Below are 56073 nucleotides of genomic sequence, written 5' to 3'. Positions count from 1 at the left end.
GGATTGATCGCCGGGGTGGCGGTCGGCATGGCGACCCAGGGGCTCAAGCCGGTGGCTGAGTTCCAGTTTCAGGGTTTCATCTTCCCCGGGATGGAGCAGGTCATCTGTCAGGCGGCGCGGATGCGAAACCGCACCCGTGGCCGCCTCTCCTGTCCTCTCGTCTATCGCTCCCCCTATGGCGCTGGCATTCACTCGCCTGAACATCACAGCGAGAGCGTCGAGGCGCTGTTTGCCCATATCCCTGGGCTACGGGTAGTGATCCCCTCCAGCCCGAGACGCGCCTATGGCCTGCTGCTCTCGGCCATCCGAGATCCGGATCCCGTGATGTTTTTTGAACCGGACCGCATCTATCGCTCGATGAAATCCGAGGTGGTGGATGACGGTGTCGGCCTGCCGCTGGATGTCTGCTTCACCCTGCGCCCGGGCCGGGATATCACGGTAGTGGCCTGGGGGGCCTGCATTCAGGAGGTGATGCGGGCGGCGAACCTGCTGGCCGAGCAGGATATCCAGTGCGAGGTGCTGGATCTGGCCACCATCAAGCCGCTGGATATGGAGACCATCCTCACTTCGGTGCGCAAGACCGGCCGCTTGCTGGTGGTGCATGAAGCGTGTGGCAGCTTCGGAGTCGGGGCCGAAATTGTGGCGCGGGTGACCGAGCAGGCACTCCCCAGCCTCAAGGCGCCGCCCAAACGGCTGACCGGGGTGGATGCCGCCGTTCCCTACTATCGCAACGAAGCGTATTACCTCATCACCGAGCAGGATATCGCCGATGCCGCTCACCAGCTGATGGAGAACCAGTGGCTATGAAATTTTTCAAATTACCGGATCTGGGTGAAGGGTTGGCCGAAGCCGAGATCGTCGAATGGAAGGTGAGTGCCGGTGATACCGTTGCGGTCGATCAGGTGCTCTTGTCGGTGGAAACGGCCAAGGCGCTGGTGGATGTGCCTTCTCCGGTGGCCGGGGTGATTGCCCGTCTCTGCGGCGCCGAAGGGGATATCCTCCATATCGGTGCGCCGCTGGTGGAGTTCGAGGGTGGCGAAGATGATGGCACCGTGGTGGGCAAGGTGAGCGCCCATCAGCAACATATCGAGGATCACTTCGTGGTGGGGGCCATTGCCCCGGGGGGATCGCTGGTGCAAGCGATGCCTGCCGTGCGCCTGCTGGCGCAGAAGCTGGGTTTGGAAATCGACCGGATCAAGGGAAGTGGCAGCGGCGGCATGGTGACCGAGCTGGATGTGCAGCAGGCATTCGAGGTCCAGCAAAGCAGTGGCAACGAATTCCTCAAAGGGTCACGGCGGGCCATGGCCAAGGCGATGGAGCTCTCTCATCAGACTGTGGTGCCGGTCAGCATCACCGATGAGGTGGATTTGCGTCACTGGCGCCCTGATGAGGATGTGACGGTGCGCCTTATCAAGGCCATTGGCGTGGCGTGCCGCGCCGAGCCCTCGATGAATGCCTGGTTTGATGGCGACACCCTGTCACGGCGGCTGTTCAAAGAGGTCAATGTAGCCATCGCGGTGGATTCAAAGCATGGCCTTTATGTGCCGGTGATGGAGAATGTGGCCGAGCGGGAGGGGGCGGATATCCGGCAGGGGCTGGATCGGATGATCGCTGATGTTAAGGCGCGCGCCGTGCCCCGCGAGATGTTGCATGGGGCGACCATTACGCTCACCAACTTCGGCGCCATCGCAGGCCGTTATGCCAGCCCCATCGTCACGCCGCCGCAGGTGGCCATCATAGGGGCAGGCAAATTGTTCGAAAAAGTGGTGTTCATCCATGGTGAAGCGCGTCCCGTCAGGGCATTGCCGCTGTCGATGACATTTGACCACAGAGCCTGTACTGGCGGGGAGGCGGCTCGTTTTCTCAGAGCGCTGGTGGAAGCGTTGGAAGCAGCCACCTTATAACGGTTTGTGCCCTGTCATTGGCAGGGCACAAATTTGTTTGCGTAATCTACAAAGCCACGTATAATCCAAACCAGCTTGAAAGGGCGATAGTTATGTCAATGAATACGATGTTTCACATCTTGTCCTGTTGTTCATAAGTTAATCCCGTTTTTTGAGCTTTACCCGCTGAAAAGCATAAGTAATTATTTTGAATACAGGTTTAAAAGATATGTCTAACATGATCACCGGTACCGTTAAGTTTTTCAACGAAACCAAAGGTTTTGGCTTCATCCAGCAAGAAAACGGCCCGGACGTTTTCGTTCACTTCAGCGCCATTCAAGGTAACGGTTTCCGTACCCTGGCTGAAGGTCAGCGCGTACAGTTCTCTGTGACCCAAGGTCAGAAAGGCCCGCAGGCTGAGAACGTAACCGCTCTGTAATTCTTACAGAATTTAAGAAAGCCGTGGTACCCCTGGTGCCACGGCTTTTTGTTTATCTGGCTTCTGCTACTGACTCCCATGTGCTGAATCATGCTGCTATCGCTCCTGCTTGCTGCCACCTTGACTTCGACGTCCGATGCGCCGGTACCGGTTCAATCCGCGATGGAAGCGCAGGTGATCTGCCAGCAATTTGTCCAGGTCCGGATGGGCACTGCACAGCAACCTGATGAGGTGAATGTGCGACTGGTACCTGAAAGGGAGGGGGAGTGGCTGGTGGATGGCAAAGTAAAAGGACCCGAAGGTCCTTTGCTGTTTGCCTGTCATCTTCACCAAGGGGAGCGCTGGGAGCTACTCAACTTTTCGCTCTGGGCACCACAGCCGGTCAAAGCGGTTTGAGTGCGACCAACAGATGTTGCAGGTGTTCAACCATGGTCATACCAAACGGGGTGAGATAGCCGCCATCTTCTGCGCTGATGAGCCCCTGTTGATGCAGACGGGCTGCCGCTTGGCACAACTCTTCAGACATATCGCTGCGTAATTTAATCCCCAGGCTCATGTTGGCCGGATCAAAGCATGCCAGTATTTTCAAATCGTTCACGAATTCGTTAGAAACCTGGTCGATCCCAATCATGGATTTACTCCTTACGCTAAAGATGTATGCAAACTAGCATCCCCGGATCCACTTTAGTGGGCGCTGGCTCAAATTATTGATCTTTGGCTGGATGCTGCGTTTCAAATGCTGTTTTTTTCGGCGTAATCAGATGGTTGGCTGACAGCTTCGTCAAGGGCCGAGCCGGACCAAACGTGGTAGGATAGGGCACTTCTTTATATCGGACGGTCTATTGGTGGCTGTTCGCCCTGTTCAAGGTATCGCTCATGGTCAAGATCACTCTGGTATCCCTGCTGCATTCACTTTGTACCCGCTTTCCGGTTTACCCCGCTGCTTCGTTGACGTCCCTGTTGGATGCCCATCAGGGCGAGGTGTGGTTACCTGCACGCAAGGGGGCCGACATTGCGCTGTTACGCAAGCATGCCAAGGGGGCTCATGAGCTGGCGTCACTCGATGCGGGCTGGTGTGATTTTGCCGCCAGCGACAGCGGTGATACACCCGAGCTGGATGCGCTGGCCAACTACGACAGCGAGATGATGGATAACCTGCTGATGTACTGGCACTGCGCCGCCAAGATCAACAGCCCGATCACCGATAACCTGTTCGAGTTGCGTCGCGAAGTGGTGGATGAGGCCCACGGTGCCAAACTCGCTGCCGCCTGGGAGCAGCAACAACAGCTGCGTTTTGAGCAGCTGATGGCGATGGCGGCCAATGGCCGGGATCTGCTCTGCTTTGTCGAGGTGGAGTCCGCCTACTGGCTGCGGCAAAAGCTGAGCGAGCAGCCTGATGTGGAGCTGATCATCCCTGCGCTGTAAAAGGGGCAATATGATGGCTGGCGGTCTCGCTATCGAGGAGGCTGCTCTATCCTTATTTGCGTCATTGTCCTCCCCATCCGGTGCCAAGGGGCTGCAAGCTGGACAAGCTGACGACAAGATGTGAACATGGCGCCCTTTATCGAGAGAGAGACTTGGCCAATGAGCTATGAACTGAGCGACACCGAGCGCAATGCCGCGCTGCAACTGAACGCAGATTACCGTTACGATCACTTCATCAGCAAGCTGGTCGAGCATGAAGAGCTGTTCGTCCTGACTGACGAGCATGGCGTCATGATGCTGACCACCGACGATGAAGATTGCATCCCGGTATGGCCGCACCCGGAGTACGCCAAGGCGTGGGCCGAAGGCGAGTGGGCCGATTGCAAGCCGCAGTCCATCACCCTGAAGGTATGGCTGGAGCGCTGGGTTGACGGTATGGAGCAGGACGAGCTGTGTGTTGCCGTGTTCCCGACCCCGGATCAGGAAGGCATCGTACTGGAGCCGGCTGACGTGGCTGACGCCATTGCCGAGAAGCAGGCCAAACGCGGCTGATCACCGAGCTATTCGCAACACCGGTTGCCAACAAAGACCCCGCTATCTGGCGGGGTCTTTTGTTTTAAGGACTTTTGCCGATGGGCTGATGCAATCAGGGCTGGCGATAAGTGGTGTCGATGATGGGCGCGGCCGGGAAGGTCTTGCCGCTCTTGATGGCTGCCCTGGTCTCGGATTTTAGCTCTTCATCGATCCACAGCAGACCGCCATAGCTGTAACCGCTGTTGTCGCCACCGAGGGGCCAGTAGAGCTGCTCGCTCTTGGGGGTGGCAGGTACTTTTGGCAGTTTTATCCAGCGCCAGGCTCCTTCCCGGGTGTAGGGCACCTGATAGGCGGGGACGAAGCTCGCCAGCTCATAGAGCCGCTGCTGGATCTGCCGTGACAGGGCCGCCTTTTTGGCAAAGTCGAACTCCTTGTCATACTGCTCCACCAAGGCCGTGATGGCGTCATCATCGATGTTCATGATGTTGTTGGTCTGGGGTTTGTTGGCGTTGACCTTGTGGAAGAACTCCCAATAGGCGGGATAGCGGCTACCCGCCCAGGCCATCCAGGCGCTCTGGTGCTTTTTCTCCAGCATCGATTTGAAACCGGCCGATGCATCCATCAGGTTGAGCTCCAGATTAAGCCCCGCCTTCTTGGCCTCTTCCCGCAACAGCGTGAGCCGCTGGGCGTGCTCTGCGGTGGTGTAGGTGATGGCGAGGGTCAGTGACAGCCCCTTGTCGTTTTGCAAAATTCCCTGCGGCCCCACTTTGTTGAAACCGGCTTTGGCAAAGTATTCCCGTGCCAGTTTGGGAGCGAACGGACGGGCCTTGATCTCGCTGTTGGTAAACTCACCCTGACCTGAGCCATAACTGTTGAGTCGCTGGTAATCCCCCCGCAGCAGGGTGGTGAGCATCTTGTCGAGGTTGAGGGCATGCTGAACCCCGAGCCGCACATCTAGATTATTCAGCAGCGGATCGGCGGTGTTGAGATAGAGCCCCATCGGCGATTGCGGAGTCTGATTGTAGAACCAGGTACGCCCGATATACCCCTTCTCGAACTCGGCGGTTTTGGTCTTGTCGTGCCACCAGTTGGGCATCACCAGCGGGAAGCTGTCGAGATCGCCGCGCAGGAAGTGCTGCCAGGCGATGTTCAGATCCCTGAGCACCTTGATCTCGATCTGCGCGGGATTGAAGCGATGCTGGAAGTAGCGCTCGTCATCTCCCCACCAGTTTTCAATCCGTTTGAAGGTGACCGATTTACCCTTTTTCACCTGATCGATCTGATAGGGGCCGGTGACCGGCAACACCTTCCAGTTGTACTCCTTGACCCAATTGCTAGTGAGCTTGATGGCATGGCTCGGCTCCGGGCTGATGGGCAGCGACTCGAGCAGATCCTGGCGGCTCTTTTCGGTGCCGCTGGTGATGGCCAGGGTGTGATCATCAAACTTGGTGATGTCTGCTATCTGGGTGCTGTAGTAGTTGTTGTACCAGGGGTCGTTGATCTCCTTGCTGCGCATCATCTTGAGGGTAAAGAGCCAGTCATTGGCGGTGACCGGTTGGCCGTCTGACCAGCGCGCTTTGGGATTGATGCGAAAATAAAGGGTCTTGTTGTCGGCGCCGAAGGCCCACTCGTTTGCCAGCATCGGCATGGGGTTGCCGGTGACGGGATGAGTGCTCAGCAGTGGCAGGTTGGTTTCCCGCACGTAACCGGCAAAGCCGCCGTTGGAGTCGGGGCCATATTTGCGCAAAGTCAGGGGGAAGCTGGTCATAAAGGTGCGAAAGGTGCCGCCGCGTTTGGCGGTCGGATCGGCATAGAGAGGATCCTGGTTGTTGCTCTCCCACTTCAAGTCGGCGGGCAGCGTGGCACTCCAGCCAAACGGGCTCCAGCACAGGGTCAGGGTGATGGCGGTGGCGCGAATGATAGGGGAGAGTCGGCGCTCCCCGGCGGTGATGGTCGATGGCATGTCCTTGCTCTCCTGAAGTCTGCTTCCTGCAGATCACGCACTGGTGATGTCAGTCCCGATGGGGACTGGCTCATCATGAAAATTTTATTCTGTCAGGTCAATGAAATAGCGTGAATTAGCGGGTGGCCTAGGCCGCAACGCAGTGCAGGGTGATCCCCTTGGCCGCAATGGCAGCCCGCATGGGGGCGGGCAAGGCATCGTCGGTGACCAGCACCTTGATCTGGCCCGGCGCGCCAAGCTGGCTCGGGTGGATGGCGCCAAATTTGCTGCTGTCGGTGATCACCACATTGGTCATCCCCTTGGCCAGCACGCTGTTGACCACGTCGGCCCGCATCATATCGCGGCCGGTGAAACCCATCTCGGGATGAAAACCGTCGACCCCGATAAAGGCCTTGGAGAAGTGCACCTGCTCGATACAGAGGCGCGTCAGCGGCCCCACCACGCTCTCGCTCTGATGCTGGAACAGCCCGCCAAGCAGCACCACCTGAGCCGGGGTGTCTTTGAGCAGATGGGCGATATAGCTGCTGATGGTGATGATGGTGACCTGTTTGTGCAGGGCCAGATGGCGCGCCAGCATGGCGTTGGCGCTGCCCCCCTCGATAAAGACCGTCTCGCCATCTTCCACCAGCTGGGCGGCTCGCTCGGCGAGGCGCTCCTTGAGCAGGTAATTGATGTTCATCCGGGCATCCGGGTCATCGGTCTCCAGCGCCATGGCCGAGCCGTGTACCCGTCTGAGCAGTCCCTGTTTCTCCAGCGCGGTGAGGTCGTTGCGCACCGTCACCTCAGACACGCCTGTGTGTCGGGAGAGTTCACTCACGCTCATCTTGCGAGCCTGATGGACCAGAGTGAGGATCAGTTGGTGGCGTGGATTCATGGTGCGCTCACATGCAAGGTGGTGGATAGCGGCAAGCCACCCGAGGGTGGCTTGCCAATCATATGACGTCACAGGCGCCATGGGGAGCGCCCCGTCAGAGACTGTGCTCGGTGCGGGCGATGATATCATCTTGCGCATCCGGGGATAAGGCGGTGAAGAAGGCCGAATAGCCCGCCACTCGCACCACCAGATCCCGGTATTGATCCGGATTGGCTTTGGCTGCCAGCAGGGTCTCCCGCGAGACGATGTTGTACTGCACATGCCACCCCTTGTGCACTTCGAAGAAGGTGCGCAGCAGGCTCATCAGCTTGGCCTTGTCCCTCTCGTTCTCAAGGCTCGCCGGACTCAGCTTCTGGTTGAGCAGCACCCCGCCGAGGATGGCCGCCGTGGGCAGCTTGCCGATGGAGTTGAACACCGCCGTCGGGCCGAGACGATCCGAACCCGAGGAGGGGCTGGCCCCTTCCGCCAGCGGCGTACGGGCATGGCGACCATCCGGGGTGGCCATGGTGGCAGCACCGAACGGCACGTTGGCGGAGATGGAGGAGGTGCCCGCATAGTAGGTGCCACCGATGGGGCCGCGCCCGAAGCGGGTGTTGTGCAGTCCCTTGAGCTCGTCGATGTAGCTCTGGTAAGCCTGCACCAGCAGCAGGTCTACCTCGTCCAGATCGTTGCCATATTTGGGGGCGGTATTGGTGAGGCGCTGGCGCAGCTGCTCCCCCGCCAGCCCGGCAAAGTCTTGCTCCAGTGCGGCAGCCAGCTCGTGCTGCTCCACCACGCCCTGCTCGAACACCAGTTTCTTTAGGGCAGCCAGGCTGTTACCAAGGTTGGCGATCCCCACCTGCAGACCTGAGACCCAGTCATAGACGGCGCCCCCCTCCTTGATGGTCTTGCCGCGTTCGATGCAGTCATCCACCAACGTGCTGCAGAGGATGTCATGGGCTTGAGCCTCCAGCACGCTGTCGACCACGCAGTCGATCTCGATGGATTTGCGGGTGAAGTAGCGCACCTGCTCATCCCAACGGGCCATCACCTCGTCAAAGTTGCCAAAGGTCCCTTCCCGCAGCGACTGGGATTGGGGCAGGAAGACCTTGCCGGTGGTGGCATCGCGGCCACCATCAAGGGAGGCCAGCAGGATACGGGCGAAGTTAATAAAGCTCATGCCGGTGCAGCGGTAGCCCCATTTGCCGGGCACGGCGGTCTCGATGCAGCCGATGGCGGCGTAATGGTGGGCATCCTCCACGCTTACCCCGAGCTTGATGAACTCGGGGATCACCACCTCGTCGTTGTTGAAGGCGGGCATGCCGAAGCCGCAGCGGATCACCTGAATGCAGGCGTCGAGGAAATCCTCGCTCATCCCGGCGTGGTAGCGCACCGAGAGGTTGGGTTGGGTGGATCGCAGCTGGCCGCAGGACTCCAGAATCGCGTAGGAGAGGCCGTTGACCGCATCATGGGCACTGCCATCCCTCCAGTTCTGGCCGCCGATGGTGACGTTCTGATAGAGCGGGCTGCCGGCGGAGGCCTTGGAGTGGGTGCCGGAGCGGATCTTGTTCACCTCCAGCAACTTGAGCCAGCACCCTTGCAGCAGTTCGATGGCGCGTGTCCGAGGCAGGGATTCCGACAATTCCACCTCGCGGCGATACCAGGGGTAGAGGTATTGATCCATCCGGCCAAACGACACCGAATGGCCGTTGGATTCGATCTGCAGGATGAGCTGGATAAAGTAGCAGAGCTGCAGTGCCTGCCAGAAGGTTTCGGGTGGCTGGTGGGCGATGTGGGCGCAGTTGAGCGCGATGGTCTCAAGCTCGTTTCGGCGCTCGGGGCGAGATTCTTGTGCTGCCATATCATGGGCAAGTGCGGCGTAGAGCGCGATGTGATCGCTGACTGCCTCCAGGGTGATGGCGACGGCGTGCAGGAACTGCTCGCGCTGCAGATCGGCCCAATCCGCCAAATCCAGCCGACTGCGGCGCTCGGCCACCTTGGCCTTGAAGCCATCGAGACCCAGCGTGAGCAGCTCCTCATAGTTGACCGCGAGGTGGGCATCCCCCGAGGTCATGTTGCCCTCGGCCTTGATGATGCCGCTCTCCAGCAGCGCTTTTTGCTCGTCGGTAAAGAGGCCGAAGCAGCGATCCTGCACCGTCTGGCCGCGCCAGAAGGGGGTGAGGGCGTGGATGATCTCTTTGTCGGTTTCGCTGACTGCAAAACCGGCGCCGGGTCTGTCTGCCAGCTCGTCGATCTCCTTCTCAATCCAGCTCACCGTGTATTCGGGAAACAGCGGCGCCGCCCGTACCTGACTGGCCTGATTGCCGACGATCAGCTCGTCGTGCTTGATCCAGATGGTGCGCTCCTTGAGGTGATGGGCCAACGCCAGCGCGCGGCGCACCGGCAGCGGCCGGGCGAGGTGAGCCTGATAAGCTTCGGTGTAGTGGCGGGCACGCTCGGTGCAGACCGGCGGCTGAACGATGTGGATCAGGCTCTCTTTGTGGGCGCGGATCCGCGGGCTGAGGGTATTGAGGTCGAGCTGGGTCATGATCTTATCCTCTGGTCACAGGGGTCAGCCCCTGACGTTGGGCGTATGCGTGGGCAAAGCTGAGTAAATCGGGAGCGTCGAGCGGTGTGTCCGGCGCCTGATAGGGCAGATCCAGCAGGGCATATTTGCCCATCCCCAGGGTGTGATAGGGGAGGAAGTGGATCTCCTGCACGGTGCAGAGGCTGGCGGCGGTGTCGATGATGGCGCTGATCGATGCGCGGTCGGCATTGAAGCCGGGAATGAGCGGCACCCGGATCTGCATGGGCACGCCGCGCTCGGCGAGGCGCTTGAGGTTCGCGATGGGCTGCTCAACCTTGCCGCGGGTCCAGTGGAAGAAACGTTCTTTATCCACGTGTTTGAGATCCGCCAGCACCAGATCCAGTGAGGGGAGGCTTTGCTCAATCTGGTGCCAGGGCACATGCAGGCAGCTCTCGACCGCCGTGTGCAGCCCTTCTGCCTTGCAGCGGGCGAGCAGGGACGCGGCAAAGTCGGGCTGCATGAAGGGCTCGCCGCCGGAGAGGGTGACGCCACCGCCGCTGCGCTCGAAGAAGGGGCGATCCCGCAGTATGGTGTCCATCAGGGTGTCCAGGGTGTCATCCCGACCGCACACCTGTAGCGCTTCGCTGGGGCAGAGGCCGCGCAGCCGTTCCATATCGTCGGCCTTGAGGGCAGAACGGCTGAGCTGGATGCCCTTGCTGTCACGCAAGATTGCCGGACACGCCTGGCTGCAGAGCTGGCATCCCTCGATGCATTGGCGTCGGTCGAGTAGTATGTCCGGCTTGGGAGAGCGGCTTTCCGGGTTTTGACACCACAGGCAAGCCAGCGAGCACCCCTTGAGAAACACCAGGGTGCGAATGCCGGGGCCATCGTGAGTTGAATATCGTTGCAGGTCGAAAATCATACCGCCTCCTTTTGTATTTGCATTCTATTTTCTTTCATTCGAAAGTTGATTTGATTTCGATCAAGCTGTTTGCAGATGTTTTATCGCTAGAATGGCGACATATTGAACATCCCTTTAAGGAGTTAGAGATGGAGCTGTATCTCGATACCGCTGATGTGGCGGCAGTGCGTCGCTGGTCACGGATCCTGCCGTTGGCCGGTGTCACCACCAATCCTTCCATTACCGCCGCCGGGGGATTGCCGCTCTGTGAGCTGCTGCCCGCCCTGCGCGACGTGCTGGGCCCTAAGGCGCGCCTGTTTGCCCAGGTGATGACCAAAACCGAAACCGAGATGGTGCGCGAGGCATTTGCCCTGCGTGAGCTGGACCCGGATCTGGTGATCAAAATCCCGGTATGCGCAGAGGGGCTGGCTGCTATCAAGAGCCTGACTGCCAACGGTGTGCCGACGTTGGGCACCGCTGTCTATACCCCGCTGCAGGGTTGGCTGGCTGCGGTGGCGGGTGCGGAATATGTCGCGCCCTACGTTAACCGGCTGGATGCCCAGGGCGGCGATGGCATTGCCACCGTGCAGGAGCTGCAACAGCTGCTTGCGCTGCACGCGCCGAACAGCAAGGTGCTGGCGGCATCATTCCGTACCCCGCGCCAGGCGCTCGACTGCCTGCTGGCGGGTTGCCAATCGATTACCTTGCCGCTCGATGTGGCGGAGCAGTTGCTGAATGTGCCTGCGGTGGATGCGGCATTGGCGAAGTTTGATCAGGATTGGCAGCGCGCCTTCGGTCGCTGATCCCGGTGACAAGCTGATTGCCGTGATTGAGAGGGGGAGGGTGAAGAAGCGCGGGTGATGGGGATTGACCGACTAGACTGGAAACAGGTGGCCACCTTCGCGGGCCGCCCTGCAGTCTACCGGAGGTATCCCATGAGCGACCATCTGCTGCTCCCCCATGGTGAAGATTTGCGTCGTGCGGTGCGTTGGCTCAGCGAGCATCATCAGCACGATATCGCCGCCATTGAAGAGGCCAGCCTGCGTTTTGATCTCTCGCCGCTGGATGAGGAGTTTCTGATCCGGCACTGGCTCGACAGCCAGCGCCAATCATGAAGATCCGAGGTGAGGGATTAGAAGAAGTTGGCGAGGTTGATGCCAAACTCTTTGGGGTCGACCGTGTTTTCGATGCTCTCCTGCACCCCTGACTTGGCCAGATCCAGCCACTGTACATCGAGGTAGTGACGCTGGGTGGCGTGATAGATCACCTTGACCACTGGCTTGAGCGGCTGCTGCTCGTTGCGCTGCATCACGATAGCCAGGCGCTGGTTTGAGAGCTGTACCAGAGTGCCCACCGGATAGACCCCCATGCACTTGATGAACTTGGTAACCAGTTCGGCATCAAAGTGCTGATTGATCCCCTTGAGCAGAATGCGGAAGGCCTGGGTCGGTTGCATACCTGCTTTGTAGACCCGATCCGCGGTGATGGCATCATAGACATCGACGATGCCGCTCATCCGGGTATAGAGAGAGAGCTGCTCCCCCTTGAGTCGCTGCGGGTAGCCGGAGCCATCGAGCCGCTCGTGGTGGTTGGCGGCTACCTCCAGCATGGTGGGGGTAATGCCAGGGGTATTGCTGAGGATCTCGTAACTGTGCACCACATGCTGACGCATGATGGCGAACTCCTCATCGGTCAGCTTGCCCGGTTTGTGGAGCACCTCGTCCGGGGTCATGATCTTGCCCACGTCGTGCAGCAGGCCACCCAGGGTCAGCTCCTTGAGTACGCTGCGCTCAAGCCCAAGATAGCGGCCGAAGTTGGCCAGCAGAATGGCCACGTTCATGGAGTGCTCCATCAGGTAGGCATCCTTGGCGCGAATACGGGCCAGACAGAGCATGGCATCGCCGTGGGTGAACATGGTGTCCACCATCTCTTCGGCGACTTCGGCCAGCGGAGTGATGTCGATGGGCTCACCCGCTTTGAGGTGGCGAATGAACTTGCCTTGCAGCTCGCGCGCTTCCTGATAGAGGCGGCGGATTTTAAGCTCCCGTCCTTCGCCGTTGGCACTGGCACGGCGCCCTACCTGGGCGCTGTTGGCATTGAGGTCGGGGGAGGTAACGGCGTCACTCTCGGCACTGCCCAGTTTGCTGCGGGCCAGATCGATGCGTACCGTGAGCACCCCCTGACGCACCAGATTGGCAATTTGCGCCACGCTGGTCACCAAGCCCATCTGGGCGATCTCCATCCCACCTGTCTGGCTGGCGATAGCAATGACATACATGCCGGGTTTCAGCTGGTTGACGGGAATGACGGGATAGGATGCTTGAGACTTCATGAGGGCTTCCTGACTCTTATTATTATGAGTATCGTTCGGATGGGTCACACCGGAGAAGTGTAACATCGGATGACCAGTTCGTCATAATTGGCAACCCCTTAACAGTGGCGTTGTCGCCTCCGCCCGATATAATGACGCCCCTTTACTTGTTGGACTCCGAGGTTGTGAATGCGGCTTGATAAATTTCTGTGCGATTGTTCCGATTTGACCCGCTCGCTGGCAGGCAAACTGATCCGTCAGGGTGAGGTCATGGTGGATGGCATTGTGGTCAAGCAGCCCGCCTTTCATATCAATGAGCAGAGCCAGATCGAGTTTGACGGCGTGCTGCTGACGCTGGAGCAGCGCAACCGCTATTTCATGCTGCACAAGCCGGAAGGTTACGTCTGCTCCAACGAGGATCCGGATCACCCGACCGTCTTCTTCCTGATGGATGAACCGGCGATGGGCAAGCTGCACGTAGTGGGTCGCCTCGACCTCGATACCACGGGTCTGGTGCTGGTGACCGATGACGGTCAGTGGTCCCACCGCATCACCTCGCCGCGTCACGAGTGTGCCAAGACCTATCACGTTTGGCTGGCCGATCCGGTGAGCCCGGATGCAATCGAGCTGTTCGCCGAAGGGGTCTACCTGCGTAACGAGACCGATAAAACCCGTCCTGCCCAGCTGGAAATTCTCGGTGAGTGCGAGGCCCGCCTGACCATCCACGAAGGCAAGTACCATCAGGTCAAGCGGATGTTTGCCTCCATCGGCAACAAGGTCGTTGGCTTGCATCGCGAGCGGGTGGGTGGCCTGACGCTGGATGAAGATCTGGCCCCCGGTGAATACCGCGAGCTGACCGCTGAGGAGATTGCCCTGTTCTGATCAGGGATGGTGCCGGGTGTCAGTGAGTGCTGAAACCCAGCACCAGCGCCGTGCCCAGGGTGGCAATCAGTGCACCCGCCCAGGCGGCAACGGATGGCCGCTCCCCCGAGTGCCACCACAACAGCGGCAGCAGCAGTACCGGCGTGGTGGAGGAGAGAATGGCCACCATGCCCACCTCTCCCTGCCGCAACGCCATCAGGATCAGCGTCATCCCCAGCCCCATCGCCAGAAAACCGTTGGTGGCAATCATGGCGAGGATCTGGCGATTGACCGGTTTGAGCGGCATGGCCAGCGGCAAGCGCCCCAGCCGCAGGACGCAGTGGGCCAGCAGGGCACTGCCCATCCGGATACCCGATGCACTCACCGCATCCACCTCACCACTCATCATCACCGGTTTGGCGATGATGGCTCCCACGCTTTGACACAGTGCCGCCGTCAGGCCAAGGCCAATTCCCAGCGCCAGATTGCCACGGATCTGCTCCCACTCGTTGCTGCTACTGCGTCTGCCAAACAGGATCGCCAGCATCACGCCGGCAAAGACCAGCATGGCCCCCAGCAGTCGCCAGCCTGTCAACTGTTCATTAAAGAGCCAGAGCCCAAGCAGGGCGGAAAACAGCGCATGGCAGGAGAAGAGCAGGGCACTGCGTCTTGGCCCCAACCGGTTCATGCAGGCAAACAGCGCGGTATCGCCCACGAAGATGCCGACCAGCCCCGAGATGGCGAGCAGGGGCAGGGCGCTTGCGGTGAGGGTTTGCCAGCCACCGGTGAGCAGACTCATGGTGCCGAGCATCAGGCTGACCAGAAACATGCGCCAGCGGCTGTAGGCAAATGCGCCGAGATGACGGGCCGGTTTGACCGAAATTAGCGCTGCAATTGCCCATAAACTGGCCGACGCGAGGGCCAGCCACTCATAACCCATAAAAACTCCTGAAAAAATTAACCCGAAAGACTCCATCTCCCGGGCAAGCCCGATACAATACGGGGCGTTTTCGGGGATAACAAGAGCGGCATCAGGCATTCATCAGGCGCGCCGTCGGCCTTCCCCTCCTGCAGTGGTTTTATTCGAGGTTTTGTCATGAGGTATGGTTTCTTCCCCAAGCTGGCGCAACGCTGGCTCTCCCCGCTATTGCTTGCCGTGCTGGCAGGGCCACTGGCCCATGCCACCACCGTTGAGCAGCAGCCTCTGCTTGCCGATCGGCAAACCCTGGTAAAGGGCAACGGTGCCGAGCCGGAGTCGCTGGATCCGGCGCTGGCGCGCTCCGGTTTTCCGGGGGAGGCGGTACTGGTCGATCTGTTTGAAGGGCTGGTCAGCGAAGATGGGCAGGGGAATATCGTTCCTGCTCAGGCACAGCGCTGGGAGGTGAGTGAAGATGGGCTGGAGTGGCGATTCTTCCTGCGCCCTCAACTGAAATGGTCCAATGGCGAGCCGCTGGTGGCCGCTGATTTTGTCTATGCCTGGCGCCGTCTGCTCGATCCGGCCATCAACTCCCCTTCTGCCGGATTGCTGCTGGCAACGGGGATCAACAATGCGCAATCTATCTATGCCGGTGCGCTGGAGCTCGGCAATCTTGGCATTGAAGCGCAAAGCGATCAGATTTTGAAAATCACTCTGGAGCGGCCGGCTCCCTATTTCCTGCAGCTCATCAGTCAGCGCCCCTTTGTGCCAGTCAATCAGAAGGCGATAGCCAAATTTGGCAAGCAGTGGACCGAGCCCGGCAAGCTGGTGAGCAATGGTGCTTACCGGCTGACAAGTTGGACGCCAAACGAGCGGATAGAAGCCGAGCGCAATATCCACTACTGGGATGACCTTCACACCCGTATCGGGCGTGTCACCTATCTGCCTATCACCTCGCAACATGCCGAACGGCTGCGCTATGAGGCTGGTGAAATCCAGCTCACCAACAAGGTCTCCCTCGGCTATTACCAGAAGATGAAGCGCGAGTCTCCAGAGCGGCTCTGGGGCTTGCCGCTGTTTGGCACCTATCTCTATGCGTTCAATTTGAAGCGCCCCGAACTGCAGGATGTGCGGGTGCGTCAGGCGCTCTCCATGGCGGTTGATCGACAGCAGCTCATTGGGTCGGTGAGCGGGCAGGATGAACAGGCGGCATGGTCGCTGTTGCCGGAGATGCCGGGTTACCCCCGGGTGATATTGCCTGTGGCGCTTGAAGATATGCCAACCCGCCAGGCCAAAGCGGCAGCGTTGCTGTCAGCGGCCGGGTATAACAGTGCCAATCCACTCAAGCTGAGCATTACCTACAACAGCGCAGAAACCCACAAGCAGATGGCGATGGCCATTGCCGCCATGTGGCAGAAGCTGGGGGTACAGGTCACCCTCAATAGTCTGGAGTGGGGTGCCTATCAGGTGGCCAAGGATAGCGGTGATTTCCAGGTGGCCAGAAGCTTCCTGTTTGGCGATTACGTGGAGCCGTCTGCCATGCTGGGCAGCTTCCGTTGTCAGGATCTGCGCAACGAGAGCGGCTACTGCAATCCCGACTTTGATCTGTTGCTGGAGCAGGCTGCCAATACGCTGGACAGCGCGAGCCGGGTTGAACTCTACCGGCATGCCGAACAGTTGCTGCTTGAGGAGGCGCCGATCCTCCCCGTGTATCATTACAATCAGATGAGACTGGTCGATCCCGCGCTGCGGGGACTGCCCAGCCAGAATTTGAAAGGGACGATTGCCACCAAGGATCTCTATTTCAGCCCGCAGTGAGGAGCATTTCATGAAACTTGCCATCATTTCCGACATCCACGGCAGCATCATTGCGCTGGAGCGGGTGCTGACCCAACTTGAGCCCTGGCAGCCGGATCACTATCTGCTGCTCGGCGATCTGCTCAACCATGGCCCGCGCAATCCTCTGCCGGAAGGGTATAACCCGGCCGCTGTGGCCGATCGGCTCAACGAGTTGGCTCCGCAGATCATCGCGGTGCGGGGCAATTGCGATTCCGAAGTGGATCAGATGCTGTTGCGCTTTCCCATCACCGCCCCCTACAACCAGCTGCTGGTCGATGAGCGGCGCTGGTTTGTCAGTCATGGCCATCTTTATCGCCCGGACGAGGTACAACTGCCGGAGGGCAGTCTCTTCCTGAGCGGCCACACCCATGTGCCTGTGCTGGAGTGGCAGAGGGCGCGGGTATTGATGAACCCGGGGTCGATCTGTTTCCCGCGCGGCGAGTTGCCTGCCAGTTACGGGAGCTATGAGGACGGGGTACTGCGCGTCAATGCGTGTGAGGACGGGCGAGAGTTGTTGCGACTGGTGCTTTAAAACGGAGTGCAAAAATGCAAGGCCTGATAAGAGATGTCAGGCCTTGATACCGTAGGAGCGGGTGCCAGAGCGAGTATTACCCTTGGCGTCATAGGTCAGGCTGTTGCGATCGCGCAGCTGACTCAGAAAGGTTGCCAGACGACGGTTTGAGACGATGCTCAATTCAAGCAAGCGACCGTTGATATCATTTTGTGCCTGGCAGGCATCCAGTTTTGCACGAAGCTGCGCCATCTCGTCGGGATAGGCTGCCAGCTGCAGTGCCAGTTCCGGCATCTCTGCCAGTGTCTTGTCCAGGGTTTCTATCGCAGCAAGCAACTGCTGTTTGCGCTCGGTCAGTGCGGGCAGGGCCAGTGCCTGATGCTGTTCGAGCAAACTGAACTCCTCTTCCAGAATGCCTTGCATCTGGCTGAGGTAATCATCTTGGGTGTGCAGTAACGAAGGTAAATCCATCATCCCAGAACTTTGTCCAGATTGGCCTCGAAACTGAACATCTTCTTGGCCACAGCGTCGCTGTTAACCTGATATTCACCACTCGCGACGGCTTTTTTCAGCCGTTCGACCTTGCTCTCATTGCCGGTCGAGGCGGTATTGAGGTTTTGTTGCATCTTTTGCAATTGTTGCGCCTCACTGGTCAAGGAGACGGAGTCAAGCTTGACAGTAGCCGCTTTGTTTTCGGGCGATGAGGTGACTGACTTGCTGCCTGTCCCCTGGCTATTAGCGGTATTTTGCAACCGATTATTCGCCAAGTTGTTGATATTGTTGATGGCCATTTTAGTTACCTTCGTCTGCTTTAAGGTTTGCTTACCTGTTTATCGGTGCGGCAGATCAAAACTTTAGAAAAAAGTTGTCAAGGATCCGGATTTAAAAAGTGACCGATACGGCACCTACTGCACTGACTTTACCCTCAACGGTTTTGCCGGAGCGAATATTGACGAGTTTGATGATCTCTCCGAAGCTGCCATCTTGCAAGGCTCGGGCCATGGTTTTGATCTGGAAGTTGCTATTTTCTGCCGTCAGGGTGACCTGATCCCCTTTGCACACGACACAAACCTGGCTCAAACGGATGGGTTGCCCTGGTTTTAGCTCCCGCTTGCTGCGTACTCCGACAAGAGGGGCTGTGTCAGTCAGGTAGTCGCCGCGGATAAGGGTCTGATCCTGATAGGCCAACACCAGCTGGCTTTCACTCAGCAGGTCCCCCTTGGCGATGGGGTTGGTCACAGTGACATAGGGCTTTTGAATGCTGACCCGCACCGGGAGATAGACGTCCCAGGGCCTCTCTTCCTCACATTTAAGGTAAACTGTTGTATTACGGCGAATTTCCATTTTTGCTGGTAAGCTGATAGTGAGCAGATCTTCGCAGCGGGTCAGTGGGAGCCGTTCATCCAGCGTGGCAGAGGTGACCTCGGCTCTGGCATCCAACGGAATATCCAGCTGGCTGTAAACGAACTCTTGTGCCTTTTCTTGCAGATAAGTAGTGACGTCCGAGGCGTAGCTGGAAGATATGCTGCCAAAAAAGAGGCTGATGAGTAAAAGTCGGTTAATCATTTTCGCTCGTTGGTCGATAAGTTGTTCACGCATATCACCATATTTAACTATGATTGCTTCAGAATCTGTTCGTTGTCACATCGATAGTCTGACGCAATCCATCACGCATGCATGATTAATGCCAAGCGTTTTTAGGGAGTGTTTATGGCCAGTATCCTGGACTCGGTCAACCAACGTACCCAGCTAGTGGGGCAAAACCGGCTGGAGTTGTTGTTGTTTCGTCTCAATGGACGTCAAAGATTTGGCATCAACGTATTCAAAGTGCGTGAAGTGTTGCAGTGCCCCCCCTTGACCGTGATGCCAAAATTGAACTCCTGCATTCGCGGAGTGGCTCATATTCGTGGCCAGACGATCTCGGTTATCGACCTCAGCATGGCGGTTGGCAAACGCCCGATTGATGATCTGAGCAAATGCTTCATTATCATCTCCGAGTACAACCGCTCTATTCAGGGCTTTTTGGTGCATTCGGTCGAGCGCATCATCAATATGAACTGGGAATCCATCCTGCCTCCGCCTAAAGGTGCGGGTCGCATCAACTACATGACAGCCGTGACTGAAGTCGACGGCGAGTTGGTCGAAATTCTTGATGTTGAGCGGATATTGAACGAAATTTCGCCGGTTGCAACGGATGTGAGTGAGGAGCTGGTTCAGGCCAGTGTCGACCACCCTACTCTGGGGCGTCCTGTTCTTGTTGCGGATGACTCCTCAGTGGCACGCAAACAGGTACAACGTGCGCTTGAGGCTATCGGTGTCGAGTGCGTGTTGGCAAAAGATGGCCGCGAAGCATTGAACATGCTGCTGGACATGACCAAAAATGGTCCTATCAAGGATCAGGTTGCGCTGGTTATTTCGGATATCGAAATGCCGGAAATGGATGGCTATACCTTCACTGCCGAGATCCGGAATAATCCCAATCTCAAGGATTTGCATGTTATTCTGCATACCTCGCTCAGTGGAGTATTCAACCAGGCAATGGTGCAGAAAGTTGGTGCGAACAATTTTATCGCCAAGTTCCAGCCTGATGAATTGGCCAAGGCCGTACAAAACGCACTCTAATAAAGAAGAACAGCTGCATGAAGACACTTTCGGACGACTTATACAAACAGTTCAGCAACTTTCTGGCGGTACAGAGCGGAATTGTGCTGGGGGATAACAAACAGTATCTGGTGAAGAGCCGTCTTTCACCTTTGATGGCTCAGTTTGGCATCGAGAGTCTGTCTGATCTGGTTACCCGTGCAATGAGTGTGCGAGAGCGTGACCTGAAAATGGCCGTGGTGGATGCCATGACGACCAATGAGACCCTCTGGTTTCGTGATACCTATCCGTTTCAGCTTCTTACCGACAAGATTTTCCCCGAGTTGGGGAAAAGTGGCCGCCCCATCAAGATCTGGTCGGCTGCATCCTCGTCAGGTCAGGAACCCTATTCCATTGCCATGACGGCACTGGAACAGCAGATGAAAAAGCCGGGTACCTTGCCTGGTGGCGTGCAGATTGTCGGGACGGATATTTCGACGACCATGCTAAATCAGTGTAAGGAAGGCGTTTACGATAGCCTTGCTCTGGCGCGCGGTTTGTCACCGGAGCGCAAGAAGATGTTTTTTGAGCCCTACGGTGACAACAAGATGCGGGTTGCTGAGCGAGTCAGAAAATTGACCACCTTCCGGCCACTCAACTTGTTGGAGAGCTATAGTCTGCTCGGCAAGTTTGACATTATTTTTTGCCGTAACGTGCTCATCTATTTTGCGCCGGAAGTGAAGTCGAAGATCCTCAACCAGTTTGCAGCCAGTCTCAACCCCGGTGGATATCTGATGCTGGGTGCGTCGGAGTCACTGGCCGGGTTGACTGATCGGTTTGAGATGATCCGCTGTAATCCGGGGATTGTCTACAAGGTCAAATAGGCCTGACCGCCTTGATATTCGGGGTCTGCCGAATATTGCCACCTCATGTAAAGAGGGAAGCTACGAGCTTCCCTCTTTCTTTATCTACAGCTCAGACTTTCTATTTACCTACCATATCTCGCCACTGCAAAAATGGTTGCAACCTTAAGGTGGCCAAATGATGCCGTCTGACTCAAGGCACGAGATGCTCCTGCCGTTTTCGGTCTGAACTGTGCTCATACCCAAACCATCGAACTGAGTGATTTGCTTATGGCACACCTCTTGCAAACAAAATAAACCAAGCAGGAGGTGTGCTATGGCTCTTTCATTTGACAAGGCATTCGGTGTGCATCAACACACCATAAGCGTTCGCGCCAAGCGTGCTGAGGTGCTTTCCAGCAATATTGCCAACGCAGATACCCCAGGCTTCAAAGCCAGGGATATCAATTTTGCTCAGGCATTGCAGGAGGCTCAGTCGCATCAGGGTTTTGGTTTGGCAACGACCAGCGAAAAGCACTTTGCCTTGAATATAGACGCCCCGGGTACCGTGCAATATCGCAACCCGCTGCAACCGGATACCGGTGACGGCAATACAGTCGATGTGCAGCAGGAGCGCAGCGAATTTCTGCGTAATAGCCTCGAGTATCAAACCTCCCTTGAATTTATGAATAGCAAGATCAGTGGCCTGCTAAAGGCCCTGAAAGGAGAGCAGTGATGAGTTTGTTCAAGGTCTTTGACATAGCAGGCTCGGCTATGAGCGCACAGTCAGTACGCCTCAACACGGTTGCCAGCAACATGGCCAACGCGGACAGCGTCAGCTCCAGTGTGGAAAATACTTACCACGCCAGGCGGCCAGTCTTTGCCGCCCAGCTCGATCAGGCTATGTCTGACAAGCAGGGCTCGGTCGGGGTTGAGGTGAAGGGGATTGTCGAGAGCAAGGCGCCACTACTCAAGGAGTACAACCCCAACCACCCGATGGCGGATAAAGACGGTTTTATCTTCAAGCCAAACGTCAACATGGTTGAAGAGATGGCCGACATGATCAACGCCTCGCGCAGCTACCAGACCAACGTACAGGTTGCAGATTCGGCCAAGAAGATGCTGCAGCAGACGCTCCAGCTTGGCAAATCCTGATAGGAGGGATGCAGCATGGTCGATACAACCAATAATGTGAACGGCATCAGCCGTACCACGACCCAGACGACAGGCACCACTACAACGCCGAAGAAAGAGCTGGATCAAGCTTCTTTTCTGAAGCTGCTGACCATGCAGCTGTCGTATCAGGATCCCTTCAAACCAGTTGATAACGCCCAGATGCTCTCCCAGATGACATCTATGTCGACTTCTGAGGGGATCAACAGCTTGTCCACCCAGATGGGCAATCTCAATACTCTGATGACATCTAGTCAGGCGCTGCAAGCCTCTGCACTGGTCGGACAAAATGTGCTGCTCCCTAGCAATATCGGTTATTTGGAGAAAGAGGGGTCCATATCCGGGGTTGTGGCTGTCGGTGTCGAGAACAAGTATTCGAATGTGAAAATCACGGTGGAAGATGAAAAGGGCCAGGTGATAAAGGAGTTTCCTCTGGAAGGGGATTTACGCGGCAATGTTGAATTTGCTTGGGATGGTAAAGACAAGAGTGGCAATCCGGCCAAGCCTGGAAAATACGTGATTAAAGCTAACGGCACCATGGATGGAAAGTCGGAGAGCATCTCTGCCCTGACCTATGGCAAGGTTGATAGTGTGGTCTTGGGGAACGGAACCAACCCGACTCAACTCAATCTGAGAGGTCTAGGCACTACAACGCTTAACAGTATCCTGCAAATTTCAGGATCTAATCAGAATAAACCAACAACTCAGTCAAAAACCACGTCGACAGCATCGATCTAAGGAGCTGGATATGTCATTTAACAATGCCTTGAGCGGTGTCAACGCGGCACAAAAAGACTTGAACGTCACCGCTAACAACATTGCCAACGTTAATACCATGGGCTTTAAGGAGTCCCGAGCAGAGTTTGCGGATGTTTACGCCAACTCCATCTTTGTCAATGCCAAGACCCAGGTCGGTAATGGTGTGGCGACTGGCGCGGTTGCCCAGCAGTTCCATCAGGGGGCGCTGCAATTTACCAATAACGCACTGGATCTGGCTATTCAGGGTAACGGCTTCTTTGTGACCTCTGACGGTCTGACCAATCTGGATCGCACCTACACCCGTGCCGGTGCCTTCAAGCTCAATGAAAACAGCTATATGGTCAACAATCAGGGCCATTATCTGCAAGGCTATGAGGTGAACGTTGATGGAACGCCAAAAGCGGTGAGCATAAACGCAACCAAGCCTATCCAGATCCCGGATCGGGCAGGGGAGCCGAAACAAACAACCAAGATTGAAGCCAGCTTCAATCTGAAGTCTGATTCAACCCCGTTGGCTGCAGGTAACACTGCTGCAGACGCCTCCATTTTTGATCCGATCAATAATCCTAAAAGTTATGCCTCATCTACATCGGTCACTATTTATGATTCATTGGGTTCTCCTCATGTGATCACACAATATTTTGTCAAGGAAGCTGACCCAGCTGATGTGACAAAGCCTGCCAATCCTACCGCTTGGCGTATGTACATGTATGAGGGGGATAAACCCATTGATGTTGCGGGGGGAGTTCCAACAACGATGGCGGCTGGTGTGACTCCTGTTCCACCGCTTGCCGCACGCATCACCTTTGGTGCTGATGGCAAGATGGTGACGCCAACAACACCGGCAACCATCAAGACAGAACAATTGGGGGTCGCGCCCCCGGCAGGTGCTGGCATTATCACCAACGGTGCAGATCCCACCCAGGAAGTTGAGATTCAACTTGGCACTGTGACTCAGTATTCTTCTCCGTTTGAAGTCAACAAGTTGACTCAAGATGGCTCTACTGTCGGCCGTTTGACCAAGGTGGAGATCACGCCAGACGGGATTGTCTCTGCTACCTATAGTAATGCCACCACACTCAAGGTCGCTATGGTTGCCATGGCAAAATTTGCCAACTCGCAAGGATTGACTCAGGTTGGCGATACCTCCTGGCGACAGTCCCTGCTCTCTGGCGATGCCTTGCCGGGGACGCCGAACTCGGGCACTTTCGGGACCATCAAATCATCGGCGCTGGAGCAGTCCAACGTGGATTTGACCTCGGAGCTGGTTGACCTGATCACTGCCCAGCGTAACTTCCAGGCCAACTCTCGTTCTCTGGAGGTCAATAGTTCGCTGCAGCAAACCATCCTGCAGATCCGTTAATCTCGCAATAAATGATAATGAGAGGGGGCTTGGCCCCCTCTCTGTTTCTGTCGCATTCCCATCCTTATCCCCCCATATTTCTGCTGTTGGCACTCTAATTGCATTTCTCCTGTCAGAGTCATCTGTTTGACGGAGAATTCCATGGATCACCTGCTTTATATCGCCATGTCCGGGGCCAAAGAGACCATGAACAGCCTGGCTGTTCGCGGCAACAACCTCGCCAATGCCAATACCACCGGCTTCAAGTCCGATTTTGAGCAGGCCAGAAGCATGCAGGCGTTCGGAGAGGGCTTGCCAAGCCGGGTGTTTGCCATGGCTGAGCGCCCGGGTCAGAACCTGCAGCATGGCATGCTGATGACCACCGGACGGGATCTGGACGTGGCGGTGGATGGTCCTGGCTGGATTGCCGTGCAGGATCCCAAGGGCGGCGAGGCCTATACCCGCATGGGGAATTTGCAGGTCAATGCGACCGGCAATTTGCAGACCTCGACCGGTCTGAATGTGGTGGATGACGGTGGTCAGCCCATCGTGCTGCCGATGCCGATGGAGAAACTCGAGATCAATCGGGATGGCACCATCAGCGGTCGTCCGGAGGGGGCAGCCGCCAACTTGCCGGAAGATTTTCAGCGGATCAAGCTGGTCAACCCGGCCGCCGATGCGGTGGAGAAGGGGCAAGATGGTCTGTTTCGCCGCAAAGATGGCCAGAATGAACCCGCCTCTGCCAATGTCGGCCTGATTGCCGGCTCCCTTGAGGGGAGCAACGTCAATGTGGTGGATGAGATGACCAACCTGATCCGGCTGCAACGCCAGTTCGAAACCCAGGTCAAAATCATGAAGACGGCCGAAGAGAATGATGAAGCTCAAACCCAACTGCTGCGAATCAGCTAATCAAGGAGTTACCTATGAATCCCGCACTCTGGATCAGCAAGACCGGGTTGGATGCACAGCAGACCAATATTTCGGTCACTTCGAACAACCTGGCGAACGCCAGCACCGTGGGCTTTAAAAAGTCACGGGCCATCTTTGAAGATCTGCTGTATCAAAACATCAACCAGCCCGGTGGCCGCTCCTCTGCCGATACCGAGCTCCCCTCCGGCCTGATGCTGGGGGCGGGTGCCAAGGTGGTGGCGACCCAGAAAAACCACAGCCAGGGCAACGTGCAAACCACCGACAACTCGCTGGACCTGATGATCAGTGGTCGTGGTTACTTTGAAATTCAGCTGCCGGATGGTAGTGCGGCCTATACCCGCAACGGTCAGTTCACCCTCAACGATGAAGGGACCATAGTGACCCCGGGTAATGGCTACCCGCTGCAACCGGAAATCCAGATCCCGGAAAACGCCCAGAGCGTTACGGTGGGTGAAGATGGTCAGGTCTCGGTGCAGCTCAAGGGCGATGGCGCTTCTCAGGTCGTCGGTCAGATCAACATCTCCGACTTCGTCAACGCCAGCGGCTTGCAGCCGATGGGGGAGAACATGTTTGTCGAGACCCAATCCAGTGGTGCTGCCGCTCAGGGGACTGCCGGTGCCGATGGCTTGGGGGTGATCAAGCAGGGGATGCTGGAGACTTCCAACGTCAACGTGACCGAAGAACTGGTGAACCTCATTCAGGCTCAGCGGGTCTACGAGATGAACTCCAAGGTGCTCTCCGCCGTGGACGGCATGATGTCCTTCCTGATCCAGCGTACCTAATTAGGAGGTGCATGATGAAAGCCTTATGGATGCTGGGATTGTTGGTGCTGGGAGGGTGTAGCAGCACTCCCAATACGCCCAAGCCTGATGATCCCGAGTTTTCCCCCGTCTACGGGGAGTCGGAGCCGGTGTCGGTGCGACCGACAGGGGCGATTTTCCAGCCGGATCAGGTCAATGGCATCTATTCGGATATCAAGGCACACAAGGTAGGTGACATCATTACCATCGAGTTGTCGGAGTCGACCTCTGCCTCGAAAAAGGCCAATACCCAGAGTGGCAAGAATAACAAGTTCAATCTGGACCCGGTCAAGTTGGGTGGCGTGCCAGTCACCGCCAGCCCCTATGATCTCTCAGCCTCCATTGCTCAAGACAGCGCGTTCAAGGGCCAGGCCAAGGCGGATCAGAGCAACAGCCTGCAGGGCAATATTTCGGTCAGCGTGGCCAAGGTACTGCCCAACGGCAATCTGGTGGTGCGCGGTGAGAAGTGGATCATGCTCAACAATGGCAATGAATATATCCGGATCACCGGCCTTATTCGCCCGGAGGACGTGACGTCTGATAACAGCGTTTCGTCCCAGAAAGTGGCCAATGCCCGCATTTACTACGGTGGTACCGGCGATCTGGCCAATAGCCAGGAGCAAGGGTGGCTTACCAGCTTTTTCAATGGTCCCTGGTGGCCGCTCTAGGAGATGTTATGAAGTCACTCCGTCTTGTCACTCTGCTTTGCTGTCTGCTGCCCTTGGGTGTGGCCAATGCGGCCCGGATCAAGGACATCAGCTCGGTTGAAGGGGTGCGTAACAACCAGCTGATTGGTTACGGTCTGGTGGTGGGGTTGCCCGGTACTGGCGAGAAGAACAACGCCTTCACCGAGCAGACCTTCCGTACCATGCTCAACAATTTTGGCATCAAGGTGCCGGATAACATCAAGCCCAAGATCAAGGATGTGGCACCGGTGGCGATCCATGCCGACCTGCCCCCCTTCTCCAAGCCGGGCCAGACCATCGACGTGACGGTATCTGCCATTGGCGAGGCCAAGAGCCTGCGGGGCGGCACCCTGTTGCAAAGCTTCCTGAAAGGACTCGATGGCCGGGTTTATGCGGTTGCCCAGGGCAGTCTGGTGGTTGGTGGTCTGGGGGCCGAGGGGGCTGATGGTTCCAAGGTAGTGATCAATACCCCGACCGTCGGGCGGATTGCCAACGGTGCGACCGTGGAGCGGGAGGTGCCCAACTCTTTCAGTCAGGGGGACACCATCACCTTCAACCTTAACCGCCCCGACTTTACTACGGCGCGCCGTCTGGCCGATGTGGTCAACGATCTGGTGGGGCCCAATACCGCTCAGGCGCTCGATGCTACTTCGATCAAGGTCTATGCCCCGCGGGATCCGGGTCAGCGCGTCTCCTATCTCGCCACCATCGAGAACCTAGAGGTGGATCCGGCCAATGAGGCGGCCAAGATCATCGTCAACTCCCGCACTGGCACCATAGTGATAGGCAGTCAGGTCAAGCTCAAACCGGCGGCCATCAGCCATGGCGGGTTGACGGTGACTATCGCCGAAAACCAGCAGGTCTCCCAGCCCAACCCGTTGGCGGGAGGAGAGACGACGGTGACCAACAACTCGGCCATCAATGTCCAGCAGGAGCCGGGGCGAATGTTCAAATTTGATACCGGTGCGACCCTGGACGATCTGGTCCGGGCGGTCAATCAGGTCGGGGTCGCCCCCGGTGATTTGATGGCCATCCTTGAGGCGCTGCAGCAGGCAGGCGCCATCGAGGGGCAACTGGTCATATTGTAACAAGCGGCAAGTGGTTGCCACGGGTGGCAATGAGGTAAGCAAAATGGCGGAGTTTGACAGCAACAGCGGCATGAATCTCGGGATGGTACAGGACATCAAGAACCTGGATCGTCTGCGCCAGATGAGCCAAAGCAAAGAGGGACAGGCCGAAGCGCTCAAGAGTGCGTCACGCCAGTTCGAGTCAATCTTTACCCAGATGCTGTTTCAGAGCATGCGTCAGGCCAACGGGGTGTTGACTCAGGACAACCCGATGAACAGCAGCTATACCCAGTTCTATGAAGGGATGCTGGATGAGCAGCGGATTGCTGACATGTCCAGCAAGGGGGGACTGGGATTGGCTGATATGGTGGCCAAGCAGCTCTCTCCCGAGACCTTTACCCATCAGGATGGACGGGTGCTCAAGATGCCGCAGCGCACCCAACGGACCTACAAACCCTATCAGCCACCGACGGCGGCTGCCGATGATTTGATCGCGGCATCAAAAGTTGGCAAAGATTTTGCTGAAAAAGAGATGACCGAGGGGGTCAAGGAGAGCCACGCACTCACTATGCCCCGTCGACCGCACCGCAGCATTCCGCCCATGGGGCGCATGGCCAGCGAAGAGGGCAGTGCCACCGGTAGTGGGGGCAAAGAGTTCGATACACCGGAAGAGTTCGTCAATCGCCTGATGCCGCTGGCCAAGAAAGCGGCCGACAAGCTGGGGTTAAGCCCGGCGGTACTGGTCGCTCAGGCGGCACTGGAGAGCGGTTGGGGCAAGCGGGTGATCAAGGATGGCGAGGGGCAGGTGACCCATAACCTGTTTGGCATCAAGGCCGATCCACGCTGGGAAGGGCCAAAGGCTGTGGTCAGCACGCTCGAGTATGAGCAAGGCGTTGCCTCACGCCAGAAAGCGGCATTTCGCTCCTATGAGTCGTTTGAAGAGAGCTTCAACGACTACGTGGACTTCCTCACTTCCGGCTCTCGCTACAAGGGCGCCCTGGCGAAGGTGGATAGTCCCGATCGCTACTTTGAGGCGCTGCAACAGGCGGGTTATGCCACCGACCCGCACTACGCCAGAAAATTGAAACAGGTATTGCGCAGTGATGCCATTGCCCAATACAACGAGATGGAGCTGTAACGTATGGCAAGCGACCTGCTTGGGATTGGTTCATCGGGCGTGCTGGCACAGCAACGCCTGCTGCAGACCACCAGTAACAACATAGTGAACGTCAATAGCCAGGGCTATGTGCGTGAGCGTACGCTGGTGTATACCAATACCATCGGTCTGGGGACCGGTGACATCAAGACCGAGCGGGTGATCAACGACTATATGCAGGGGGAGGTGCGCCGTGATACCTCTGCCTATCATGCCTCCCTGACCCATTATGAACAGCTGGCTGGCGTTGACAGCTTGCTTGGGGATACCAGCAACAGCGTGGGGGCGGCCATCACCTCCTACTTCAAGTCATTTCACTCTGCCAATGAATCGCCTGCCGAGATCGGTGGGCGCAAGGTGGTGATGACGGAGTTGAGTGGCATGGTCAACCGTTTTCATACCCTCTCGGCGCAGCTCGACAAGCAGAGCGATACCCTCAACACCCGCATTGAAGATGAAACCAAGCAGGTCAACAGCCTGCTCACCAGCATCAATGATCTTAATCAGGCCATCATCCGCACCCAGGGGTCACCCGAAGAGAACCTGATGCTGTTTGATCAACGGGATGAGGCGATCCGCCAGCTGTCGGAGAAGATGGATATTCGCACCGTAGCCCAACCCAACGGCAGCATGCTGGTCAATATGAGCACCGGCCATTCGCTGATCCTCGATGGGGGCGTCGCCCAGTTCAAGGTGATTGCAGGAGATCCTGACTCCCGGGATCAGGAGCTGCAGCTGACCCTGGGGGCGAACAAGGCAACCATTGATCATGATACGTTTGGTGGTGCCATGGGGGGGCTGTTCAAGGCGCGTACCGACCTTGAGCCGACCAAGCGCGAACTGGGACAGCTGGCCGTGGCGATGGCCGATGCGATGAACCAGCAGAACCGCCTCGGGATGGATCTGGATAACGAGATTGGCGGCGATATCTTCACTCTGCCTACCAGCAAGGGCTTACCCTACGGCAATAACACGGGGACGGTCGGGGCGAATGTCAGCTTCGTGCCGGGCAAGGGGACATCAGTGACCCCGTTTGATTACGAAGTGCAATTTAGCAGCGCTACCGGTTATGAGGTGTTCTCGCTGGACAAGTCTGGCAATCGTACCTTGATCACTGCGGGGGCTACCCCACCAACAACCTTTGAGCTGACTGGGCACGGGATCTCGATCGATCTCACCGGCACGCCGGCTGCGGGTGACAAACTGTTGCTGCAACCGACCAAAAGTGCGGCCGCCGGTCTGGGTCAGCTGATCACCCGACCGGAAGATTTGGCCCTGGCTTCTCCGCTTAAAGCGGAAAAGACCACCAATAATGGCGGCGGGGCTGATATCAAACTGGGTGGCGTATTCAATACCGGTGCTGGGTCAGGTTTTGGTACCAATAGTCTGAGCCCGACAGCGCCCCAAGTGGTCAAAATTGATGCCAGTGGTAACTATCAGGTTTTCCAAGCCGATGGTACTACCTTGATAGGCACGGCCCCTGCGAGCAGCAAAGGGCAAAACCTGATGTCTGCGATCGTCAACCCTTTCCCCGCCGGAGCCGCAGTCTATGCCAACCCGAAACAGGCCCCCGGCTACGAGTTCAGCATCACCGGCACGGTGGATGCCGGTGACAGCTTCAAGCTCAGTTACAATAGCAATGGCTTTGCCGATAACAGCAATGGCCTGGTTCTGGCCGAGCTGCAAAACAAGGATCTGGTGCGCAAGAGCACCAATGGCGGGACGACCAACGACAAGATGACCTTCAATCAGGCCTATTCCGGGTTGGTGATGGAAGTGGGTAACAATACCAGTCAGGCAAAAACGCTGCTCAAGGCCAATGAGTCCAAGCTTATCCAGAGCACCGGCATCTTTGAAAGCGTGTCAGGGGTCAATCTGGAGGAGGAAGCTGCCAATCTGATCCGCTTCCAGCAATCCTATGCGGCATCGGCGCAAATCGTCAGCACGGCCAAAACCATTTTCGATACACTGCTCTCTTCCGTGAGGTAACGTCATGCGCATCACCACCAACATGATCTACGACCGGAATTTATATTCCCTCAACAGTGCCAACGAGCGGTTGAATACTGCCTATCAACAACTGCAAACCGGCAATAAATTTCAGACAGCTGGAGAAGATCCCGCAGGGATGAGTCAGAAGATGGCACTGACCAAGGAGATTGACCTGTTCAAGCAGTACAGTGTCAATGGCAGCTTGCTGGAAAACAGCCTGGGGCATGAAGAGACAGTATTGGATTCTCTTAATACGGCGATGCTCAGTGCCCAGACCCTGATCCAGAAGTCAAATAATGGCGCTATCAGCATGGATGATCGCAAGGCCATCGCCAGCGAGCTTGAAGGGTTGCAGCAGCAGATGTTCGACCTGATGAATAGCAAAAACTCATCGGGTGAATTTATATTTGGTGGCAATCAGAGCAAGACCCAGCCATATATAAAAGACGTCAACGGAAAATATATTTATCAGGGTGATCCAGGTCAGCGAAATATTCAGGTCTCACCCACAGTACAAATCGCTGCCAATGATTCCGGGCAGGATCTGTTTGAAATCGTGGCGACCAGAAGAACCGCCAGTGCAACCACCGCAAATATCAAGGTCGGGATAGGCGATCAGGGTAACTTTGATAATTTCTATAAGTCCAATTATAACTCGGCACTGCCCAGCAACACTTATACCGTCTCAACCACCATAGGTCCGCCTGATACTTATGATATCAAGGATGCCGGTGGTACTACCCTGCAAACGGGTAACTACACTGCTGGCACCAAGATCCCTTTCAATGGGTTGGAATTGACTGTCAGCTCGCCAGTGGGCAATACAGAGCAGTTTGATCTTAATCCACCTAAGAATGACAACATATTGAATGGTATGTCGGATTTTATTACGGCTCTGCGAGATCCGGCTATTTCTGCCGAGACCTTCGAGCAGAAAATTGCCGATGCCACCGTTCATATGAAAAATGCCCGCCTGAATATTGACCATGGGTTGGGTGAGTTGGGCGGCCGGATGAACAGCCTGGAACAGGCTATGGGCTCCAATGAGGGATTGAGTACCCTCAACGCCGAGGCGAGAGCCAAGGTGTCGGAAGCGGATCTCTATGAAGTGATTTCCGCTCTGTCAAAAGAGGATGCGGCATTGAGTGCCTCGCAACTCTCTTTCAGCAAAATAAGCCGTCTGACGCTATTTGATTATATTCGCTAATTAAAGAAGGGGCCCTTTGGGGCCTTTTCTTTTATCACGGTTCTGTAAATTGGTTCCGTGTCATCTCCTGCCAATTGTAACAAGCTGTTGCCGTTGCCCATTTAATGGGAGCTGCGGGGTTGACCTCCCTGCGGGATTGGATAATCATGCCGCCCGCACAACAGAGGGTTGTGCGAATTATTTGCAGCATCTCGTTAGGCGAGGCTCCTGTATAAACACAGGCCACTGATCTCACGACGTCCAGAGACGCCCAAGATCAGGACAGTTTTCATCGGATTAAGGTGTAAACCCAAGTGGCTTCCGGCATGCCGGATACGTTATACAGTGCTAAAGCTGGTACGTGGGGATGATGACACGCCGAACGGCGTCATTTCCTGCCTATTACTCGTCAATCAAATTGCTGTTTTCTTGTCGTTGCCTCCGGCTATTTACGGAGGCATTCAGGCTCGCCTGAAATCACATGAGGATATCTGTGATGAAGAAAACACATACCATTCTTAACCGTCACCAACTGCTCGATCTGGCCGCCCTGCAGGGTTGGCTGGAACATAATCTGGATCCGGTTCAGCGCGCCGATCAACTGCTGACCCTCCGTCCGGAAGAGCTCAACTGCATCTTTGATACCCTGCCAATCCCGCAAGGGGCCGAACTGCTCGGCTCACTCTCGGCCGAGAGTGCCGGGCGCCTGTTGCAGCGGCTCCATGGCAGCATCGTCAGCGTGTTGCAGGAGGCCATTCCCCGCCGTGATATGGTCGCCATCCTGCGCAAACTGGGTCGTCAGGATCGCACCATGTTGCTGGCTCGCTTCCCGACCCAGGCGCAGGCCATGTATTACTCCCTGCTGGATTGGCCCACCGAGTCGGTGGGGGCCAACATGCGCCACGAATATCTGGCGGTGCGGGAGGAGGACACGGTCGGTCACGCCAAACAGCTGATCCACGATGCCTGGGACAATGCCCAGCTGTTTCGCCATATCTATGTGGTCAACGGGGATGGTCGTCTGCAAGGGAGCCTCTCCCTCAAGACCTTGCTGATCGCTGACCCGCTGGCCAGCGTCGCGACTCTGATGGATCGGGAGACGGTGCGGATCAATGCCCGTGCGGATCAGGAGCTGGCAGCGCGCCTGCTCATCGACCGCGACCTGTCGGTATTGCCGGTCGAGGATCAGGGGCGACTGGTCGGTATTTTCCACGTCGATGATGCGGCGGATATTCTGGAGCTCGAATCCACCGAGGATGCCGAGATGCAGGGTGGCTCCTCGCCACTCGATACTCCTTATCTGCAGGCGACCCCCTGGCAGCTGTGGCGCAAACGGGTGGGCTGGCTGCTTATCCTGTTTGTGGCGGAAGCTTACACCGGCACCGTGTTGCGGGCATTCGAGGAGCAGCTGGAGGCGGCCATTGCGCTGGCCTTCTTCATTCCGCTCCTGATCGGTACTGGCGGTAACAGCGGCACCCAGATCACCACCACCATAGTACGTGCCATGGCGGTCGGGGAGGTGAGCCTGCGCAATCTCGGCACAGTGCTGAAAAAGGAGCTCTCCACCGGTCTGCTCATCTCGGGGGCCATTGCCATGGCGGCCTGGGTGCGGGCATGGAGCCTTGGCGTCGGTCCACAGATTGGCATGGTGGTGACCTTTACCATCATCGCTATCGTGCTCTGGAGTGCCACAGTCGCGTCCATTATTCCCATGGTGCTGCGCCGTTTCCGCATCGATCCGGCGGTGGTCTCTGCGCCATTCATCGCGACGCTGGTGGATGGTACCGGCCTTATCATCTACTTCGAGATGGCCAAGTGGTTGTTGCCTGAGTTGCAATAATCGGGAGATTGAGATGAAAAAGGCAGCCATTGGGCTGCCTTTTGCATTTATCGCTCCGGTTTAGCCGAGCTGGAACAACAGTGGCCAGCCCTGCTCCTGGCAATAACGATGCTCCTTCTCCAGATTCTGCATCAGGAGACGGTTCTCCTCGCACCAGTCGATCGGCAGGGTCACGACCAGCTGATCCCCTTGCACTGCGACTTTCCACTCGGGCAGCAGGTTGTCCTGCCGCTTGTGGTGAGCGGCGACTGCGAGGCGCAGGATGCGGATGCAGCGCAGCACCGTCTGCATGTCGTGGTTGGGCAGGGGAGGCAGCTCGGAGAGCTTGAGCCCCTTGCGCTGAAAGCGTACCAGCGCGGCCAGCAGTGCCTGATCGTCCTGGTTGAAGCCGGGCAGGTCGGTGTGTTGCAGGATATAGGCTGAGTGGCGGTGAATGCCGCTGTAGTTGATGGCAAGGCCAATTTCGTGCAGCCGCGCCGCCCAGCCGAGGATGGCGCGATAGGGCTCTATCTCCATCTGCCAGGGCTCTTGCAGGGCATCAAACAGCGTCAGCACGCTCTGCTCCACCCGGGCTGCTTGTTTGCGGTCCATCCGGTAGTGGGTACCGAGCGCCTGTGCCGTCCGTTCGCGAATATCGTGGTGCTGCAAGCGCTCCTCGAATTCATAAAGCAACCCTTCGCGCAGAGCACCGTCGGAGTAGTCGAGCCGCTCGATGGGCAGCGAGGTAAACAGGCCAAGCAGGATGGCGACCGCAGCGGCAAACACCTCCTGACGCTCCTCGGTAAGCCCTACCAGTTTGAGGTTATCCACTCGCTTGCGCTCAATCATCAGCGCCTTGAGCCGCTCCAGCCCCTCCAGCGTAATGCTGCCGTCAGTCAGCCCTTCGCCTTGCAGTACATCCCGTACCGTACGAATGGAGCCTGAGCTGCCAAGGCAGCTCTGCCAGCCCAGCTTGCGGTATTGGTTGACGATGGGGGCGAGCTGGTGCTGCGCCTCCAGCACGGCATTGGTGAAGTGCTTGTCGCTCAGCTTGCCGCTGGCGAAGAAGCTTTGGGTAAAGCTGACGCAGCCCATCTTGCGACTGGTGAGGGCCTTGTGTTCAAACCCTTCACCGATGATGAGTTCGGTGCTGCCGCCGCCGATATCGATGACCAGTACCTGACCCTCGATATGCTGGGTATGGGCAACCCCCTGATAGATGAGCCGTGCTTCTTCCTGCCCGCTGATGATCTCGATGGGGTGGTTGAGCACCTTGGCTGCTTCACTCACAAATTCGCGGGCGTTGCTGGCGCGGCGCAGGGTATAGGTACCTGCAATGCGGATCTGATCCGGTTTGATATTGGTGAGGCGCTCGGCAAACAGCGACAGACAGGCGAGGCCGCGTTCCATCGCCTCCGGGCTCATTCGTTTCTGCTCATCCATTCCTTCCGCCAGGCGCACCCGCTCCTTGATGCGATCGACGATGCGAAAACGCCCTTCGCTCAGATGGGCGATCACCATATGAAAACTGTTGGAGCCGAGATCCACGGCGGCATAGAGACTATTGTCCATTGTTTGACTCGATACGTTTGAGATAGTCGTAAATCGCCACCTGAGAGCGGATCTTGCGGCGGTTGCCCCGCTTCACATATTCGTTCTGCTGGTCGGCATCAATGACCCGCGCCTTGCAGGTATCACTCAGTTGTAGTTCGAGAATGTCCATGATGCGCTGCTTGAGCCGCTCATCATAAATGGGGGTGCCCACCTCAATACGGCCGTCGATATTGCGGCTCATCCAGTCGGCGCTGGAGATATAGAGCTGGGGGTTGCCCTTGTTGTGGAACACCATCACCCGCGGGTGCTCGAGGAAGCGGTCGATGATGCTGATCACCTTGATGTTGTCACTGAGGCCCGGTACGCCCGGACGCAGGGCGCACATGCCACGGATGATCATCTGGATCGGCACTCCCGCCTGGCCGGCGGCATAGAGGCGGTTGATGAGATCCTTGTCCACCAGATTGTTGATCTTGAGGATGATACCGCTCGGCTGGCCCGCCTTGGCGTTGGAGAGCTCGTTGTCGATGAGGCGATAGAGCTGACGGCGGCTGTTGATGGGGGAGACCAGCAGGTGGTTGAATTTGTAACGCTTATAGGGGTACTCGATGTATTCAAACACCCCTTCCACTTCGGCGGTGATATCCGGATTGCGGGTCAGCAGCGAGAAGTCGGTGTAGATCTTGGCGGTCTTCTCGTTGAAGTTGCCGGTGCCGATATGGGCGTAGCGCACCGCCTCGCCATTTTCGTGGCGGGTGATGAGGCAGAGCTTGGAGTGGATCTTGAGGCTCGGCACCCCGAACACCACCTTGACCCCGGCATCGGTAAGGATATTGGCCCAGTCGATGTTGGCCGCTTCGTCGAAACGGGCGCGCAGCTCGACCACCACGGTCACCTTCTTGCCGTTGTTGGCGGCATCGATAAGGGAGTGGATGATCCGCGACTTCTTGGCGACCCGGTAGATATTGATGCGAATGGCGCTCACCGCCGGATCGAACGCCGCCTGGCGCACCAGCTCAGTGAAGTGGTGGAACTTGTGATACGGGTAGTAGAGCAGGATATCCTGCTTGGTAATCGCATCGAAGGCGTTGACGAAGCCGTCAAAATCGCGGCAATCGAGGGCCGGCAACTTGGGGTTTTCCAGATAGTCACGGCCCACGTTGGGGAAGCCAATGAAATCCTTGAAGTTGTGATAGCGCCCGCCCGGCATGATGGCGTCGTAGGAGCTGATCTGCAGCTTGAGCTTGAGGAAGCTTATCATGGCAGCGGGCATCTCCCGCTCGTAGACGAAGCGCACCGGCATGGCGGTGAGGCGCTGCTTCAAGCCGTCACTCATCTTGTCCACCAGGCTCAAGTCCAGCTGGTCGGAGAGATCATATTCGGCATCCCGGGTCAGCTTCACCGCATAGGCGGCAATCTCGTCGTAGTCGAAGAAGCCCTTGAAGATCTCGTCGAGACAGAAGCGGATGACGTTATCCAGAATGATGATCTGCTTCTTGCGGCGGGTCCCTTCCGGTGGCAGCTGGAAGAAGCGGGGCAGGTCGTCGGTCGGCACTTCCACCAGGGCGTACTGGATCACCTGACCGTTCTTCTTCATCTCGATGGCCAGATAGGTGTACTCATCCTTGAGGAATTTGACCGGATTGACCTCTTTGTTGAGCAGGATCGGGATTATGTGACGCAGCACCTTCTCCTTGAAGAAGACCCGCAGCCACTTCTGAATGGCATCGGAGAGCTGGTTCTCGTTGACCAGGAAGATGTTGTGGCGAGCCAGCGCAATCAACAGTTCCTTATAGGTGTTGTCGAACGCTTCACCGAGCGCCATCACTTTTTGCTGGATGGCGCGCAGCAGCACTTTCGCTTCATCGTCGCCACCATGTACTTCATTGATGAGGATGCGGCGCTTGACGTCCGATACCCGTACCTTGAAGAACTCATCCTGGTTGGAGGAGAAGATCCCCAGAAAACGAACCCGCTCGATGAGGGGCACCGTCTTGTCCATTGCCTCTTGCAACACCCGTTCATTGAATGAGAGCCAGCTCAGCTCTTTCTCTTCATACTGCTTGTCGGTGCTCATCTTGTGCCTCTGTTTCAGGTCGCGTCTGCGCGGCAGTTATGGCGTTAATATATGACAAATAAATGACAGTATTGTTACTGCTCGCTGAACGCTTCGTCGATGTCGACCACCAGATCGTCGGAGAGGGATTCCAGCGCGGTGATAAGCGTATCCATCGCGAGCCCGTCGGGCAGGGCAACCAGCGCATGGGCATAGAAGAGCGGGGCGCCGGAGTGGGGAGCCGGTTCACAGCCGGTGGTGAGATCGGCCACGTTGATCTCGAGCTGGCGCAGGATGCTGGCTACTTCATGGACGATACCGGGGCGGTCGTTGCCGGTCACTGTCATCATGACTTGATGGGCTGGCTCGGCGGTAGGTGTCCCTTCGGCAAAGCTGATGGTCAGACCCGGTAGCAGGGCCAGTGCTTCGCACAGGCTCCGATAGTGCTCATCGGGGACAGAGACATGGAGGATACCGGCAAACTGTCCCGCCAGTTCGCTCATGGCGCTGCCCAGCCAGTTGCCCTGCTCGCGGCTGATGACTGCAGCCAGACTCTCGACGATCCCGGGTTTGTCTGCACCGATCACGGTGACCACCAATTGCTTTTGCATCCTGCTCTCCTTGAAATGGGATTTTTTGCTCTATCCCTATTGTGCCTGCTGGGGCTGGTCATATGAACCCCCGCCTGCTGACAAATAGATAAAAAGACGGGACTTTTCACTTTCTATACACGGGTCTGCTGCCTTGCTCCGTGGCGGCTGTGGTAAAGTGATTCCCCTTTCGTGTCGTGAACTGGATCGTGCTCTCATGAATACCCTTGTCCTATCGGGATTGTTGTTGCTGGCGCTGCTTGTGCTGGCGATCTTCTGGAGCAGAGGCAGACAGCAAAAGCGCCTGCCCTATGATATGCAGGAGACCCTGTTCAGTCCCGCCGAGCGATCCTTCCTCGGGGTGCTGGATCTGGCGGTGGGTGACAAGGCCCGGGTCTTTGCCAAGGTGCGGGTGGCCGATGTGCTGACGCCGCAGGCCGGGATCGGCAAAAGCAAATGGCAGCAGTACTTCAACAAGATCAGCGCCAAGCATTTCGACTATCTGCTTTGCCACCCCGCGGATCTCTCCTTTATCTGCGCCATCGAACTCGATGACAGCTCCCATCGTCACCAGAAGCGCAAGGCGCGGGATCTCTTTCTGAAAACCGCCTGCGACAGCGCCGGTCTGCCGTTGCTGCAGATCCCGGCAAGTGCCAGCTATCTGGTGGAAGAGCTGCGCGAACAGATCCTGCCGCTGCTGGTCAAAACCAGCGAACCGTTGATCGACGATCTGCCGCACGGGGCGCGCCGCGAGCCGACGTTCAACCCTCTGCTGCTGGACGGCGTGGATGTCGGTGCCGGGATGCGTGGCCGCACTGCCCATGCCGAGGCTATCTCGCCTGCGTCGCTCCACGAGCCCGCCATCCAGGCCAAGGGGATGGTGGAGGCGCCACAGAGTGAGGGGGAGCTGGTCGATGGCTTGTTCGCCGATGTAGAGGATGACGAGGAGCATGAAGTACACCACTGCCCCCGCTGCGATGCGCCGCTGGTGGAGCGGGAGGCGAAAAAAGGCCCCCACGCCGGTCGACTCTTTCTGGCTTGCAGCCGTTTTCCCGAGTGTCGTTACGCGGCGCCGCACCACCATAATCGCCACTGAATGCGCTTCACCGTGTTGCATGCTGCCCTCTGACGAGGGCAGTTTTCTTTCCGCTATTGGCTGCGTTTGTTAACGGCGCCAATGCAGAAAATTCCTCGGCAAAATTTATCTAATCTCTCGTTTCTGTCGATACACTTAGCCTGAATACGACAATTTTTGACAATGTGTCGGAATTTTGGCACTTTGTGTGCCAGCAAAAAGACAGTCGGTAGCTGTTTTATCATTAAATAAAACAATAAGTTAGTTCAGGACATCGCGAGGAATGGATATGGTGGAGATGGGCGTGTTGATTGTTGATGCCGATGCGCAGCGGCGCCAACAGTTGGGAACCGTGCTCTCGTTTATGGGGATCCCGTGGCAGGAGGTGGCACAAAGCGATCTGGATGTGGCCATCGAATCCTCCGGTCCGCTGCAAGGGGTGCTGGTGGGTGAGCTGACCGACCGTCCCTTTTCAGAGCTGCTGGCCGCTTTCCCCCGTACTCCCTTCCTCTCGCTGGTTGAGGCCGATCTGCCCAACAGCAACTTTATCGGGGTCGCGCTCTCGCCCTTTACCTATGAATCCCTCACCCGTCATCTGCACTTCTGTCAGGCGTTCGTCTCCTTGCATCCCCGTCAGCAGACCCATGACAAGGGGCAGGCCCTGCTGCGCTTGCTGGTGGGCAAAGGGAAGGGGATCCAGGAGGTACGCCGCCTCATCAGCCAAGTGGCCGAGACCGATGCCAACGTGCTGATCCTCGGGGAGTCTGGTACCGGTAAAGAGGTGGTGGCTCGCGCTATCCACGAACTCTCTTCCCGAAGCCAAGGCCCCTTCGTGCCCATCAACTGCGGCGCTATTCCGGCCGAATTGCTGGAGAGTGAACTGTTTGGCCACGAGAAGGGGGCGTTTACCGGCGCCATCGCGGCCCGTCGCGGTCGCTTCGAGCTGGCGCAGGGGGGCACCCTGTTTCTCGACGAGATCGGCGACATGCCGATGCCGATGCAGGTCAAACTACTGCGGGTATTGCAGGAGCGGCTGTTCGACCGGGTCGGTGGCGGCAAACCCATTCAGGCCGATGTGCGCATCATAGCGGCTACCCACCGGGATCTGGAGGCGATGATCCGCACTCAGGGTTTCCGTGAAGATCTCTACTACCGCCTCAACGTCTTCCCCATTGAGACGCCGCCGCTGCGGGATCGTATCGACGACATTCCGCTGCTGCTGCAGGAGCTGCTCAACCGCCATGCCGAGCAGCACCATGGCTTTATCCGGCTGACCCAGCGTGCGCTGGAGTCGCTGATGCAGTACCCCTGGCCCGGCAACGTGCGCGAGCTCTCCAACCTGCTGGAGCGGCTGCTGATCCTCTACCCGCACCAGATCGTCGATGTGGCCGATCTGCCGAGCCGTTATCGTCTGCTGCCGAGCGAGCCGCGGGATGAGCGGCTGACCGAGATGGATGAGCGGGATGCGCTGGCGGCGGTGTTTCAGGATCCGCCCGAGCTGGATCACTCCCTCGCCTCGGCTCGCACCATGCAGCTGCCGGAGGAGGGGGTCAACCTCAAAGAGATGCTGGCCGACCTTGAAGTGGAGCTGATCCGTCAGGCGCTGGAGTCTCAGGACGGGGTGGTCGCCCGCGCCGCCGATCTGCTCGGCATGCGCCGTACCACCCTGGTGGAGAAGATGAAAAAGTACGGGATGAGCAAGGACGTCTGAGGGTCAAAGCCTTGACGCCAATGCGCAATTCATTGTTTTAATTGAAATAATTTAGTGGCATGGAAATTGAATAACCTGACCCAATAGCCAGTTTGAGGTCAGGTTTATGACAATCCAGCAGCAGGACATGCCACTCCAGTCCCACGAAGTGAGCCAGCTCTATGCCATCTTCAAGGCGCTCCCCACCGGGGTGTTGCTGCTTGACGGGGCAGGGGTGGTCACCCGCGCGAATCCGGCGGCCATCTCCTTGCTGGGGGAGCCGTTGGAAGGGGAGCTCTGGCGCCACATCATTGCCCGCTGCTTTGAGCCGCGGGAGGATGATGGCCACGAGATCTCCTTGCGCGACGGGCGCCGGGTGCAGCTCTCGACCCAACCGCTGCCGGATCAGCCCGGTCAGCTGGTCTTTATCAATGACCTGACCGAAACCCGTAAACTGCAAGACCGCATCAACCACATGAAGCGGCTGTCGGCGCTGGGCAATATGGCGGCCTCGCTCGCCCACCAGATCCGCACGCCGCTCTCCGCTGCCATGCTCTATGCCGCCAATCTGGCCAACCGCACCCTCAAGCCGGAATCTCGCACTCAGTTTCAGCAAAAGCTGATGGCCCGTTTGCAGGATCTTGAGAAGCAGATCAACGACATCCTGCTGTTCGCCCGCAATGGCGACAATCAGGTGGTCACCCCCATCTCGGTACAAGGGCTGCTGGCCGAAGTGCAGGCAGGAGCCGAGGCCTTCTGCCAGCAGCAGGGCTGCGAGCTGCACATGGAGGCGCCGGAGCCCGATCTCTGTCTGCTGGCCAACAGCAGTGCGCTGGCGGGGGCCATCAACAACCTGATTGCCAATGCCCAGCAGGCAGGGGCTACGTCACTCTTGGTCAGCGCGGTGCGCAGCGGTGCCCGGGTGGAGATGCGGGTCATCGATAATGGCAAGGGGATCCCTTCCCATCAGCTCGGTCAGGTATTCGAACCCTTCTTTACCACTCGCTCCCAGGGCACAGGTCTCGGGTTGGCGGTGGTGCAATCTGTAGTGCGTGCCCATCAGGGGGAGGTCGGTGTGGCCTCGGTTCCCGGTGAAGGCACCTGCTTTACTCTGTCGTTCCCCCTGCACCAGCAACCGGTGCAGCTTGGAGGTGTAGCATGACACAGGCCAGGATCCTGGTAGTTGAAGATGACAATGGCCTGCGCGAAGCGCTGGTGGACACCCTGTTACTGGGGGGTTATGAGTGCCGTGAAGCGGAAAGCGGCGAGCGGGCTCTGCTGGCCCTCTCCCGTCAGCCATTTGACATGGTGATCTCCGATATCCAGATGGGGGGGATGGACGGTCTCACCCTGCTGGCCACCATCCGCCAGCAATATCCGCAGATCCCTGTGCTGCTGATGACCGCCTACGCCAATATCGACGGCGCGGTGCGCGCCATGCGTGAAGGGGCCATCGACTATCTGGCCAAGCCATTTTCGCCGGAGGTGCTGCTCAATCAGGTCAGTCGTTATGTGCCCGCTCAGAAGGTGGAGAAGCGCGCCGTGGTCTACGGGGATCCCAAAACTGCCGAGCTGTTCCAGCTGGCGACCCGGGTGGCCAGAAGCGAAGCGACCGTGATGGTGACCGGCCCGAGCGGGACGGGGAAAGAGGTGCTGGCCCGTTACATTCACGATAACTCCAGCCGCGCCGAGCAGCCCTTCGTCGCCATCAACTGCGCCGCCATTCCGGAAAACATGCTGGAGGCGACCCTGTTTGGCTACGAAAAGGGGGCTTTCACCGGTGCGGTACAGGGGTGCCCGGGCAAGTTCGAACAAGCGCAGGGAGGCACCCTGCTGCTTGACGAGATCACCGAGATGGATCAGGGGCTGCAAGCCAAATTGCTGCGGGTGTTGCAGGAGAAAGAGGTGGAGCGGCTCGGCAGTCGCAAGATGATCCCGCTGGATGTGCGGGTCATCGCTACCAGCAACCGGGATTTGAAAAAAGCGGTGCAGGATGGTCTGTTCCGCGAAGATCTCTACTATCGCCTCAACGTCTTTCCGCTGCGCTGGTCTGCCCTCTGTGAGCGGCCTGGGGATATTCTGCCGCTGGCGGAACATCTGCTGGCGCTTCATGCCAGTCAGCAGGGGTTACCGACACCACAGTTGACGGATGCCTCGCGGGAGCGACTGCTGGCCCACCCCTGGCCTGGCAACGTGCGGGAGCTGGACAACGTGGTACAGCGTGCCCTGATCCTCAGCCCCGACGGGGTCATTGATTGTGACCACCTCATTCTGGAGGAGCTGGACGAGCAGGAGATGGAGTTTGTCAGCGTCGAGCGCAGCTATGGCGGCGATCGCCTCGGCAGCGAACTCAAGCAGCAGGAGCACCAGATCATCCTCGACACCCTGCAAGATTGTAACGGCAGCCGCAAGGCGGTGGCCGACCGACTCGGCATCAGCCCGCGCACTCTGCGCTACAAGCTGGCCCAGATGCGGGAGGCGGGGATCGACCTGCCAGCCTGAGGCATGTGGGAAACCGTACTGTGTGGGGGCTGTCATGGTCTTGACGGCCCGGCTCGATTATCATGGGGCCCTTGGCGCTTTGAGCCTGGGCCCTGTTTTTATTGGTAAAGCAGGGGACCGAGCCTTAATAAGGGACCCCTATGATCTCTCATCGAAAACTCGAAACCGTACTGAACCATCTGCTCGAACCGCACGCCATCAAGGATTACTGCCCCAACGGCTTGCAAGTGGAGGGGCGCGAACGTATTCGCAAGATAGTTACCGGTGTCACCGCCAGTCAGGCGCTCATCGACGCGGCGGTGGCTGCCGAGGCCGATGCCATTCTGGTCCATCATGGCTACTTCTGGAGCGGTGAACCGGCCCAGATCACCGGCATGAAGCAGCGTCGGCTCAAGACCCTGCTGACCCACGATATCAACCTGTTTGCCTACCATTTACCGCTGGATGTCCATCCCGAGGTGGGTAACAACGCCCAGCTCGCCAAGCTGCTCGACATCAAGGTGCGTCGTGGTCTGGAGCCGTGGAACAGCAAGAGCGTCGCCATGGTGGGCAAGCTGGAAGAGCCGATGAGCGGCCGCGATTTTGCCAAACTGATTGCCGAGCGTCTCGGTCGTGAGCCGCTCCACTGTGGCGACAGCGGCCCCGAGCTTATCCGTTCCGTGGCCTGGTGCACCGGCGGCGGTCAGAGTTACATCAATCTGGCGGCGGAGCAGGGCATCGATGCCTTTATCTCCGGTGAAGCCTCAGAGCAGACCATTCACACCGCCCGCGAGATGGGGATGCACTTCTACGCCGCGGGCCATCACGCCACCGAGCGTTACGGCGTCAAGGCGCTGGGGGAGTGGCTGGCGACCGTGCATGGGCTGGATGTGACCTTTATCGATATCGACAATCCGGTGTAGGGTCGCTTGGCCGAGTAATCCGACCTAACCGCTGCCATCGTGCGGTAGGTAGAAATGACAAGGGAGGCCTAAGCCTCCCTTGTTGTATCTGACATGCAGTTGTTAGCTGTTACTCGCAGGCGTAACCCGCGGGGCCCAGCAGGGCGCCATCCAGTTGCACGGCGCCATCTATCATCTGCAGCCTGCCTTCGCAGAACCAGCGCACCACCAGCGGGTAGATGCTGTGCTCCTGCGCCTGTACCCGTGCCGCTACCTCCTCCGCCGTGTCCCCTTCAAAGATGGGCACGCGGGCCTGCAGAATAACCGGGCCACCATCCAGCTCTTCGGTGACAAAGTGGACGCTGGCGCCGTGTTCACTGTCACCGGCATCTATGGCGCGCTGGTGGGTGTGCAGGCCCTGATACTTGGGCAGCAGGGAGGGGTGGATATTGAGCATTCTGCCGGCGAAATGGCGCACCAGATCGCCGCTCAATATCCGCATAAACCCGGCCAGCACCACCAGATCCGGTTGATAGTCTGCCATCAGCGCCAGCAGGGCGGCGTCATACTCCTCTCGGCTGGCAAACTGCTGCTGGGCCAGAATGAAGGTCGCCACGCCTGCTTCTTTGGCGCGAACCAGGCCATAGGCATCGGCCTTGTTGCTGATGACGCCAACCACCTGACCTGCAATCTTGCCGCTGGCGCAGTGGTCGAGGATCGCCTGCAGGTTGCTGCCGCTGCCGGAGATTAGGACGAGGATCCGCATCATTTGATGACGACCTGCTCCTCACCGTCTGCTGCCTTGGCGATATGACCAATGTGCCATGCGTTCTCGCCTTCCGCCTTGAGCAGGGTCAGCGCCTTCTCCAGCTGGTTGGCGGGCAGGGCGATGATCATGCCGACGCCGCAGTTGAAGGTGCGATACATCTCATGACGGGTGACGTTACCAGCCTGCTGCAGCCAGCTGAACACTGCCGGCCACTGCCAGCTCTGCTCATCGATCACCGCTTGGGTGTTGGCGGGCAGGACACGGGGGATGTTCTCCCAGAAGCCACCGCCGGTGATGTGGGAGAGGGCGTGGATCTCGCACTCCTTGATGAGCTTGAGCACAGGTTTCACATAGATACGGGTCGGCTCCAGCAAGGCATCTGCGAGGGTGCGGTCACCCAGCGGCTGATGCACGTCGGCTTTGGAGACTTCCAGAATTTTACGGATCAGGGAGAAGCCGTTGGAGTGAGGGCCGCTGGCGGCCAGGGCGATCAGGGCATCCCCTTCACCGACCTTGCTGCCGTCGATGATGTCGCTCTTCTCCACCACACCGACGCAGAAACCGGCGATGTCGTAGTCTTCCCCTTCATACATGCCCGGCATCTCGGCGGTCTCGCCGCCCACCAGGGCACAGCCTGACTGCTCGCAACCGGCACCGATCCCGGTGACCACCGCTGCCGCGGTGTCCACATCCAGCTTGCCGGTTGCATAGTAGTCGAGGAAGAACAGCGGCTCGGCGCCCTGTACGATCAGGTCATTGACGCACATGGCCACCAAATCGATGCCCACGGTGTCGTGCTTCTTCAGGTCGATGGCCAGCCGCAGCTTGGTGCCCACACCATCGGTACCGGAGACCAGTACCGGCTCCTTGTAGCCCGCAGGGATTTGACACAAGGCCCCAAAGCCGCCAAGACCACCAAGGACTTCAGGACGACGAGTGCGCTTTGACACGCCCTTGATACGTTCAACCAGTGCATTGCCGGCATCGATATCTACGCCAGCATCCTTGTAGCTCAGTGAGGTTTTGTCAGTCACGAGTATTCCCCGTCATGTAAAGAAGTGGAGGGTAAAATTCGGGGCGTATTCTAACAGTGGCGGTGAAAAACCAGAAAGGAAATCGTTTGCGCGTTTTTGCGCGGAAATGCTCTACAAGCGGTGGCTTTTGTTGTATGATTCTGCGATTTTTTTGCGGCAGGTTAGAGGAGATAATAATGAAAGTCGTTGAAGTCAAACACCCCCTGGTCAAACACAAGATCGGTCTGATGCGTGAAGGCGATATCAGCACCAAGCGTTTCCGTGAACTGGCCAAAGAAGTGGGCAGTTTGTTGACCTATGAAGCGACCTCTGACTTCGAAACCGAGAAGGTTATCATCGATGGCTGGAATGGGCCAGTAGAAGTTGACCAGATCAAAGGCAAGAAGGTAACCGTCGTACCCATCCTGCGTGCCGGCCTTGGCATGATGGATGGCGTGCTGGAGCACATGCCGAGCGCCCGCGTCAGCGTGGTCGGTATCTACCGCGATGAAGAGACCCTGCAACCGGTTCCCTATTTCGAGAAGATCGTCAGCAACATCGAAGAGCGTCTGGCGCTGGTCATCGATCCGATGCTGGCCACCGGTGGTTCCATGATTGCCACTATCGATCTGCTGAAGAAGAAAGGCTGCCAATCCATCAAGGTGCTGGTACTGGTTGCCGCGCCGGAAGGGATCAAGGCGCTGGAAGCCGCTCACCCTGACGTAGAGCTCTACTGCGCTTCTGTCGACCAGGGGCTGAACGAGAAAGGCTACATCGTGCCGGGTCTGGGCGATGCCGGCGACAAGATCTTCGGTACCAAGTAAGTTGACACCTTAACCTGCTTCCCATGTGGAAGGGGTGATCGGAGCCGGCGCATCGCCGGCTCTGCTGTTTGTGGCCGCTTGTGCCAGCCTTGCCGCAGGATGCGCCTTGCCGCTACCATAAGCACACTCTCCCATTTCGAGACTCTGTTCATGTTCAAACGTGTTGTGACCGCCCTCTGCTGCGGCTTGTCATTCATGGCCTCGGCCGCTCAGGTGACCGACCTCTATCAGGGCAAGGCCCCGACCAGTGGTGACATGGTGGCCGCTCAAGGGCAGGCTCTCGGTCAGGTGCTGATCAAGGTGACCGGCAAGCGCGACATCCTCACCCAACCTGTGGTGGTCAAGGCGCTGGCGGCCCCGGGCGACTATGTCAAAAGCTATGGCTATCAGGATCAGGACTCCGTCAAGTATCTAAAAGCCGAGTTCAAGAGTGACAAGGTCAACAGCCTGGTCTCCGAGAGCCAGTTTGCCCTGCTTGGCCCGGCTCGTCCCCAGATGGCCATCTGGCTGGTGGTGGATCAGGGGGAGCGTCACCTGCTGGCGGATCAATCCAGCGATGGTTGGGCGCAAGCCTTGCGCGAGCAGGCCCAGACGCTGGGGCTACCCATCAGCATTCCGCTGATGGATCTCGATGACAACATGGCGGTCAGTGCCACCGACGTCTGGGGACGCTTTGCCGACCCGATTTTGCAGGCAAGCCAGCGCTATGGCGCCGAGATGGTGGTGTTGGGCAAGTTGACACCGGAAGGTGACAAATGGAGCATCGATTGGGGACTCTACGGCCCCAAAGCGGCCGGTGAAGTGACCGAGCTGACCCGTGGCAATAGCACCGGCACTCAGGCCGAAGTGGCGCAAGGGTTTGCTGATACCCTGGCGGCCTGGCTGGTGAAAAACTACGGTGCCCGTATCTCGGGTCCGGCAACCAGCCAGACCCTGGTGGTGGATGGCCTCTCCGAAGTGGACAGCATGATCGCCGTGCAGAAGATGCTGCAGGGGATGGCCAACGTCAGCAAGGTGGCGATCGGCAAGCTGGAGGGGGACCAGGTCACCTTCAACTTTACCCTGCAAGGGGATCAGGCCGAACTGGTGCGGGCGCTGCAGCTCGAGAGTCGTTTGCGCAAGGTTGACGATAATGGCAGCGGTTTGCGTTACCAATGGTCGCAGCCCTGATTTTATAAGGCTTTTGTAGACCGCCCGGCCTGTCCGAGCGGTTCTCTATCTGCCTTTGCGATGATACACTTAGCCACAAATGTCACAGTCAAAGCCCAACGAGTGAAGCAACCGGCCCAACTGTCTTTAGCCGTACAACTACCGGATGATGAAACCTTCGTCAGTTTTTATCCCGGCAACAATGCTCATCTGATCACCGCCCTCAAAAACGCGGCCATCGGTCAGGGATCGCCTTTCCTCTATTTCTGGGGAGCCAAGGGATCCGGACGCTCTCATCTGCTCCACGCCACCTGTGCCGAGGTCAACGCACGCGATGCGGCTGCGGCCTATCTCTCCCTCGATCAGTTTGAACAGCTTGATCCCAGCATGCTCGATGCTCTCGAAAGCCTGCCGCTGGTCTGTCTCGACAGCCTCGAGGCGATCGCCGGCAATGCCGTGTGGGAGCGGGCGCTGTTCGATTTCTACAACCGCTGGCGGGAGAAGGGGGAGGGGACGCTGGTGGTCACTGGCTGCAGCGCGCCGCGCAAACTGGGGCTGCAACTGCCGGATCTCGCCTCGCGCCTTGACTGGGGGGTGAGTTTCCATCTCGAAGAGCTGGATGATGAAGGCAAGCTCAGTGCCCTGCAGCTGCGTGCCGAGCTGCGGGGCTTCAAACTGCCCATCGATGTGGGCCGTTTCCTGCTCAACCGACTCTCCCGCGATATGCGCACTCTGCTTACCACCCTCAACCAGCTCGACAACGCCTCATTTCGCGCCAAGCGCAAGCTGACCATTCCCTTTGTCAAAGAGATCCTCGAGCTCTGATCCCTCTCGACTGTGTGCGGTTGTGCGTCTGACTTTCGTTTGAGTGGCAGATAAAAAGAAACCCCGGCATCAGGCCGGGGTTTTGCTATTTCAAGGCAGCTCTCTTATTAGTGGAACTGATCTTCTTCGGTGGAGCCGGTCAGGGCGGTGACCGAGGATTGGCCACCCTGAATCACGGTGGTCACCTTGTCGAAGTAACCGGTACCGACCTCCTGCTGGTGGGCCACGAAGGTGTAGCCACGGCTGGCGGCGGCAAATTCCGGCTCCTGCACCATCTCAACGTAGTGCTTCATCCCTTCGCCACGGGCGTACTGGTAGGCCAGTTCGTACATGTGGAACCACATGTTGTGGATACCCGCGAGGGTGATGAACTGGTACTTGTAGCCCATGTCGGAGAGCTCCTGCTGGAAGCGGGCGATGGTGGCATCGTCCAGATTCTTCTTCCAGTTGAAGCTCGGGGAGCAGTTGTAGGCCAGGATGCGATCCGGGAACTTGGCCTTGATTGCTTCGGCAAATTTACGCGCTTCGTCCAGATCCGGCTTGGCGGTTTCACACCACACCATGTCGGCGTAGGGGGCGTAAGCCAGACCGCGAGCGATGGCCTGATCGATACCGGCACGCACCTTGTAGAACCCTTCAGCAGTGCGCTCACCAGTCAGGAAGTCTGCATCGTACGGGTCGGCGTCGGTGGTCAGCAGGTCAGCGGCGTTGGCGTCGGTACGGGCGATCACCAGGGTGGTGGTGCCGCACACATCGGCTGCCAGACGGGCGGCAACCAGCTTCTGCACCGCTTCCTGAGTCGGTACCAGCACCTTGCCGCCCATATGACCGCACTTCTTGACGGAAGCGAGCTGATCCTCGAAGTGCACGCCGGCGGCGCCCGCTTCAATCATCCCCTTCATCAGTTCGAAGGCGTTCAGCACGCCGCCGAAACCGGCTTCCGCATCCGCCACGATGGGCAGGAAGTAGTCGATAAAGCCCTCATCCTGCGGTCCTACCTTGTTGGCCCACTGGATCTGGTCGGCACGGGCAAAGGAGTTGTTGATGCGCTCCACCACGGACGGTACGGAGTTGGCCGGGTAGAGGGACTGATCCGGATACATGGTGGAGGACAAGTTGTTGTCCGCCGCCACCTGCCAGCCGGAGAGGTAGATCGCCTCGATCCCCGCCTTGGCCTGCTGCACCGCCTGACCGCCGGTCAGGGCGCCGAGGCAGTTGACGTAGCCTTTCTTGGCGTCGCCGTGGATCAGACCCCACAGCTTGTCGGCTCCACGCTGGGCCAGGGTGTGCACCGGCTGCAAGCTGCCGCGCAGGTTCACCACATCTTCGGCGCTGTAGCCGCGTTTGATCCCTTTCCAGCGGGGGTTTTCCGCCCAGTCTTTCTCGATAGCCTGGATCTGTTGCTCACGGGTCAGTGCCATATCAGTTCCCTCTTTCATTGATTTCACGTTTCCATTGACTTGTTATTGGCGAGCCCCGCTGGGGGCCCGTGATTCAGAGCCGCTCGTAACCGGGCAGCGTCAGAAAATCGATCAGGGTATCGGCGCAGGTGATCTCTTCCATCAGTTCGCCTGCCTCGGCAAAGCGTCCTGCCTGCCAGCGCGCGGCGCCCACCTCGGCTTTGACCACCTCCAGCTCCTCGGCCAGCATCTGGCGGAACAGCTCTTTGGTCACCACCTTGCCGTTCGACAGGCTCTTGCCGTGGCGGATCCACTGCCAGATGGAGGTACGGGAGATCTCGGCGGTGGCGGCATCTTCCATCAGACCGTAGATGGGCACGCAACCGTTGCCGTTGATCCAGGCCTCCAGATATTGCAGGGCAACCCGGATATTGGTGCGCATCCCCGCCTCGGTGCGCTCGCCCTCACAGGGTGCCAGCAGGTCGGCGGCGGTGATGGGGGCATCCTGCTCGCGCAGCACGCCGATCTGGTTCTTGGCGCCAGCCTTAATGGTGGCGTTGAACACCGCCATGGCGGTATCAGCGAGGCCAGGGTGGGCGACCCAGGTACCGTCGTGGCCGTTGTTGGCTTCGCGCTCCTTGTCGGCCTTGACCTTGGCGAAGACCTGCTCGTTGGCGGCAGCGTCCTTGGCCGGAATAAAGGCGGCCATGCCACCCATCGCCAGCGCACCCCGCTTGTGACAGGTCTTGATCAGCAGCCGCGAGTAGGCGGAGAGGAACGGCTTGTCCATGGTCACCACCTGACGATCAGGCAGTACCCGATCCGGATGGTTCTTCAAGGTTTTGATATAGCTGAAGATGTAGTCCCAGCGGCCGCAGTTCAGCGCAACGATGTGATCCTTCATCTGATAGAGCAGCTCATCCATCTCGAATACGGCTGGCAGGGTTTCAATCAGCACGGTGGCCTTGATGGTGCCACGGGGCAGGCCGAACTTGTCCTCGGTCCAGGCGAACACTTCGCTCCACCAACGCCCTTCCAGATGGCTCTGCAGCTTGGGTACATAGAAGTAGGGGCCGGAGCCTTTGGCCAGCAGCGCCTGATAGTTGTGCAGGAAGTAGAGGGCAAAATCGAACAGGCCGCCTGGGATGGGCTCGCCATCGAAGGTGACATGTTTTTCCGGCAGGTGCAGACCGCGCACCCGGCAGATGAGGACGGCCGGATCGGTGCTCAGGGTATAAGCCTTTCCTTCCGGACTGGTGTAAGAGATGGTGCCGTTGACCGCATCGCGCAGGTTGATTTGACCCTCGATCACCTTGTTCCAAGCGGGGGCCAGTGAGTCCTCGAAGTCCGCCATAAACACCTTGACGTTGGCGTTGAGGGCGTTGATCACCATCTTGCGCTCGACCGGGCCGGTGATCTCCACACGGCGGTCTTGCAGGTCGGCGGGAATGCCGCGAATAGTCCAGTCACCTTCACGGATGTGGGCGGTTTCCGGCAGGAAGTCCGGCAGCTCGCCACCATCGATACGGGCCTGGCGTGCCACACGTTGTTTCAGCAATTCCCCTCTTTGGGGAGCAAAACGTTCCACCAGTTCGGAGACCAGAGCCACCGCGTCCGGCGTCAGAATTTGCGCGTATTCGGGTTGCATCTCGCCCTGGATGCGAAGGCGGGCGCTGCAGTGGGTCTGAGCCGGTGCCGACATAAGGTTCACTCCTTTGAGAATTACATTTTGAACTTACTAACTACGACTAAAGTCGAATCCCTGTTCCTGAAACGTTCCCGCAACAACGGGGTAACACGATTGATAAGGTGCGAAATATTGTTGAGTACGTCAACAGTTTTTTTTAAACACCTGTTTTTTGGATATGGTTAAGTTGATGTTTTTTATTGCTTTATTTGGTTGGTGTAAAAGCTCTACGCAGATGGTTATGCTCCTGCTTTTTCCCATCGGACAACGGCTAATTTGGGCCGTTACCCTGCACCTCATTTTGTAACTTATTACGTAATAAAATTACAAATGCAAAAACAAATCCCGACCTAACTCCAGGCTTTGCCAAAACAGCTGTATAAATTGCGTTTGAATGTGGCAATGAATATTTTGCTATTGCTAGACCTAGTTGGTGAACGTGCGTTTTAAACTTGGCGTGGTGATGCAGGCTCTGTTGGCACCAGCGGTTGCAACGATGGAAAGTGAAGCGCAATAACGTAGGTTTGTATCAATTGTCGGGGGGGATGCTGGAGAGGGAAGGGGGAGACGCATCAGTCAATAATACTGCCATCCTTGATAGAATTAGCAGTTTGTCGTTTTTTGCAGATTTCTCGCCAAGGGTGTGAAACTGAGTGTGTTGTACAGGCGATGCCCCAGTGATTGAGCGGCCATCTGGCCGGGCTCAATAGTCATCATCCGGTTCGGCCAGATCGATCACATCCAGCTGGATGACCTGTTCATTTTCGCTTTCGGTGTGGCAAGGGGTGTCGTGAGGAACGGAATAAAGCGTAATGGCGGGTGCGAAATCGGTGTTCTGGTTCATGCCTGGTCCTGTGTTGCACGCAAGCCGGACAGTGATCCCTTCACTCGTGTTTCCACCTCCCTGTGTTGTCTACCGGCGGAAAGTTGCGCATCTTAATGAGTTCGGCAAAAAGATTCAAGTGGTTCTGAGTGTTTTTTGTGCTTGATAGGTAGGCATCGTCAGGAGGATAAATCGGAGGCAAAAAAATAGCCCAGTCGTTTGACTGGGCTATTCTCGGGGAAAATGGTCGGTGTGAGAGGATTCGAACCTCCGACCCTCTACACCCCATGCAGATGCGCTACCTGGCTGCGCTACACACCGACGGAGTCAGACTCGGCTGACGGGGAGGAAGTCTAATAGCATGGCCAAACGGGTGCAACTCCTTTTTTATCATAGAGATGCCGATTGCTTCTTTATTGCTCAGTCGGGATGCGGCTTGGGTCTGACGTGCAGATTTGGCATAATCGCCGCCCTGTCACCGCGAGCTATCATGCCTGCTATCTATGGAATTATCTGACAGATGTGGATAGCTGGAATGCAAACAGCACAATTGAACAATATAAAGAGGGGATGGGCGTGAAACCATCAGAGGTCCCAGAAATACCGAGTCAGGCACAGAGTCAAACCGAGCAGGACGAACAGTGGATGCGCCATGCCATGGCATTGGCCACCCGGGCCGAAGGAATTGGCGAGATCCCGGTCGGTGCCGTACTGGTGCTTGATGGTCAGGTGGTGGGAGAGGGGTGGAACCGCTCCATCAGCGAACACGATGCCTGTGCCCATGCCGAGGTGATGGCGATCCGGGCGGCTGGCAAGCAGCTGGCGAACTACCGCCTGCTCGACACCACTCTTTATGTGACGCTGGAGCCCTGCTGTATGTGTGCCGGTGCGCTGATCCATAGCCGGGTCAAGCGGGTGGTTTACGGCGCCCGAGACCTCAAGACCGGTGCCGCGGGGTCGGTGTTCGAGATCTTGCAGGACCCGCGCCACAATCACAGCGTCGAGCTGACCGGCGGTGTGCTGGCTGATGCCTGCTCGGCCCAGTTGTCGGCCTTCTTCAAGCGCCGTCGCGCCGAGAAAAAGGCGGCCAAACTGGCGCTGCAACAATCAAACGATACCCTTTCCTGAATCATTCGGGGGCAGCGCAGGCTGCCCTTGCTGATTATAAGAATAAATATCCCTTTAGAAACAATATATTACGCTCGCCCGCTTTCGAAGGGATCCCCGCCCATTTTTCCGCTAACAACCTCTGTTAAAGCGTTCTCGATGTAACAAAACTGTCATGCAACCGCCATATAATGCCGCGAAGCCTAGCTTACATTGAGGTCTTGCATGTCATCGGAATCGTTAAACCTGGTCATGGCGGGCAGTAGAAAACGCCGGATCAAGGATAAATTGGCCAAATATGGCGTCACCACAGGCGGAGCCCTGGTACTGGTGGCGCTGCTGCTTATCTTCTTTTATCTGCTCTATGTGGTGAAACCCATCTTCAATGGCGCCTCCATGGAGCCGACCGCCTCGTTTACCCTGCCTGCCGCAGGGAAGACCGCCTGGCTCGGCGTGGAAGAGCAGAACGAGATCGGCTATCGCTTCAGCGATAAAGGGCAGGTCAACTTCTTTGCGGTGCAGGGAGATGACAAGATCAAGGTCGGCCAGTCACTGGGTCAGGCTCAGGTTGCTGGTGACATCACCACGGTAGCGACCCCGGCACCGGGCCAGCGGCTGATCGCTTACGGCTTTGCCGATGGCAAGGCGCAGGTCGTCCAGCCAGCGTTCAAGGTCTCCTATCCCAACGATGTGCGGGTGATTGAACCCAGCCTGCAATATCCCTTCGGCGAAGAGCCGGTGGTGATCGACCCGCAAGGGAAGGCACTGCAACTGATGGTGTTCGAAGCCACCAAGGACAAGATGGCGACCGCCGCCGTGACCGAAGATGGTCGTGGCGTGATGACGGTGATGAGCGGTGAGGAGAACTTCATCTCCGGGGAGATTGAGTGGAGCAGTGAAAACTACACGATTCCCTCCCTGCCGCGCCATGTGGATCAGATGTTGCTGACCCCCAATCTGCGGATCCTGTTCGTGCGCGAGGGCAATCGCCTCTCCGTCTATGACATTCATAACCTGAGCGAAATCTCCCTGCGCAACGTGCTGGAGATCAGTGCCCCCAACGCCAATGTGACCCGGGTTCAGCTGCTCTCCGGCGCCTCTTCACTGCTGGTGGGTAATGACAACGGCGTGATTTCACAGTGGTTCGAAGTGGCGAAGGATGGCAAACGCCAGTTCACCCAAATTCGTGACTTCAAGGGCGATGGCGCGGTAGATCTGCTGACTCCCGAGCACTTTCGCAAAGGCTTCATCAGTGCCGACAAGGACGGCATCATCAGTTTCTTCCATGCCACTGGCGAGACCAAGCTGCTGACCGAGACGGTGGAAGGGGGCGAACTCTCTGCCCTGGCCATCTCCCCCCGTCACAACCTGTTGCTGATGCAGCAAGGGAACAGCTTCAAGCTCTTCTCGGTGGAGAACGAACACCCCGAAGTGACCTGGTCTGCACTCTGGCAACAGGTGTGGTACGAAGGCTATCCGGAGCCCCAGTATGTGTGGCAATCCACCTCCGCCAGCAACGACTTTGAAGCCAAGCTGAGTTTGGTGCCGCTGGTATTCGGTACGCTGAAAGCCTCTTTCTACGCCATGGTGTTTGCTGTACCGCTCGGCGTGGCCGGTGCCATCTATACCGCCTACTTCATGTCGGCGGGGCTGCGCAAATACGTCAAGCCGACGGTCGAGATCATGGCGGCGCTGCCGACTGTTATCTTGGGCTTCCTAGCGGGTCTGTGGCTGGCGCCGATCATCGAGGGGGCGTTGCCCGGGGTGATCCTGCTGCTGATATTGCTGCCGATGGGGATGTTGCTGACTGCACTGCTCTGGAACTATCTGCCGGAGCGCGGCAAGTCCTGGCTGCCGGAGGGGTGGCACGCCATCCTGCTGATCCCGGTGCTGCTGCTGATTGGCTGGGGGGCCTTCGCCCTGAGCCCGCTCATCGAGAATGCCTTTATGCACGGCGATTCGCGCATCTGGCTGACCCACGAAATGGGTATCAAGTTTGACCAGCGCAACTCGCTGGTGGTCGGTATCGCCATGGGCTTTGCGGTCATCCCCACCATCTTCTCCATTGCTGAAGATGCGGTTTTCTCGGTGCCCAAGCATCTGACCCAAGGCTCGCTGGCACTGGGGGCCACCCCGTGGCAGACCCTGAGCCGGGTGGTGATCCTCACTGCCAGCCCGGGCATCTTCTCTGCGGTGATGATGGGGCTTGGCCGCGCCGTAGGCGAGACCATGATCGTGCTGATGGCTACCGGCAACACCCCCATCATGGACTTCTCCATGTTCCAGGGGCTGCGCACCCTCGCCGCCAACATCGCGGTGGAGATGCCGGAATCGGAAGTGGGCAGTTCCCACTATCGGGTACTGTTCCTCGCGGCCTTTGTCCTGTTTGTGTTCACCTTTTTGTTCAACACCCTGGCCGAGTTTGTCCGTCAGCGGTTGCGTGAAAAATACAGCTCGATGTAAGGGGCGACTCTGTAATGGACAAGGAATCGACAATGGGTAAGTGGTTTAAATCAGGGGCCCCCTGGATCTGGATGACCGGCGGTGCCGTCAGCCTGAGTCTGGTGGCGGTACTGGGTCTGCTGCTGCTGATCGGCTGGCGTGGTCTGGTCTACTTCTGGCCGCACCCCATCTATGAGTGGCAGCTGGAAGATGCCAGCGGCAACAAGAGCGTACTGATCGGCGAGATCAACGATCGCGAGCAGGTACCGGTGGAGCGACTGCGCGCTGCAGGTCTGCCACTGGAAGGGGAAGAGCGCGAGCTGCTGACCCGCTATCTGGTCAAGACCGGCAACCGCGAGTTCGTTGACCTCGATTTTCGCTGGGTGCTGGA

Annotated in this window: 54 protein-coding genes, 1 tRNA gene and 1 riboswitch (2 of these 56 running past the window's edge); of the genes, 36 read left to right on the top strand and 19 right to left on the bottom strand. The window is 57.8% G+C overall.

Annotated elements, in window-relative coordinates; translation table 11 throughout:
• The 4 genes from I6L49_RS08420 to I6L49_RS08405 form a co-directional block, all read left to right on the top strand.
• On the top strand, nt 1-807 hold the 3' portion of the coding sequence (locus I6L49_RS08420; RefSeq protein WP_216951200.1) for an alpha-ketoacid dehydrogenase subunit beta. The gene continues 180 nt to the left of window position 1, outside the view; the window shows 807 of its 987 coding nt (coding positions 181-987); its start codon lies off the left edge, out of view; the stop codon is at nt 805-807.
• Nucleotides 804-1904, top strand: coding sequence for a dihydrolipoamide acetyltransferase family protein (locus I6L49_RS08415; RefSeq protein ID WP_139406387.1), 1101 nt, complete (start codon nt 804-806; stop codon nt 1902-1904). Before I6L49_RS08420 ends, I6L49_RS08415 begins: the two co-directional genes overlap by 4 nt.
• Before the next feature lie 208 nt (nt 1905-2112).
• Nucleotides 2113-2322: a cold-shock protein gene (locus I6L49_RS08410; RefSeq protein WP_005302803.1), complete on the top strand. Its 210-nt coding sequence runs from the start codon at nt 2113-2115 to the stop codon at nt 2320-2322.
• Nucleotides 2323-2412: 90 nt separating this feature from the next.
• Nucleotides 2413-2718: a hypothetical protein gene (locus I6L49_RS08405; RefSeq protein ID WP_216951198.1), complete on the top strand. Its 306-nt coding sequence runs from the start codon at nt 2413-2415 to the stop codon at nt 2716-2718.
• On the opposite strand, the gene I6L49_RS08400 is transcribed toward I6L49_RS08405, so the two are convergent.
• On the bottom strand, nt 2705-2953 hold the full coding sequence (locus I6L49_RS08400) for a TIGR02647 family protein (RefSeq protein ID WP_005334209.1): 249 nt from the start codon (nt 2951-2953) through the stop codon (nt 2705-2707). The genes I6L49_RS08405 and I6L49_RS08400 overlap by 14 nt on opposite strands.
• Before the next feature lie 245 nt (nt 2954-3198).
• Here I6L49_RS08400 and I6L49_RS08395 point away from each other — a divergent pair, with 245 nt between their 5' ends.
• On the top strand, nt 3199-3747 hold the full coding sequence (locus tag I6L49_RS08395; RefSeq protein WP_216951197.1) for a hypothetical protein: 549 nt from the start codon (nt 3199-3201) through the stop codon (nt 3745-3747).
• A 159-nt stretch (nt 3748-3906) separates the two neighbouring features.
• A complete protein-coding gene (locus tag I6L49_RS08390; protein WP_005334204.1) occupies nt 3907-4299 on the top strand; it encodes a DUF2750 domain-containing protein in 393 nt (130 codons plus the stop codon).
• Nucleotides 4300-4393: 94 nt separating this feature from the next.
• Here I6L49_RS08390 and I6L49_RS08385 read toward each other — a convergent pair whose 3' ends face one another.
• The 4 genes from I6L49_RS08385 to I6L49_RS08370 form a co-directional block, all read right to left on the bottom strand.
• Nucleotides 4394-6244 (bottom strand): extracellular solute-binding protein, encoded by a 1851-nt coding sequence (locus I6L49_RS08385; protein ID WP_216951195.1) that lies wholly within the window; start codon nt 6242-6244, stop codon nt 4394-4396.
• A 127-nt stretch (nt 6245-6371) separates the two neighbouring features.
• Nucleotides 6372-7118 (bottom strand): DNA-binding transcriptional regulator YciT, encoded by a 747-nt coding sequence (locus tag I6L49_RS08380; RefSeq protein ID WP_216951193.1) that lies wholly within the window; start codon nt 7116-7118, stop codon nt 6372-6374.
• Between the two features lie 94 nt (nt 7119-7212).
• Nucleotides 7213-9645 (bottom strand): formate C-acetyltransferase/glycerol dehydratase family glycyl radical enzyme, encoded by a 2433-nt coding sequence (locus I6L49_RS08375; RefSeq protein WP_216951191.1) that lies wholly within the window; start codon nt 9643-9645, stop codon nt 7213-7215.
• A gap of 4 nt (nt 9646-9649) precedes the next feature.
• Entirely contained in the window at nt 9650-10546 is an 897-nt protein-coding gene (locus tag I6L49_RS08370) for a glycyl-radical enzyme activating protein (RefSeq protein WP_216951189.1), read from the bottom strand.
• A gap of 128 nt (nt 10547-10674) precedes the next feature.
• Between I6L49_RS08370 and fsa the strand changes: the two genes are divergently transcribed.
• Both fsa and I6L49_RS08360 read left to right on the top strand, forming a co-directional pair.
• Nucleotides 10675-11328 (top strand): fructose-6-phosphate aldolase, encoded by a 654-nt coding sequence (gene fsa / locus I6L49_RS08365; RefSeq protein WP_216951187.1) that lies wholly within the window; start codon nt 10675-10677, stop codon nt 11326-11328.
• A 132-nt stretch (nt 11329-11460) separates the two neighbouring features.
• Nucleotides 11461-11640: a hypothetical protein gene (locus tag I6L49_RS08360; RefSeq protein ID WP_128816504.1), complete on the top strand. Its 180-nt coding sequence runs from the start codon at nt 11461-11463 to the stop codon at nt 11638-11640.
• A gap of 17 nt (nt 11641-11657) precedes the next feature.
• Here the strand turns inward: I6L49_RS08360 and I6L49_RS08355 are convergent, their stop codons facing one another.
• The gene (locus I6L49_RS08355) at nt 11658-12857 is read right to left on the bottom strand and encodes an HD-GYP domain-containing protein (RefSeq protein ID WP_005350638.1); all 1200 of its coding nucleotides are present in this window, start codon (nt 12855-12857) and stop codon (nt 11658-11660) included.
• Between the two features lie 168 nt (nt 12858-13025).
• Here I6L49_RS08355 and rsuA point away from each other — a divergent pair, with 168 nt between their 5' ends.
• Nucleotides 13026-13718, top strand: coding sequence for a 16S rRNA pseudouridine(516) synthase RsuA (gene rsuA / locus I6L49_RS08350; RefSeq protein WP_108542280.1), 693 nt, complete (start codon nt 13026-13028; stop codon nt 13716-13718).
• A 19-nt stretch (nt 13719-13737) separates the two neighbouring features.
• Here rsuA and I6L49_RS08345 read toward each other — a convergent pair whose 3' ends face one another.
• Entirely contained in the window at nt 13738-14637 is a 900-nt protein-coding gene (locus I6L49_RS08345) for a DMT family transporter (RefSeq protein WP_216951185.1), read from the bottom strand.
• 156 nt (nt 14638-14793) lie between these two features.
• Here I6L49_RS08345 and I6L49_RS08340 point away from each other — a divergent pair, with 156 nt between their 5' ends.
• Both I6L49_RS08340 and yfcE read left to right on the top strand, forming a co-directional pair.
• Complete coding sequence (locus I6L49_RS08340; RefSeq protein WP_216951183.1) at nt 14794-16431, top strand: peptide ABC transporter substrate-binding protein; 1638 nt, start codon at nt 14794-14796, stop codon at nt 16429-16431.
• 10 nt (nt 16432-16441) lie between these two features.
• A complete protein-coding gene (gene yfcE / locus I6L49_RS08335) occupies nt 16442-16984 on the top strand; it encodes a phosphodiesterase (RefSeq protein WP_216951181.1) in 543 nt (180 codons plus the stop codon).
• A 36-nt stretch (nt 16985-17020) separates the two neighbouring features.
• On the opposite strand, the gene I6L49_RS08330 is transcribed toward yfcE, so the two are convergent.
• The 3 genes from I6L49_RS08330 to flgA all read right to left on the bottom strand — a co-directional run bounded on the left by I6L49_RS08330 (nt 17021) and on the right by flgA (nt 18529).
• Complete coding sequence (locus I6L49_RS08330; RefSeq protein WP_040066163.1) at nt 17021-17437, bottom strand: flagella synthesis protein FlgN; 417 nt, start codon at nt 17435-17437, stop codon at nt 17021-17023.
• Complete coding sequence (gene flgM, locus I6L49_RS08325) at nt 17434-17754, bottom strand: flagellar biosynthesis anti-sigma factor FlgM (RefSeq protein WP_005334177.1); 321 nt, start codon at nt 17752-17754, stop codon at nt 17434-17436. Before flgM ends, I6L49_RS08330 begins: the two co-directional genes overlap by 4 nt.
• Nucleotides 17755-17845: 91 nt before the next feature.
• Nucleotides 17846-18529, bottom strand: coding sequence for a flagellar basal body P-ring formation chaperone FlgA (flgA, locus tag I6L49_RS08320; RefSeq protein ID WP_005334175.1), 684 nt, complete (start codon nt 18527-18529; stop codon nt 17846-17848).
• 144 nt (nt 18530-18673) lie between these two features.
• Between flgA and I6L49_RS08315 the strand changes: the two genes are divergently transcribed.
• From I6L49_RS08315 to mgtE, 14 genes are all read left to right on the top strand, one after another.
• On the top strand, nt 18674-19585 hold the full coding sequence (locus I6L49_RS08315) for a chemotaxis protein CheV (RefSeq protein ID WP_216951179.1): 912 nt from the start codon (nt 18674-18676) through the stop codon (nt 19583-19585).
• A gap of 17 nt (nt 19586-19602) precedes the next feature.
• On the top strand, nt 19603-20427 hold the full coding sequence (locus I6L49_RS08310) for a protein-glutamate O-methyltransferase CheR (protein ID WP_005350656.1): 825 nt from the start codon (nt 19603-19605) through the stop codon (nt 20425-20427).
• 295 nt (nt 20428-20722) lie between these two features.
• Complete coding sequence (gene flgB / locus I6L49_RS08305) at nt 20723-21121, top strand: flagellar basal body rod protein FlgB (RefSeq protein ID WP_216951177.1); 399 nt, start codon at nt 20723-20725, stop codon at nt 21119-21121.
• Nucleotides 21121-21540, top strand: coding sequence for a flagellar basal body rod protein FlgC (gene flgC / locus I6L49_RS08300; RefSeq protein WP_005350658.1), 420 nt, complete (start codon nt 21121-21123; stop codon nt 21538-21540). The genes flgB and flgC overlap by 1 nt, the downstream gene beginning before the upstream one ends.
• A gap of 15 nt (nt 21541-21555) precedes the next feature.
• A complete protein-coding gene (locus I6L49_RS08295; protein WP_005350659.1) occupies nt 21556-22296 on the top strand; it encodes a flagellar hook assembly protein FlgD in 741 nt (246 codons plus the stop codon).
• Nucleotides 22297-22306: 10 nt separating this feature from the next.
• Nucleotides 22307-23680, top strand: a complete 1374-nt coding sequence (flgE, locus tag I6L49_RS08290) for a flagellar hook protein FlgE (RefSeq protein WP_042080196.1) — start codon at nt 22307-22309, stop codon at nt 23678-23680.
• Between the two features lie 141 nt (nt 23681-23821).
• A complete protein-coding gene (gene flgF, locus I6L49_RS08285) occupies nt 23822-24568 on the top strand; it encodes a flagellar basal-body rod protein FlgF (RefSeq protein WP_005334159.1) in 747 nt (248 codons plus the stop codon).
• Between the two features lie 14 nt (nt 24569-24582).
• A complete protein-coding gene (gene flgG / locus I6L49_RS08280) occupies nt 24583-25371 on the top strand; it encodes a flagellar basal-body rod protein FlgG (protein ID WP_005334158.1) in 789 nt (262 codons plus the stop codon).
• Nucleotides 25372-25385: 14 nt separating this feature from the next.
• The gene (flgH, locus tag I6L49_RS08275) at nt 25386-26057 is read left to right on the top strand and encodes a flagellar basal body L-ring protein FlgH (protein ID WP_204382953.1); all 672 of its coding nucleotides are present in this window, start codon (nt 25386-25388) and stop codon (nt 26055-26057) included.
• 8 nt (nt 26058-26065) lie between these two features.
• Nucleotides 26066-27163, top strand: a complete 1098-nt coding sequence (locus tag I6L49_RS08270; RefSeq protein WP_216951176.1) for a flagellar basal body P-ring protein FlgI — start codon at nt 26066-26068, stop codon at nt 27161-27163.
• A gap of 43 nt (nt 27164-27206) precedes the next feature.
• The gene (gene flgJ, locus I6L49_RS08265; protein WP_216951174.1) at nt 27207-28280 is read left to right on the top strand and encodes a flagellar assembly peptidoglycan hydrolase FlgJ; all 1074 of its coding nucleotides are present in this window, start codon (nt 27207-27209) and stop codon (nt 28278-28280) included.
• 3 nt (nt 28281-28283) lie between these two features.
• Entirely contained in the window at nt 28284-30287 is a 2004-nt protein-coding gene (locus I6L49_RS08260) for a flagellar basal body rod C-terminal domain-containing protein (RefSeq protein ID WP_216951172.1), read from the top strand.
• A 4-nt stretch (nt 30288-30291) separates the two neighbouring features.
• Nucleotides 30292-31497, top strand: a complete 1206-nt coding sequence (gene flgL / locus I6L49_RS08255; RefSeq protein WP_216951169.1) for a flagellar hook-associated protein FlgL — start codon at nt 30292-30294, stop codon at nt 31495-31497.
• 183 nt (nt 31498-31680) lie between these two features.
• Nucleotides 31681-31850: riboswitch (M-box (ykoK) riboswitch) on the top strand.
• Nucleotides 31851-31972: 122 nt separating this feature from the next.
• Nucleotides 31973-33316: a magnesium transporter gene (gene mgtE, locus I6L49_RS08250; protein ID WP_164537144.1), complete on the top strand. Its 1344-nt coding sequence runs from the start codon at nt 31973-31975 to the stop codon at nt 33314-33316.
• A 60-nt stretch (nt 33317-33376) separates the two neighbouring features.
• Here the strand turns inward: mgtE and ppx are convergent, their stop codons facing one another.
• The 3 genes from ppx to I6L49_RS08235 all read right to left on the bottom strand — a co-directional run bounded on the left by ppx (nt 33377) and on the right by I6L49_RS08235 (nt 37516).
• Complete coding sequence (gene ppx, locus I6L49_RS08245; protein ID WP_139444045.1) at nt 33377-34867, bottom strand: exopolyphosphatase; 1491 nt, start codon at nt 34865-34867, stop codon at nt 33377-33379.
• Nucleotides 34857-36926, bottom strand: coding sequence for a polyphosphate kinase 1 (gene ppk1 / locus I6L49_RS08240; protein ID WP_005350671.1), 2070 nt, complete (start codon nt 36924-36926; stop codon nt 34857-34859). Before ppk1 ends, ppx begins: the two co-directional genes overlap by 11 nt.
• 74 nt (nt 36927-37000) lie before the next feature.
• A complete protein-coding gene (locus I6L49_RS08235) occupies nt 37001-37516 on the bottom strand; it encodes a glycine cleavage system protein R (protein ID WP_047437655.1) in 516 nt (171 codons plus the stop codon).
• 196 nt (nt 37517-37712) lie between these two features.
• On the opposite strand from I6L49_RS08235, the gene I6L49_RS08230 reads away from it, so the two are divergent.
• The 5 genes from I6L49_RS08230 to I6L49_RS08210 all read left to right on the top strand — a co-directional run bounded on the left by I6L49_RS08230 (nt 37713) and on the right by I6L49_RS08210 (nt 43664).
• Entirely contained in the window at nt 37713-38591 is an 879-nt protein-coding gene (locus I6L49_RS08230) for a DUF2726 domain-containing protein (protein ID WP_019446143.1), read from the top strand.
• A 268-nt stretch (nt 38592-38859) separates the two neighbouring features.
• Nucleotides 38860-40281 (top strand): sigma-54 dependent transcriptional regulator, encoded by a 1422-nt coding sequence (locus tag I6L49_RS08225; protein ID WP_216951625.1) that lies wholly within the window; start codon nt 38860-38862, stop codon nt 40279-40281.
• A 106-nt stretch (nt 40282-40387) separates the two neighbouring features.
• Complete coding sequence (locus I6L49_RS08220) at nt 40388-41422, top strand: PAS domain-containing sensor histidine kinase (RefSeq protein WP_005334126.1); 1035 nt, start codon at nt 40388-40390, stop codon at nt 41420-41422.
• Complete coding sequence (locus tag I6L49_RS08215; protein ID WP_216951167.1) at nt 41419-42762, top strand: sigma-54 dependent transcriptional regulator; 1344 nt, start codon at nt 41419-41421, stop codon at nt 42760-42762. Before I6L49_RS08220 ends, I6L49_RS08215 begins: the two co-directional genes overlap by 4 nt.
• Nucleotides 42763-42902: 140 nt before the next feature.
• Nucleotides 42903-43664, top strand: a complete 762-nt coding sequence (locus I6L49_RS08210) for a Nif3-like dinuclear metal center hexameric protein (RefSeq protein ID WP_216951166.1) — start codon at nt 42903-42905, stop codon at nt 43662-43664.
• A 109-nt stretch (nt 43665-43773) separates the two neighbouring features.
• On the opposite strand, the gene purN is transcribed toward I6L49_RS08210, so the two are convergent.
• Nucleotides 43774-44412, bottom strand: a complete 639-nt coding sequence (purN, locus tag I6L49_RS08205; protein ID WP_216951165.1) for a phosphoribosylglycinamide formyltransferase — start codon at nt 44410-44412, stop codon at nt 43774-43776.
• Nucleotides 44409-45446, bottom strand: coding sequence for a phosphoribosylformylglycinamidine cyclo-ligase (gene purM / locus I6L49_RS08200; RefSeq protein WP_216951164.1), 1038 nt, complete (start codon nt 45444-45446; stop codon nt 44409-44411). The genes purN and purM overlap by 4 nt, the downstream gene beginning before the upstream one ends.
• A gap of 176 nt (nt 45447-45622) precedes the next feature.
• Here purM and upp point away from each other — a divergent pair, with 176 nt between their 5' ends.
• From upp to hda, 3 genes are all read left to right on the top strand, one after another.
• Entirely contained in the window at nt 45623-46249 is a 627-nt protein-coding gene (gene upp, locus I6L49_RS08195) for a uracil phosphoribosyltransferase (protein ID WP_005334115.1), read from the top strand.
• A gap of 150 nt (nt 46250-46399) precedes the next feature.
• The gene (locus tag I6L49_RS08190) at nt 46400-47419 is read left to right on the top strand and encodes a DUF2066 domain-containing protein (protein WP_139477103.1); all 1020 of its coding nucleotides are present in this window, start codon (nt 46400-46402) and stop codon (nt 47417-47419) included.
• 102 nt (nt 47420-47521) lie between these two features.
• Nucleotides 47522-48223: a DnaA inactivator Hda gene (hda, locus tag I6L49_RS08185; protein WP_206900005.1), complete on the top strand. Its 702-nt coding sequence runs from the start codon at nt 47522-47524 to the stop codon at nt 48221-48223.
• A 107-nt stretch (nt 48224-48330) separates the two neighbouring features.
• On the opposite strand, the gene aceA is transcribed toward hda, so the two are convergent.
• The 4 genes from aceA to I6L49_RS08165 all read right to left on the bottom strand — a co-directional run bounded on the left by aceA (nt 48331) and on the right by I6L49_RS08165 (nt 52454).
• Nucleotides 48331-49644 (bottom strand): isocitrate lyase, encoded by a 1314-nt coding sequence (gene aceA, locus I6L49_RS08180; protein WP_005344572.1) that lies wholly within the window; start codon nt 49642-49644, stop codon nt 48331-48333.
• Between the two features lie 73 nt (nt 49645-49717).
• Nucleotides 49718-51325, bottom strand: coding sequence for a malate synthase A (aceB, locus tag I6L49_RS08175; protein WP_216951163.1), 1608 nt, complete (start codon nt 51323-51325; stop codon nt 49718-49720).
• A gap of 688 nt (nt 51326-52013) precedes the next feature.
• A complete protein-coding gene (locus I6L49_RS08170; protein ID WP_005334106.1) occupies nt 52014-52154 on the bottom strand; it encodes a hypothetical protein in 141 nt (46 codons plus the stop codon).
• 223 nt (nt 52155-52377) lie between these two features.
• Nucleotides 52378-52454 (bottom strand) — tRNA-Pro (locus I6L49_RS08165).
• 255 nt (nt 52455-52709) lie between these two features.
• On the opposite strand from I6L49_RS08165, the gene tadA reads away from it, so the two are divergent.
• The 3 genes from tadA to pstA form a co-directional block, all read left to right on the top strand.
• Nucleotides 52710-53261 (top strand): tRNA adenosine(34) deaminase TadA, encoded by a 552-nt coding sequence (gene tadA / locus I6L49_RS08160; RefSeq protein ID WP_204483817.1) that lies wholly within the window; start codon nt 52710-52712, stop codon nt 53259-53261.
• Between the two features lie 204 nt (nt 53262-53465).
• Nucleotides 53466-55703 (top strand): ABC transporter permease subunit, encoded by a 2238-nt coding sequence (locus tag I6L49_RS08155; RefSeq protein WP_216951162.1) that lies wholly within the window; start codon nt 53466-53468, stop codon nt 55701-55703.
• A 32-nt stretch (nt 55704-55735) separates the two neighbouring features.
• Nucleotides 55736-56073, top strand: the 5' portion of a protein-coding gene (gene pstA, locus I6L49_RS08150; protein ID WP_064336777.1) for a phosphate ABC transporter permease PstA. It continues 1312 nt past the right edge of the window; the window shows 338 of its 1650 coding nt (coding positions 1-338); the start codon lies at nt 55736-55738; its stop codon lies off the right edge, out of view.

Source organism: Aeromonas sp. FDAARGOS 1419, from assembly GCF_019047045.1.
Taxonomy (GTDB): Bacteria; Pseudomonadota; Gammaproteobacteria; order Enterobacterales; family Aeromonadaceae; genus Aeromonas; species Aeromonas veronii.
The sequence above is the reverse complement of the archived record's forward strand: the minus strand, read 5'-3'. Positions and strand labels throughout refer to the sequence as shown.

What these genes read in the sequence shown, in the direction of transcription:
- I6L49_RS08315 (WP_216951179.1), top strand. Translation starts at nt 18,674, where the DNA reads ATGGCCAGTATCCTGGACTCGGTCAACCAACGTACCCAGCTAGTGGGG.
- ppk1 (WP_005350671.1), bottom strand. Translation starts at nt 36,926, where the DNA reads ATGAGCACCGACAAGCAGTATGAAGAGAAAGAGCTGAGCTGGCTCTCA.
- I6L49_RS08225 (WP_216951625.1), top strand. Translation starts at nt 38,860, where the DNA reads ATGGTGGAGATGGGCGTGTTGATTGTTGATGCCGATGCGCAGCGGCGC.
- I6L49_RS08340 (WP_216951183.1), top strand. Translation starts at nt 14,794, where the DNA reads ATGAGGTATGGTTTCTTCCCCAAGCTGGCGCAACGCTGGCTCTCCCCG.
- purN (WP_216951165.1), bottom strand. Translation starts at nt 44,412, where the DNA reads ATGATGCGGATCCTCGTCCTAATCTCCGGCAGCGGCAGCAACCTGCAG.
- I6L49_RS08230 (WP_019446143.1), top strand. Translation starts at nt 37,713, where the DNA reads ATGAATACCCTTGTCCTATCGGGATTGTTGTTGCTGGCGCTGCTTGTG.
- I6L49_RS08310 (WP_005350656.1), top strand. Translation starts at nt 19,603, where the DNA reads ATGAAGACACTTTCGGACGACTTATACAAACAGTTCAGCAACTTTCTG.
- aceB (WP_216951163.1), bottom strand. Translation starts at nt 51,325, where the DNA reads ATGTCGGCACCGGCTCAGACCCACTGCAGCGCCCGCCTTCGCATCCAG.
- I6L49_RS08210 (WP_216951166.1), top strand. Translation starts at nt 42,903, where the DNA reads ATGATCTCTCATCGAAAACTCGAAACCGTACTGAACCATCTGCTCGAA.
- flgL (WP_216951169.1), top strand. Translation starts at nt 30,292, where the DNA reads ATGCGCATCACCACCAACATGATCTACGACCGGAATTTATATTCCCTC.
- I6L49_RS08220 (WP_005334126.1), top strand. Translation starts at nt 40,388, where the DNA reads ATGACAATCCAGCAGCAGGACATGCCACTCCAGTCCCACGAAGTGAGC.
- flgG (WP_005334158.1), top strand. Translation starts at nt 24,583, where the DNA reads ATGAATCCCGCACTCTGGATCAGCAAGACCGGGTTGGATGCACAGCAG.
- I6L49_RS08415 (WP_139406387.1), top strand. Translation starts at nt 804, where the DNA reads ATGAAATTTTTCAAATTACCGGATCTGGGTGAAGGGTTGGCCGAAGCC.
- I6L49_RS08390 (WP_005334204.1), top strand. Translation starts at nt 3,907, where the DNA reads ATGAGCTATGAACTGAGCGACACCGAGCGCAATGCCGCGCTGCAACTG.
- flgE (WP_042080196.1), top strand. Translation starts at nt 22,307, where the DNA reads ATGTCATTTAACAATGCCTTGAGCGGTGTCAACGCGGCACAAAAAGAC.
- flgM (WP_005334177.1), bottom strand. Translation starts at nt 17,754, where the DNA reads ATGGCCATCAACAATATCAACAACTTGGCGAATAATCGGTTGCAAAAT.
- I6L49_RS08385 (WP_216951195.1), bottom strand. Translation starts at nt 6,244, where the DNA reads ATGCCATCGACCATCACCGCCGGGGAGCGCCGACTCTCCCCTATCATT.
- fsa (WP_216951187.1), top strand. Translation starts at nt 10,675, where the DNA reads ATGGAGCTGTATCTCGATACCGCTGATGTGGCGGCAGTGCGTCGCTGG.
- I6L49_RS08405 (WP_216951198.1), top strand. Translation starts at nt 2,413, where the DNA reads ATGCTGCTATCGCTCCTGCTTGCTGCCACCTTGACTTCGACGTCCGAT.
- flgC (WP_005350658.1), top strand. Translation starts at nt 21,121, where the DNA reads ATGAGTTTGTTCAAGGTCTTTGACATAGCAGGCTCGGCTATGAGCGCA.
- I6L49_RS08190 (WP_139477103.1), top strand. Translation starts at nt 46,400, where the DNA reads ATGTTCAAACGTGTTGTGACCGCCCTCTGCTGCGGCTTGTCATTCATG.
- flgJ (WP_216951174.1), top strand. Translation starts at nt 27,207, where the DNA reads ATGGCGGAGTTTGACAGCAACAGCGGCATGAATCTCGGGATGGTACAG.
- I6L49_RS08345 (WP_216951185.1), bottom strand. Translation starts at nt 14,637, where the DNA reads ATGGGTTATGAGTGGCTGGCCCTCGCGTCGGCCAGTTTATGGGCAATT.
- aceA (WP_005344572.1), bottom strand. Translation starts at nt 49,644, where the DNA reads ATGGCACTGACCCGTGAGCAACAGATCCAGGCTATCGAGAAAGACTGG.
- flgB (WP_216951177.1), top strand. Translation starts at nt 20,723, where the DNA reads ATGGCTCTTTCATTTGACAAGGCATTCGGTGTGCATCAACACACCATA.
- I6L49_RS08260 (WP_216951172.1), top strand. Translation starts at nt 28,284, where the DNA reads ATGGCAAGCGACCTGCTTGGGATTGGTTCATCGGGCGTGCTGGCACAG.
- I6L49_RS08355 (WP_005350638.1), bottom strand. Translation starts at nt 12,857, where the DNA reads ATGAAGTCTCAAGCATCCTATCCCGTCATTCCCGTCAACCAGCTGAAA.
- I6L49_RS08410 (WP_005302803.1), top strand. Translation starts at nt 2,113, where the DNA reads ATGTCTAACATGATCACCGGTACCGTTAAGTTTTTCAACGAAACCAAA.
- I6L49_RS08155 (WP_216951162.1), top strand. Translation starts at nt 53,466, where the DNA reads ATGTCATCGGAATCGTTAAACCTGGTCATGGCGGGCAGTAGAAAACGC.
- I6L49_RS08170 (WP_005334106.1), bottom strand. Translation starts at nt 52,154, where the DNA reads ATGAACCAGAACACCGATTTCGCACCCGCCATTACGCTTTATTCCGTT.
- flgH (WP_204382953.1), top strand. Translation starts at nt 25,386, where the DNA reads ATGAAAGCCTTATGGATGCTGGGATTGTTGGTGCTGGGAGGGTGTAGC.
- I6L49_RS08360 (WP_128816504.1), top strand. Translation starts at nt 11,461, where the DNA reads ATGAGCGACCATCTGCTGCTCCCCCATGGTGAAGATTTGCGTCGTGCG.
- I6L49_RS08395 (WP_216951197.1), top strand. Translation starts at nt 3,199, where the DNA reads ATGGTCAAGATCACTCTGGTATCCCTGCTGCATTCACTTTGTACCCGC.
- upp (WP_005334115.1), top strand. Translation starts at nt 45,623, where the DNA reads ATGAAAGTCGTTGAAGTCAAACACCCCCTGGTCAAACACAAGATCGGT.
- I6L49_RS08270 (WP_216951176.1), top strand. Translation starts at nt 26,066, where the DNA reads ATGAAGTCACTCCGTCTTGTCACTCTGCTTTGCTGTCTGCTGCCCTTG.
- ppx (WP_139444045.1), bottom strand. Translation starts at nt 34,867, where the DNA reads ATGGACAATAGTCTCTATGCCGCCGTGGATCTCGGCTCCAACAGTTTT.
- I6L49_RS08400 (WP_005334209.1), bottom strand. Translation starts at nt 2,953, where the DNA reads ATGATTGGGATCGACCAGGTTTCTAACGAATTCGTGAACGATTTGAAA.
- I6L49_RS08235 (WP_047437655.1), bottom strand. Translation starts at nt 37,516, where the DNA reads ATGCAAAAGCAATTGGTGGTCACCGTGATCGGTGCAGACAAACCCGGG.
- I6L49_RS08380 (WP_216951193.1), bottom strand. Translation starts at nt 7,118, where the DNA reads ATGAATCCACGCCACCAACTGATCCTCACTCTGGTCCATCAGGCTCGC.
- flgF (WP_005334159.1), top strand. Translation starts at nt 23,822, where the DNA reads ATGGATCACCTGCTTTATATCGCCATGTCCGGGGCCAAAGAGACCATG.
- I6L49_RS08375 (WP_216951191.1), bottom strand. Translation starts at nt 9,645, where the DNA reads ATGACCCAGCTCGACCTCAATACCCTCAGCCCGCGGATCCGCGCCCAC.
- I6L49_RS08215 (WP_216951167.1), top strand. Translation starts at nt 41,419, where the DNA reads ATGACACAGGCCAGGATCCTGGTAGTTGAAGATGACAATGGCCTGCGC.
- flgA (WP_005334175.1), bottom strand. Translation starts at nt 18,529, where the DNA reads ATGATTAACCGACTTTTACTCATCAGCCTCTTTTTTGGCAGCATATCT.
- I6L49_RS08370 (WP_216951189.1), bottom strand. Translation starts at nt 10,546, where the DNA reads ATGATTTTCGACCTGCAACGATATTCAACTCACGATGGCCCCGGCATT.
- rsuA (WP_108542280.1), top strand. Translation starts at nt 13,026, where the DNA reads ATGCGGCTTGATAAATTTCTGTGCGATTGTTCCGATTTGACCCGCTCG.
- I6L49_RS08330 (WP_040066163.1), bottom strand. Translation starts at nt 17,437, where the DNA reads ATGATGGATTTACCTTCGTTACTGCACACCCAAGATGATTACCTCAGC.
- yfcE (WP_216951181.1), top strand. Translation starts at nt 16,442, where the DNA reads ATGAAACTTGCCATCATTTCCGACATCCACGGCAGCATCATTGCGCTG.
- I6L49_RS08295 (WP_005350659.1), top strand. Translation starts at nt 21,556, where the DNA reads ATGGTCGATACAACCAATAATGTGAACGGCATCAGCCGTACCACGACC.
- mgtE (WP_164537144.1), top strand. Translation starts at nt 31,973, where the DNA reads ATGAAGAAAACACATACCATTCTTAACCGTCACCAACTGCTCGATCTG.